We start from the raw sequence: 57208 nt of genomic DNA, 5'->3' as shown, positions 1-57208 counted from the left end.
GCGCTCGACCACGCCGATGCTCGCCGACACGGCGAGCCGCTGACCGTCCACGTCGAACGGCCGCTGCAGTGAGGTGAGTACGGACTCGGCGAGCACGGTGGCCTGTCCCGTGCCGGTGGAGTCCCGGACGAGCAGGGCGAATTCATCGCCGCCGAGCCGGGCGACCAGGTTGCCGCCGGGCTCCGCGCAGGTCAGCAGCCGCTGGGCGACGGCGGCGAGCAGCTGGTCGCCGATCCGGTGCCCGAGGGTGTCGTTGATGGCCTTGAAGCCGTCGAGGTCGAGGTAGCACAGCCCGATCCGGCCGGTCCTGCTGCCGGCGCCGTCGAGGGCGGCGGAGAGCCGCTCGAAGAACAGCGCCCGGTTGGGCAGCCGGGTGACGGAGTCGTGCATCTGCAGATGGCGCAACTGCTCGCGCAGGCTGTGGCGTTCGCCGATGTCCTCGACGGAGAGCAGCGCGGTGCCGCAGGCGCTTCCGGTGCCGGCGAGCGTCACCTCGGCCCACAGGGAGCCGCCGCCGCGGCGCTTGATGCGGCGGGTGCAGCGCAGTTGGTCGCGGCGGCCGGCGAGCACCTCGCGGTAGGCGATGCGCACCGGGTCGTCCTCGGCCAGGCCCAGCAGTCCGGTGGCGACGCGCGCGGCGAGCCCGGCTGCGCTGGTGCCGAGGAGCGCGCCGAGCGCCTGGTTGGCCTCCAGTACCCAGCCGTCGCGGTCCACCAGCGCCATGGGCAGCCGGGCCGCGGTGAAGGCGGCGCGGTAGTCGCGCGGTTCACCGGCCGTGGGGCCGAGCGGTCCCGGAGGGGAACCGTTACTCAGCGTGAGGATTACCGGTGTGATGTCGGGTTCGGCACTGGGGCCGCCCGAGGGTCCGCCCATTGCCCGCTCCCCGTGTCGCGCTGGTCTCGGTGGCGATCATAGGCGCTGGCGGAGCGGCGGATCCAGCGCCGTCGTGGTGATTCTTGGCACGCAAGCTGACGGATTGATCGTTTCTGCACGAATGCGACGAGCAACTGACCGATTCGGATAGGCCATTACGCACAGTAATGAAGCCGGAATCACCCCGTGCGGAGCAACTCAACAGGACATAACGCCGCAATTCATAGCAACGTGGTGAAGGTGCCCCGAACGGGCTCACGATTCCTCCCCGGAGGTCCATGTGCGGCGGTCAGGCATCCTCATACGGGCGCGGCGGCGACCCCTGCGCGCGATGGCGGCGGCGGCGAGTGTCTTCGCCGCCGTCGTCGCCTGGACGCTCGTCGCGGGGCCCGCCGCGGCCGCCGCTCCCGGCGGGGACTGCGCCCTGCCGCGCACCACGGCCCACCACTCCGAAGGAGTGGATACGTGGAACGCCTCGTACCCCCGGCCGACCACGGCCCTGGACGCCGTGATGATCTTCCTCTCGTTCCCCGACGCCGCGCCGGCCCTGACCCCCCAAGAGGTCGCCGCCGACCACTTCCCGGAGACCTCGCGCTTCTACGACCGTGCCTCGTACGGGCAGTTCCAGCTGCGCGCCCACCCCGTCGACCACTGGTTCAAGATGCCGCGGAACTCCACCGACTACGGGATCCGGCGCGACTGGGACCCGGACCTGCGCACCGGGTACCTGCGGGACGCGATCGCCGTGGCCGACCCCTCGGTGGACTTCTCCGCGTTCGACTTCGTCTACCTGGTCGCGGACCCGGACGCCCCCGGCGTCGACGCGGACGCCACCAAGGTCGTGAACCTCGCCACCCCGATGCGGGCGGACGGCACCGATCTGCGGCGGCTGGTCACGGTGTTCGAGCAGCACCCCCCGGACCACAACGTGCTGGCCCACGAGACCGGCCATGTCTTCGACCTGCCCGACCTGTACTCCCGGCCGGCCATCGGCAGCGACGCCGACTGGGACACCCATGTCGGCGACTGGGACCTCATGGGCAGCCAATTCGGCCTCGCCCCCGAGCCGTTCGCCTGGCACAAGTGGAAGTTCGGCTGGCTGCGGGACAGCCAGGTCCAGTGCGTGTCCCGGACGGGCACCACCTGGCACGAACTGACACCGCTGGAGACCGCGGGCGGCACCAAGCTCGTCGTGGTCCGCACCGGGCAGCGCACCGCGCTCGCCATCGAGGTGCGCACCGCGGCCGGCAACGACGTGGGGCTGTGCCGGGAGGGCGTGCTGCTCTACAAGGTGCGCTCCGGCACCGAGTCCGGCGAAGGCCCCGTCGACGTCCTCGACGGCCACCCCGCCACCTCCGCCTGCCACGACGGCTCCGCCTACCCGCAGCTCGCCGACGCGCCGCTCGGCGTGGGCGAGTCCTACTCCTACGACGCGGGCCTGGTCCACGTCACGGTCGCCTCCCGCTCCCTGGACGGTTCCTGGGCCGTCAAGGTCAGCGAGGGATAGCGCCGTGGCGACGGACGGGCGAATACCGTGGATACCCGGAGCGGGCCTGAAGGCCGCCGCCATCGGGACGGTCGCGCTGCTCGCGGTGGCCAGCACGGCCGCCACCGGGCCGCAGGCCGCCTACTCCCCGCCGACGGCCTCCAGGCCGTGCGCGCTGCGCGCGACGCCGGGCACCGCGATGTCCGAGGGCTTCCCCGACCGCGCCGCGCGCGGGGTGGGCAGTGAGTTCGCCCCGTCGACCGGCCGGGTCCGGGCCCTGACGCTGTTCATCGACTTCTCCGACGCGCCCGCGCCCTACAGCGCCGCCGAGCGGTACGCGGAGTTCTTCCCCGCCGTCCAGCAGTGGTTCGACCGCGGCTCCTACGGAAAGCTGCACTACGAGTCGACGCCCGTGATGCGCTACATCCGCATGCCGCGGCCCTTCTCCGCGTACGGGATCGGCCGCGGCTACGGCTGGGACGCGCACACCGAGATGATGCGCGACCTGCTCTCGGTCGCCGACCGGGACATCGACTTCCGCGGCTACGACCTGGTCAACATCCTCGTCACCCCGAACGCGGGCCCGCCCGCCGACGAGGCCGTCCTGTCGGTCACCTGGACCGGCGCCTCGGCCGCCACCACCGACGACGGCGCCCGGCTCGACCGGGTCTCGCTGATCTACGGCCACGACCAGTCGGGATCCCGCGTCCTCGGCCACGAGAACGGCCACGCGTTCGGCCTGCCCGACCTCTACGCCTCCGACGACTTCCAGCGCACCGACACCCTCGCGGGCCAGTGGGACAGCATGTCCCTGGACTGGGGCCTGGGCGGCGACCTGCTCGCCTGGCACAAGTGGCGGCTCGGCTGGCTGGACGACACCCAGATCGCCTGCGCCCCGGTGCGCGGCGAATGGACGTACGCGCTGCGCGCCGTCTCACTGGCCGGTGGCCGCAAGGCCGTTGTCGTCCCGTACGGGCGGACCCGCGCCTATGTGATCGAGGCCCGGCAGGCGTCGGGCAACGACAGCGAGGCCTGCCGCGAGGGCGTACTCGTCTACCAGGTCCGTACCGACATCGACTCCGGCGCCGGCCCGGTGACCGTACGGGACGCCCATCCGACCACCAGCGCCTGCGACTTCAGCAGCGGATCGTTCAACTCCCTCAACGACGCCCCCTTCCGGGTGGGCGAGGTCTTCAACGACCCGGCGGCGGGCCTGACGGTCCGGGTGCTGGGCCGTGACCCCGCCGGTGAATGGGAGGTCAGGGTGACCCGCCGCTGACCCCGGGACCGGCTCCGGCGCGGCGCACCGGCTCTCGGGAGGGGGAGAGCCGGCGCACCGCGCCGGGGCGGTCGGGCGGAGAGCCGGTGTCAGGAGAGGAGTTCGGCCTTGAGGGTGATGTTCTTCACCGCGGCAAGGGCCTGGCTGACCGGGCAGTTGGCCTTCGCTTCCTGGGCAAGGGCTTCGAACGCCTCGGCGGTGATGCCGGGGACGGTGCCCTTGACGGACAGGACGACGCCGGTGATGCCCTCGCCCGGCTGGAAGGTGACGTCGGCCTGCGTCTGGAGCAGCTCCGCCGGGGTACCGGCGCCGGCGAGTGCGTGCGAGAAGGCCATCGAGAAGCAGGACGAGTGCGCGGCCGCGATGAGCTCCTCGGGGCTCGTCTTGCCGTTGGCCACCTCGGCGCGCGAGGCCCAGGAGACGTCGTAGGTGCCGACACCGGAGGTGTCGAGGGAGACGGTGCCGGAGCCGTCGAGGAGGGCGCCCTTCCACTGGGTGGTCGCGGTGCGGGTGGTTGCCATGGTCACAAACCTCCAAGAGAGAGCGGGAAACGCCTCTCGAACGCTACCGCGCCACCGGGTCCCCGGCGGGGAACGTCGGCGGGAACGCAGCGGGAAGGTCAGCGGGAGGGTCAGCGGCCCGGGAAGCTGTACGTGTAGTGCTGCGCGTCGAGCTGGTCCAGCAGTTGGGACAGCGCCTGCACCGTCTGGGTGCGGTCGCCGCCGCCGTCGTGCATCAGCACGATCGCGCCGGGCCGGAGGTTGGCGTTGATGTGGTGCATGATCGCGGCCGTGCCGGGGCGCTTCCAGTCGTCGGAGTCGGAGGTCCAGCCCAGCGGGCGCATGCCGTGGCCGGCGGCTATCTCCCGTATCCATGGCTTGAAGTCGCCGCCGGGCGCCCGGTAGTACGGCACTTCGGCGCCGGGCCCTGCCGCGTCGGCGATCTCCTGGCGCGCGTCCAGGATCTCGTGCGTGTTGTAGTCGGCGGACTTGGCGCTCTGGTGCTCGTCGTGGTGCACCGAGTGGTCGCACAGCCGGTGCCCGGCCGCGGTGATCTGCCGGACGACGGCGGGGTGGGCCTGGGCGTTCGGGCCGATCTCGCAGAAGGTGGCCTTCGCGTGGTGCCGGGCGAGCAGCGCCAGTATCTGCGGCGTCCAGCGCGGGTCGGGGCCGTCGTCGAAGGTGAGGGCCACGGCCTTGCCGCCGTCCTCCAGCCCGTGCTGTATCTCCCGGCTGACGCGGGTGCCGCCGGGCGCGTCGTCGGACCGGGTGGTCGCCGAGGACGAGGCGGGCGGCGAGGCGGGCCGCGAGGACGTGGCGGGTGGCGTGCCCGTCCGGGTCTGATGGGGGACCGTGGCGGAGGGCGGGGCAGGCGACGGGGCGGAGACGGGCGCCGTACGCGTGCCCTGCTGGGCGCCGCAGGCCGCCAGGGCGGCTCCGGCGAGCGTCACCCCCAGAGCGGTGGCGGTCGTCTTCTTCGCGCTGCTCAGCGCCACGGTTGTACCTCCATCGATGCCGGGCCCCCGTACCGCTTTGTCCGAATTGCAGAAAATAGGGGGATTGTTATGATTTTTGAAGAGTGGGGAGAAGTTGGTTCGAGTCCAGCCGGCTCCACGCACGGGGCCGTAGCTCATCGGTAGAGCGACCCACTCGCAGGCCTGAAGGGGCCGGTCCGCACACCGGACCGGCCCTTCGTTCGTCCCGTGCTCCCACCGTAAGGGCAGCCCCCGGCAGGCGCCCTCGTCCGTTCGGCCAATGTCCGGCCGTCCGGTATCCCCCTAGGGACGGTATATCCGCAGATCAGCGGCGACGGACCAGCGGGAACGGCAGGGTCTCGCGGATCGACCGGCCGGTAAGGAACATCACCAGGCGGTCGACACCGATGCCCAGCCCGCCGGTCGGCGGCATCGCGTACTCCAGGGCGGTCAGGAAGTCCTCGTCGAGCTCCATCGCCTCGGGGTCACCGCCCGCCGCCAGCAGCGACTGCTCGGTGAGCCGGCGGCGCTGCTCGACCGGGTCGGTGAGCTCCGTGTAGGCGGTGCCCAGTTCGGTGCCGTACGCGACCAGGTCCCAGCGCTCCGCGAGCCGGGGGTCGACGCGGTGCTGCCGGGTGAGCGGGGAGACGTCCAGCGGGAAGTCCTTGTAGAAGGTCGGGACGGTGGTGCGCTCCTCGACCAGCCGCTCGTACATCTCCAGCACGATGTCACCGCGACCGTCGGCGGGGGTGTGCGGGACGCCCGCGCGGTCGCAGAGCCGCCGCAGCACCTCGGGAGGGGTGTCGGCGGTGACCTCCTCGCCGAGCGCCTGCGAGATCGCGTCGTTGACGGTCCGCACCGGCCACAGCCCGGACAGGCCGACCTCACCGCCGTCCCGGCGGGCGGTCTGCGAGCCGTTGGCGGCGGTCGCGGCCTGCTGGATCAGTTCGCGGGTCAGATCCAGCATCGAGTCGTAGTCGGCATAGGCCTGGTACGCCTCCAGCATCGTGAACTCGGGGTTGTGCTTGTACGACACGCCCTCGTTGCGGAAGGTGCGGCCGAGTTCGAAGACCTTCTCGACACCACCGACACAGAGCCGTTTGAGATACAGCTCCGGGGCGATGCGCAGATACAGGTCCAGGTCGTAGGCGTTGATGTGGGTGGTGAACGGGCGGGCGTTGGCGCCGCCATGCACCGGCTGCAGCATCGGCGTCTCGACCTCCAGGAAGCCGCGGGCCACCAGCGACTCGCGCACCGAGTGCACCGCGGCGCTGCGGGCCCGCAGCACGTCGCGGGCCTCGGGCCGGACCACCAGGTCGAGATAGCGCTGCCGGACCCGTGCCTCCGGGTCGGTCAGGCCGCGCCGCTTGTCGGGCAGCGGGTGCAGGCACTTGGCGCTCAGCCGCCAGGTGTTCGCGTCGGCGGTCACCTCACCGGCCCGGCTCACGCCCATCACCGCTTCGAAGTCCAGCAGGTCGCCCAGGTCGACGTCGGATGCGAACGCCCGCATCCCCTCGGCGGTGAAGTGGTCGCGGCCCAGCAGGATCTGCAGATCGCCCGACCAGTCCCGCAGCGTCACGAACACCACGCCGCCGTGGTCGCGCAGCCGCAACACCCGCCCGGACAGCCGGACATCGGTGCCGGCGGGCGCCGCCGCCGCGGCGGCCAGGGTGTGGGTGGGCACGATGCCGGGCGGGTACGGGTCGGTCTCCGCCCCCCGCAGCCGTTCCAGCTTCCGCATCCTGACGCGTACCTGCTCCGGGCGTCCGGAACCGGCCGTCCGGTCCGGTCCTGCCGCTGCCGCCGACAGGTCAGCGGCGGCGGCCGAGGCCTCCTCCAGCTCGACGAACGCGGGCAGCGCGGCCGGTCCCTGCCCCACGTTCCGGTCCCGCCAGAAGCGCAGCCGCGGCATCTCCACGAAGCCCTCGGCGATACCGGAGGCCAGGCCGATACGGGCCAGGTCCTTCGCCTCGGAGTAGCAGAGGAAGCGTGGATACCACTCGGGCTGGTACTTGACGTTCGACCGGTACAGGGCCTCCAGCTGCCACCACCGGGAGAAGAAGAGCAACAGCCGCCGCCACAGCCGCAGCACCGGGCCGGCGCCGATCCTGGCGCCCTCCTCGAAGACCGAGCGGAAGACCGCGAAGTTCAACGAGATCTGCCGGATGCCGAGCCGGGGCGACTGCGCCGCCAGCTCCGTCACCATGAACTCCATGATCCCGTTGGGGGCGGCGGGATCGCGCCGCATCACGTCCAGCGAGACCCCGGCCCGGCCCCAGGGCGCGAACGACAGCAGCGCGATGACCTGTCCCGCGTCGTCCAGCGCCTCGACGAGCAGACAGTCGCCGTCCTCCGGGTCGCCGAGCCGGCCCAGCGCCATCGAGAAGCCGCGCTCGGTATCGGTGCCGCGCCAGGCGTCGGCCCGTGCCACGACCTCGTTCAACTCCTCGGGCGACAGCTCGCGGTGCCGGCGGATCCGGCTCGTCGCACCGGTGCGCCGCACCCGGTTGACGGCCTGCCGGGTGCCGCGCATCTCGCGGCCCCCCAGATCGAAGCCGCCGACCTCGAGGACCGCCTCGTCGCCCAGTTCCAGCGCGCCGAGCCCGGCCCGGGAGTACGCCTTCGCGCCCTCCTCACCCGCGCCCATCACCGCCGGCACCCAGCCGTACTGCGCCGCGTGCTCCAGCCACGCCTCGATGGCGGGCCCCCACGCCTCGGTGTCACCCAGCGGATCACCACTGGCCAGACAGACGCCCACCTCGACGCGGAAGGTCACGGCGGCCTTCCCGCTGGGCGAGAAGACCACCGACTTGTCCCGCCGGGTGGCGAAGTAGCCGAGCGAGTCCTGCTCCCCGTACTTCGCCAGCAGGGCGCGGATCCGCGGCTCGTCGTCGCCGTGCAGCGCCGCCTCGACCTTCTGCGAGCGGAACAGCGTGGCGGCGGCGGCGAGCAGCGCGAGCGCGCCGAACAGACCGAGCCAGAAGTTGGTCCAGAAGGGCGGATGACCGATGCCGTCCGGCAGGTCGTTGACGCCACCGACCACCCGGTTGATTGCCCACCGCAGCCGGTCCTTCCCGACCAGTGTGCCGGGGAACACCGACAGCAGTGCCCAGCCGGCGAGGACGCCGATCACCAGGCCCACCAGCAGCACCAGCAGCGCCCGCCAGAACGCGCCCTTGCGCACCCGGGCGGAGAACTCGCCGCGCGACACCACCAGGACGGCGAGCGCCGTGCCGGTGATGGCCAGCGCCGGGATGGCGCTCCACTCCGATTCGAAGGCGATCAGCACCACGTTGGCCAGGACCGACAGCCCGAGGAACACCACGACGATCCAGTACGCCACCCGCTTGCGCGCCGCCAGCGCGCCGGCCAGCAGCATCAGGAACGCCGCGTAGGCGAGGTTCGCGGACGCCGGCACCGTCAGGATCTCCACCCAGCGGCGCACGGGTTCGAGGAGACGGTGCAGGGGGCCGACTACGGCGAGGACGGCGCAGAAGATGGCGAGTGAGGCGAAGAACTCCCCGAACCACCCCGGTACCGAGCGCTTCCAGCGGGGTTCCTCCATACGACCATGCTGTCCGCCCCCCGGCTTTCCGCAACCGGGACGCCCCGGCCGGAGCCCGGCCCGGCAGCGGGCTTCCCCCACCCGCCCGCCCTGTGCCCTCAATCGCCGGGCGGGCTGGTGGAGGGGAACGGGCGTCGGGCGTCGGCCGGGCTGGGTGGGTCTCAGGCGGCGGGTTCGGCCGGGGGTTGGGGTTTGTGCCTGGCTTCGCCCGGCGTGCGGGGCTTCGTGGGGGCGTTTAGGTTGGCGGGATGGGGTTCGGGTTGTGGTTGGCGGTGGGGTCCACGACGGCGTTGGTGCTGGTCGGAGGCCCGGCGCAGCCGGATCTGACGCGGTTCTACGCGCAGCGGATCACCTGGGCCGAATGCGCGGCCGACGGCATGCAGTGCGGCAGCATCGTGGTGCCGCTGGACTACGCGACACCCTCCCGCGGCACCGCCGACATCGCGCTGACGCGCTACCCCGCCACCGGTCCCGGCGACCGCATCGGCTCCCTGTCGGTGAACTTCGGCGGCCCCGGGGTCTCCGGGATCGACACGCTCGCCGACCGGGCCGGTACGGACCTGGCGGTCCTCAACACCCGGTACGACCTGATCGGGTTCGATCCGCGCGGGGTGGGCCGCAGTGTGCCGGTGGACTGCGGCGACCCGCCGCCCGCGGAGGGGGAGCTGATCGAGCAGGTGCGGAGGCTCGCCGGGCAGTGCGGGCAGCGGTCGGGCAGGATCCTGCCGTGGATCGGGACGACGAACGTGTCGCGCGATCTGGACGTCATGCGGGCGGCGCTGGGTGACGAGAAGCTCGACTACCTGGGCTTCTCGTACGGGACCAAGCTGGGTGCGGTGTACGCGCACCAGTTCCCCGACCGCGCCGGACGGCTGGTGCTGGACGGGGTGGAGGATCCGGCGTCCGACAGCGAGCGGGTGGCGCTGGGTCAGGCGGCCGCGTTCCAGCGCGCGCTGGAGGCGTTCGTGAAGGACTGCGCGAAGCAGGGGAAGGCGTGCCCGATCGCCGGCGCGGACCAGCGAGCCCGGATGGCCGGACTTGCGGACCTGGGCGACCGGCTCGCGGACGACCCGGTGCGGACCGCCGTCGGGGACCTCGGCCAGGACGAGTACCTGGAGGCGCTGCAGACGGCCATGTACAGCGCGGACTCCTGGCCGGCGCTGAGCGAGGCGCTGGCCGCGCTGCGGGCCGGCGACGGTGAGCTGATGCTGCTGCTCGCGCAGGACGGGGGCTCGGACGTCCGGCGGCGGACCCGGTCCGACGGGAGCGATCCGGGGCGGACCAACTACGCGGTGGCGAAGCTGGCCGTGGACTGCCGGGACACCTCCGACCGGTACACGGCCGGTCAGGTGGCGGCGGCCGGGGCGGCGTTCGCCGCCGCGTCTCCGGTGTTCGGCCGGTCCATCGTCAATTCGATGCTGGCCTGTGCCGGCTGGCCGTCCGCCGGGGACAACACCTCCCGCGACGTCCGGGCCGTGGATGCCCCCAAGGCGCTGCTGGTCTCCACCAAGGGCGATCCGGCGACGCCGTACGCGAACGCCCGGCGGATGAGCGACGCGCTGGGCAACGGGAGCCCGGTCCTGACGTTCAACGGGCAGGGCCACGGCGCCTACTTCGCGCACAGCACCTGCGTGACGGACGCCGTCGACGGCTTCCTGCTGGACGGCAGGCTGCCGGCGGCGGGCACCGTCTGCGACTGACGGGCACCGACATCGAGCAGCCGATGCCACCGCTCAGGCGGCTCCGCTCAGTTGTCGCTGTCGCGGGCCCGTCGACGGCCCAGGACGATCGTGCCGGTGAGAGCCGCGGCCACCAGCGCCGCGCCCAGCGCGGTCTCGGCCGGGTCCATGCCGATGCCGCCGCCGAGGCCGGTCTGTACCCCGCCCTTGGGCGTGCGGGACGAGACGGTCAGGGTGCCGGTGAACGGGCCCTGTTTGCCGGTGCCGCCGTTCTGGCACGACACCGAGACCTCGTACTGGCCCGGCTCGGTGCCCGCCGGGACCGTACCGACCCCGCCGAGCTGGTTGCTGAGGGTGGAGAGGTTGACCGCGGGGATGGACGAGCCGCCCGAGGCGGACCTGAACGTGGCGACGCCGCTCGTGCCGGTGCAGTTGCCGCCGTCGAACACGGAGAACTGACCGCCGGGGGCCACCGGGTTCGGCTGGACGATGACGGGATTGGCGGGCCCCACCGGCGTGAGGGGCACAGCGGGCGAGGAGAGCTCGCTGGGCACCTCGGGCGAGGAGAGTTCGCTGGGCACCGCGGGCGAGGTGAGGTCCGCCGGCACGTCGGGGGAGGAGAGCTCGGCGGGCGCCGAGGGCGCCGCGGACTCGACGGGGGCGATGGGCTCGGTCGAGGCGGCTGACGCGGCTCCCACCGCGCTCAGCGCGATGACCGCGGCAAGGGCGGAGCCGGTGAGTAGGTGCTGTGAGCGCATCGGGTTTCTCCCAGGGCGGGGTCACGGACGGTGTTCCGCGGGGCAGACAGGAATCTGCCCACCCTCCGAGGACACCCGGACGGCGCTCCCGGTGCCTGTTGACGATCGGTCAGAACTACGCCGAACGGACCAACGGAGGAACAGGGCCGACGCGGCAGGCGCAGGTCAGGGAGCCGGTCGGGACGCGTCAGGATCGGATGACCGCGCCACGGCCGGTCGGGTGACACGGGTCCGGCCGGCGCCCCCGCACCCGGTCCGCCTCAGCGCGGGCCAGGAGCCGGATCGTCCGGCGCGGGGTCCGGCGGGGAGTCCTCCGGCCCGGAACCGTCCGGTTCCGAAGCCAGTGCCGTCGCGGGCGCCGCCGGGTACGGCGCCCCGCCGAGCCGGGGCAGCCGCGGCGCCGTCAGGAAGCCCTCGGCCATGGCGGTGGCGGCGGCGATACGGGGCAGCTCGGCGGACCGCTCGTACAGCAGGTGGCGCGGGCGCCACTCCGGCAGGTAGGCGGCGTAGGAGCGGTAGCGGGCCTCCAGGTGCCAGCGGCGGGAGAGCAGCCGGAGGACCTTGCGCCACAGCCGCAGCAGCGGGCCCGCACCGGCCTTGCCGTCCTCCTCGAAGACCGAGCGGAAGACCGCGAAGTTGAGGGACACCCGCTCGACGCCGCGCACGGGCTCGGCGTCCGCCCGGGCCAGCAGCAGCAGTTCGGTGATCAGGTAGTCGATCAGCGCGCTGCCGGACTCGCGGTCGCGGCGCATCAGGTCGAGGCAGAGGCCGCGCCGGCCCCACGGCACGAAGCTCAGCAGCGCCGACGTGCGCCCCTGCGGGTCGCGGCACTCCACCATCACGCACTCGCCGTCCGCGGGGTCGCCCAGCCGGCCCAGGGCCACCGAGAAGCCGCGCTCACTGGCGTGCCGTCGCCAGGCGTCGGCGAGATGGGCGAGATCCGCCATCTCGTCGCGGGGGATGTCGCGGTGGCGGCGTACGACGGCGGTGTAGCCGGCGTCGCGGATCAGCCCGTGGGCCTCGCGCAGCGGACGCAGCGCCTCGCCGCCGTCCGGGCCGTGCGCTCCTGTCGTGGACGTGCCCAGGTACGTTCCGGCGAACGCGGCGACGTCGACCACCGCCTCGTCGCCGAAGTCCAGCGACTTCAGCCCGGCCCGTTCGTAGACCGCGGCGGCGCCCCCGCCGGTCCCGGTGACCCCCGGGATCCAGGCGTGCTGACGGGCGTCGGCCAGCCAGCCGTCGATCGCCGCCGGCCACTCCTCGCGGTCACCGATCGGATCGCCGGAGGCCAGCGCGACCCCGTTCACCACCCGGTACAGCACGGCGGCCCGGCCGCCGGGTGACCAGCTCACCGACTTGTCGCGGCGCAGGGCGAAGTACCCGACCGGATCGTGTTCGCCGTGCGCGGCGAGCAGTTCGCGCAGTCGCTGCTCGTCCGCCGGCTGGAGCCGGGCGCGGCCGCGCGGGGAGCGGAAGAAGGCGAGCAGCACCATCAGCATCAGCGTGACGCTCAGCAGGTTGATCGCGAGGTCGGTCCAGGCGGGCACGGCGATCTCGGGCAGGTCGAACAGGCTGGAGACGGTGAGCACACGCAGCACGGCGTAGTGCAGGCAGGCGCGCCAGCTCGCGGGCGGCGGGGCGTCGGTGGCGTGCACCAGGACGGTGCCCAGGCCCACCGTGACGACGCTGCCGATCAGCAGCGACACCAGTCCGAGGGCGACGTTGCCGCGCTCGCCCCGCACGTTGAACGCCCGGCGGGACACCGCAAGCGCGAGGGCCAGCAGCACGGTGAGCCCGAGGGAGATCCAGTTGAAGGGGTGTGCGCGGGCCTCCGGCAGCAGATCCAGCGCCAGCAGGCACAGCGCCAGGTACCCCCAGACCAGCGTGACGGCGACGATCCAGGACGCGCGCTTGCGGCGGCGCAGCGTCACCGCGAGCAGGAAGGCCAGGACGGCGCCGGTGAAGCCCGGGCTCAGCAGGAAGGCGGTGAAGAACTCCCCGTTGGTGGCCCGGTGCACCCGCTCGCGGAACGGCGCGATCAGCCCGGTCAGCACGTTGACCACGGCGGCGGTCCGCAGGTACCAGACGGCGACCGCCGCGCCCGGCTGCTGCAGCGGCCGCAGCCACACCTCGATCCGGGACGGCGGGATGTCGACGACCGTCGGGCGGGGCACGGGGACGCTCTCGGACTTCGACTTCAGGTGCGGGGCGCCCGCGACGGCGTCCATCAGCCTGGTCTTGAACGCCACCAGCCGCCGGTGGACCCGGTCCTCGCGGCGCTCGGAGCGGGCCAGCCGCCGGGGCCGGGAGTGGTAGCGCCAGCGGGACCAGGGGCTGGCCGGGCGGGCCAGCCGCAGCGCCCCGATGATCGCGACCGGCGGCATCATCACGCCGATCAGCCCCGTCCACACCTTGCCCTTGATCAGGCAGATGACCACGAAGCCCAGCAGGACCGCCGCGACACCGATCTGCTCGCCGTTGATCCCGCCGACGAAGCCGCCCAGCGGGGCCTCCCCGATGAGCAGCAGACCGATCACCGCGACAGCGAGGATCACCGCGTCCACGGACTTGCGGCCCTGCTCGCTCCAGTAGACGTCCTCCAGGTGCAGGACGAGGGCGAACTCGTCGAGCACCAGCCCGCAGCCGATGCCGAACAGCACGGCCAGCAGGTTGTGCGCGAGGACGCCGCCGCGTACCGCGAAGGAGCCGATGCCGCCGATGAGCATCATGGCCTGGCCGAAGACGACATGGTGGATGTGCAGTCCGCCCGGGTTGACGTTCCCCGGCCACCAGCTCACGCCGCGGCGGATCATCCGCACGCTGAAGCGGATGAAGAGGAACGAGCCGATCAACCCGACGAGGAGCAGGAACAGCGGTTCGCGACCGTTGTCGACGATCCGCGTCCGGTAGGCGTCGGCCAACCAGTCCCACATGGCGTCACCTCAAACCGGAGTCGGACCCCGGCTCAGGAGCCGGACAGCTGGCGGACCAGCCGTACGCCCTGAGCCGCCGTCATGTGCGGAAGGTACGCCTTGCCGATGGCGCGGGTGATGGTCGGCAGAGCGGCCGGATCGGGGTAGCACATGTACATAGGGTGGTAGTCGGGCTGGAATTTTGCCTTGAACGCGAGCAATGAACGGAAACCGTACACCGGTTCCAGTAGTCGCCCCGACACATCGACCAGCCGCTGGAGCGGCGCCGGGGCCTCGCCGCGGTCCACCCGGGCCATCGGCGCCCCGGACAGGCTGATGAACTCCGCGCCCTCCTCCTTCAGTCCGAGCGCGGAGGAGGCGATCAGGAACTCCATGACGCCGCGGAAGCCGGTGGAGCGGCGCCGCATGAAGTCCAGTGTCCAGCCGATCGGCTCGCCGTCCCGGTAGACCGGCATCCAGCTGGTGATGCCGTGGATGGTCCGGTCGGCGTCCAGCGCGATCAGACAGCGCACCTCGGGGTCGTCGAGTTCGTCGAGGCCGCCGAGGGTGAAGCCCATCTCGGGCAGGCCCTTGTCGGCGACCCACTCCTCGGAGATGGCCCGGATCTGCTCGGTGAGCGCCAGCGGCGCGTCCGGGAAGCGCCACCACTCGGCGGTGATGCCGGCCTTGCCCGCCTTGTTGAGCGCGGTGCGGACGTCCTGCCACTTCTTGCCCTTGAACTCCAGACCGGCCAGCGGTACGACGGTGTCCTCGGCGACCTGCAGGGACTTCCAGCCGAGCGCCTCGGCGGCCTGCCGGGACTCCTCGTTGACGCTGTAGAAGCACGGTGACCAGCCGCGCGCGTCGCAGAACGCGGCGAACTCGCCCACCGCGCGCTGCCGGGCCGACGGCTCCCCGAAGGGGTCACCGGTGGTCAGCGCGATGGTGGAGAGCACCCGGTAGGCCACGCCCGCGTCGCCGCCGGGGGACGTCCAGTAGTGGTTGCCCTCCCAGGTGGACAGGTACGAGAGCGTCGAGCCGCCGTGCTCGGTGAGGATCGAACGGGCCCGCCGGGCCTGCTCGTCGGAGGCCCGCAGCCGGTTGCTGCGGAAGACCACCAGCAGGGAGACGAGCGCGACCAGCCAGGGCACCAGACCGCAGTACTCGTACAGCCAGTGGGCGCCCGAGCCGACCGGGATGGGGCCCTGGTCGGCGAGGTCGCTGTAGATGGGCGGCAGGAAGACGGAGACGAGCCCCTGGCACAGGAAGGAGACGGTGGCGACGGGGTAGAACTGGTCGCGGATCGCGTAGGCGGTGCCCACGTAGACGGCCGCGACGGCCAGCACGCTGCCGCCGACGGCCAGTGCGATCCTGCGGACCGAGGTGCGCGGCAATCGCAGTTGGAAGCGGCTCCTGGTGACGACCAGCAGGACGATCGAGGCGGCGGGCAGCAGGAGCTGCTCGATGCAGGCGCGGATCAGCCAGCTCCGGTCGTCCCTGCCCTCCGGGGTGCTGAGGTCCAGCGAACCGAGGAAGTCCACCATCTCGTAGAGAACGATCGCCATCAGCGCCAGGTTGACCACGATGGCGAGGATCCAGGCCAGCCGCCGGCCGCGCCGTAGTCCTTCGGCGAGGACGAGCAGCAGCAGTGCGGGCATGACCGTCATCAGGATCGCGGGGGAGTCGTAGAAGTGCTCCTCGGCGTGGATCTGATGGCAGGCCCGCACCGATTCGGCGCAGGCGTCCTGGACGGCCTGGGCGTCGGGGTGCGAGGTGACGAGCAGATCGCGGAAGGTGGCCAGCGGGCCGAGCGCGTCGGGCGAGAGCATCGTCAGCGCCGGGCCGATCGCGGCGGCGGCGATGAACAGCCCGACCAGCACCCGGGTTTCGGAGTGCGAAGCACCGGTCGGCCGGTGCGGCAGCCGGTGCCAGAACACCGCTCCGACGGCCAGGCCGATCACCCCGCCGGTGACCTGCAGGACGTCCAGCAGGGTGCCCAGGTACAGCGCGAGGACCAGCACCACCGCGGCCAGCAGCAGGCGCACCCGGCGCCGCCACAGCGCCGTCATCGTTCCGCTCACCGTGAAGGCCACCCCCGCCACGGCGACCGTGGGGCCGACCGCCGCCTCCAGGGAGAGCAGTTCGAGCCAGTCGTCGCCGGCCAGGTCGCCGAGCTTGGCCAGGCCCACCCCGAGCAGGGTGCCGGCCACCTGGGCGGCAACCAGTGCCAGCACGGTGCGGGCGGAGCCCATCCGGCGCTCCGCCAGGGTGCCGAGCACGGCGAGCGCCACGGTGCTGATCAGATACATGTCGAGGCTGGAGCACCACAGGCCGGAGCTGAGCGGGGTCCACCAGTGGCCCTCGGCGAGGGTCTCCCAGCCGACGCCGACGGCGTCGAACAGCTGGTCGTCCGGGCCCCTGCGCAGCGATCCGGTGGCCGCGCCGGTGATCCACAGGGCGGCGATCAGGGTCACGGTGACGGGTGCGTGCCGTAGTTGCCCGGCGCCGCGCCGGATGGTGGCCGCCCAGGATCGCCACCGGCCGGGCGGCTTCGGCGTACTGGGCCCGGCCGGCTCCGGGCCGTCGGGGAGTTCCCGCGCCTGCGCCTGCGTTTCGGTCATCGGTGCAGTCCCGTCAGCCGCTGGATGGGGAGGTCAGATGGGTGACGCCGCCGAGCCAGGCCAGCCCCACGCCGAGGGCGGGCCGCCAGACCGCCCAGCTGTGGCCGCCGGGCAGCTCCTTGTAGGTGACGTTCATCCCGGCCTTGCGGGCCGCCGCGTACGCGTCCCGCTGCTGCGGCCGGTAGGTGCCGTCGGAGGAGCCGACGATGAACAGGCCGTTGGTGCCGGGGAAGGACTTCTTCCGCATGATCTTCAGCGGGCTGATGGCGTCGTAGGCGGCCGAGCTGCCGCCGAACAGCTCGTCGACGGTGTGCTGGTGGCCGCCCAGGGTCGGTTCGCGCTGCCCCGAGATGTCGACGAACGACCCGAAGAGTTCCGGGGCGGTGACGGCCAGCTGCAGCGAGCAGGTGCCGCCGAGCGAATAGCCGCCCGCCGCCCAGGACCCGGGTGCGGCCGCGACCTGGAGGTTGGCCCTGATCCACGCCGGTACGTCCTGGGTGAGGTAGGTGTGCACCTTGCCGCGTTCGGAGTCCACGCAGATGGTGTTGTTCAGCGGCGAGTGCAGGGTGTCGACGGAGACCGCGACCGGCGCCAGCCCGTGGTGCTCGGCGGCGTACGCGTCCATGGTCTCGGCCAGCTGCCCGGAGTCGAGCCAGTCCTGCGGCGATCCGGGCTGACCGGGCATCAGGACGATGACGGGGAGCAGCGCGCGCGGATTGGTCCGGTAGGCGGGCGGCAGATAGACCCAGGCGTCGCGCGCGTCGAAGCCGGAGACGGTGCCGGGGATCCGCACCTTCGACAGCGATCCCTTGCCGGGCATGTCCGCCGGCGGTTTCCACACCGATTCGAGCGTGCCGCCCACCGGGGTGCGGACGGTGGTGTTCTCCTTGCCGCCGCCGCTGGCCGTCCTGAGGTCGGTGCTCTCCCGGGTCAGCGCGGTCACCAGGGTGCGGAGCCGGGGGTACTGGTCGTAGAACACGTTCACTTGGGAGCACGCGGCGAGCAGGACGAGCAGGCCCGCCAGCAGCGCGGCCAGCCTGATCCGCCAGTGCGGGGTGTAGAAGCAGCGGGCCACGGCCAGGGCGACGCCGAACACCCCGACCCCGATCCACACCAGGACGCCGATCGGCAGTTCGTCGGCGATCAGCCGCCAGGAGTTGTCCTCCAGGTACTGCACGACGAACACCGCGACGGCGGTGCCGAGGGCGATCAGCGGGACGGTGAGGGTCCACCAGGAGCGTTGGCGGACCACGAGCAGCCAGCCGAGCGACAGCAGGCCGATCACGAGCACGATCCAGGGCACGGCGCCGTTGGTCAGCGGCCAGTCCATCGGCCCGCTCATGGCCAGCGGCTGTCGCACAGGGACCTCCCCGGTGACGCGCAGATTCATAAATGACATCAGAAATACCTAAACTAGGACATACTGCATTCACCTGCCAGTGGTGTGCCCCCGGTTCGGCCAACCGGCCGTTCCGGGGGTGGGCGCGCCGGTGGAAGGGGTGGGGGCAACGGGGTGCCGGTGCGTCAGGAGGGTGCGCCGGTTGGGCCGGTCGGCGGGGCCGCCGGGACTCCGTCAGGACGGTTCGGTGGAGCCGGTGAGCCGGGCGTAGACCACGACGTTGCCCAGGTATCCCGCCGCCTTGCTGAACACTCCGCCGCAGGTGATCACGCGCAGTTCGGCGTCCGGTGTCGCGCCGTAGACCCGGTCGGTGGGGAAGTCCTGCTTCTCGTAGACCTCGATGCCGTAGACCGTGAACACGGCGGTACGGCGGTCCGCGCGGTCGATCTCGATCCGGTCGCCCTTGTGCAGCCCGCCCAGCTCGTAGAAGACCGCGGGGCCCTCGCGGGTGTCCACATGCCCGGCCAGTACGGCGGCGCCCGCGGCGCCGGGCGCGGCCCCGCCCGCGTACCAGCCGGCCAGCCCGCGCTCGGACTCCGGCGGGGTCTGCAGATGGCCGGTGGTGTCGAGCCCGAGCCGCATGAGGGGCGCGTCGACCCCGATGGCCGGGACGCGGATCCGTTCGGGGGCGGCGGCGGTCATCGGGGCCGCGCGCGGCGGCAGTGCGACCTCCGTCTGCCCGCCGGCGGCCGGGTTCCGCCCGGCCGCGGAGACCGCCTCGGCCGGGGTGGGCAGCGGCGGTTCCCGCTCCTGCGTGCCGTCGCGCAGCAGCCAGGCGCCGGTCACCACCGTGACCGCGAGGATGCCCGCCGCCATCCGGCCGACGCGGCGCGGCGGCGGACGCCACGCGTCCTCGCGCGCGCCGTCGGGCGCGTCCGGGGGACGGTAGTGCGGCAGCGGCATGCGGGGCCTCCTGGAGACGGTCTCTCCCTGGCCTTGTTACCGCGCCGGGCCGCTCCCGTACCGCTCTCGCACTGCTCCCGTGCCGGCTCGGTACTGGCTCCGTACTGGCCCCGTACATGACGAAAGGCGCCCCTCCCGAAGGAGGAACGCCCAGGTCAACGGTTTCCCGTAGGTGCGCCGCCAGGGACTCGAACCCCGGACCCGCTGATTAAGAGTCAGCTGCTCTAACCAACTGAGCTAGCGGCGCGTGCTGCGAGACAGACATTAGCATCCGCTTCCGGCGGAGTGAAAATCGATATCCCGTTCAGGCCGGGGAGGCCGAGGGAGCCACCGCGGGAGCGGTCGTACGGGCGGCGGCGCGGGCCGCGCGGATGCAGGCCCACAGCAGCACGTCGGGGCCGGGGAGCCAGGGATGACGGGTGTCGGGGGCCACCACCCAGCGCGACGATCCGCCCTCGGTGTCCAGGCCGGTCTCGTCGCCGTACAGCGGCGGCACGGTCACCGCGTCGCCCAGGCCGTGGCACATCAGCGGCGGCACCGAGCGGCTCCACTCCTCCCAGCCCAGCAGCGACGGCAGCCGCTGGGCGGATCCGGGGGCGACCAGCAGCAGCACCCGGCCGCGGTGCACGGCGACCGGCCCGCTTCCGGGACCGGCGGCCCATAACTGCTCCAGCACCCGGCGGCCGAAGAGCGCGGGGAGGTTCACCACGTCGAAGACGGTGCCGCACGGCAGCACGCTGGGCGCGGTCGGGCGGGCGCTCCACAGCGCCTGGACGCTGCGCGGGAAGGCGCTGGCGGAGGCGAGCCAGGCGGCTCCCGCCGGGGTGACGTACGCGGTGTGCGACTGCCGTTCAGGGTCCGTCGGGTCGCCGGCCACGGTGATGTCCGGGTGCCTCCAGGTCTCCCACTGCCATTCGCTCATACACCTAGAGGTACCGGCCGCTCGCGCTGCGTCCATGTGAATCGGACGAATACGGGACAGGAACACCGGTCGTCCGGTACCTTGCGCATCCTGCATATGCCAAAGGGCCGTGGTCGCTTGACACAATCACCCGCGCAGGGCATTGGTTTCGGTCACCGCTCCTGCAGGCGTGTCCCGAACTCGACCATCTTCTTCGCGTAGTCCTCGGTCCAGCCGGACTGCTCCGCGATCGCGGCATACGTCAGCCGGTCGAAGCGCCGGGGATCCGCCAGCTGGGCCGCGGCTATCGCCTGGTACTCCGTCGCCCGGTCGGCGGCGGCGCGGAAGGCCAGCGCCAGCTCCGTGGAGCGCGCCAGCAGCTGCCGGGGATCGTCGAGCGACTCCAGGTCGAAGAAGTGCTCCTCGTCGGCGAGGGCCTGGGCGGGCTCGAAGAGCAGCTCCGCCGGGCGCAGGCGCCGTGCGGGAGCCGGCGGGACAGCGTCGCGCCGGTCGTGAGCCGACTGCGGCTCGGACATGTACCTACCTCCAAGGGATTCGCGCGTTCCATTGTCCCGCGCCCGCGCAAGTGGGCCTCCGGGCCGTCCGAAGTGCCGCCTGAAGTGCGGTTCCGCACCCGTTCCGCACCGTTCCGCACCGGGCTATGTCCGGTACGGGACCCGGTGCTCGTCCAGGTGCGCCAGGACCGCGTGGTTGGCCTCCCAGCCGTCCGGGAACTTCACCGTCACGCCCAGCTGCACCGGTTCCGTCGACGGGTGCTCGTCCAGCAGCCGGGCCACGCCCGCCCGGCACACCACGATGCAGGCGTGCCGGTGCCGGGAGGCGAGCACGCAGAGCCGGCCCGTCTCCAGATGGAACGCCGTCGCGTCCGGGCGGCCGGACAGCGGGTGCAGGAAGACCGTCACGTCGAACTCCCGGCCCTGCAGCCGGTTCGCGGTGTCCACGGCGACACCGGTCACGCCCAGCGCGGTGAGTGCCGACCGCACCGCCGCCGCCTGGTCGCGGTGCGCCGTGCCGACGGCGATCCGGTCCGCGGTCAGCGGCGCCGGCTCCTGCGAGCGCTCGCTGAACGTCACCCCGCCCCGGTCCAGCAGCCGCCGCACCACCTGGGCCACCGCGTGCACCGCCTCCGGATCCGTCCGGGGAGTGTGCCGGGCAGGCAGCTCCAACAGCCCCCAGCCCGACGCGGCCGCCTCGTCCAGCACCTCGTCGGGCCCGGTGCCCTGCGAGGGCACCCCGAACGACAGCCGCCGGACGCCGGGCCCGGTGCCGCTGCGGAACGGCGTGTACGGGTAGAACGCCCGCGACACCAGCGGCGCCGCCGACGCGGGCAGCCGCCACGACACCGGCAGCCGGTGCTGCGGGAGGCCCGGATTGTGCGCCAGCAGCGTCACCACCGCGCTCGCCGACGGGTCGTAGCTCAGCCCCGCCCACTGGTCGGCGCCCACCACGCTGAACGGGTCCAGCTGCCCCGGGTCACCGACGAAGAGCGCCCGCTCGAAGAGCCCGGCGACCTGCAGCAGCGCGTCCGAGCGCATCTGGTACGCCTCGTCGACGATCGCGTGCCGCCAGGGCGACGTCAGATCGGTGGTCTTGACGTACGCCCACTTCGCGGAGGTCGCGATCACCACCTTCTGCTGGGCGAGATCGGCGACCTTCGCGGACTTCACGATCGACGGATGCCGGTCGAGCAGCGGATCGGGCGGTGACTCGCTGCCGTGCAGCCGGCCGATCGCGAGCCCCGGATCGGCGGTCGCCAGCCGGTCCGCGAGATCGTCCACCTGCGCGTTCGTCTGCGCCACTACCATCAACGACTCGCCCGCCGCGGTCAGTTCCCGGGCGGCGCGCACCACGAGCGTCGACTTGCCCGCGCCCGGCGGGGAGTCGACGACGACACCGCGCGACGAGCCGTGCAGCGTGTCGCGCAGGATCGCCTCGGTGACCGCCGCCGCCTCGGCGGCGGGGTCGCGCGGGGCGGGGCGGGCCGGGCCGTGGGGCGGAGAGTCCTCCGTCGTGCGGCTCACAGGAAGTCCTCCACGGTGACGGGATCGGGTGCGGGTGCGGCCGGCGCGGCGGCGGTCTCCGGCGGGCCGCCGTGCGTCCACGGGGTGTCCTCCGGGTCGGGCAACTCCGGTCCGCCGCGCGGCGCGTGCTCGAACAGGGTCCAGCACACGCGGTCGCCGGCCGCGGGCACCGACCCCTCGTCCGGGACCTTGCCCCGGCCCATGCCGTTCAGCAGTCGCACCGTGACCTCACCGGGCGCCGGCCATTCGACGAAGCGCGCCTCCTGGGTCTTCCCCCCGGGAAGCGCGCGGTAGAGCTTCGCGTCGGCGTCGAAATGCGGTACGTCGGCGGTCGCGACGGTTACCAGCGGGCGCGGGCGCGGCACCTTCGCCTCGCTGTACGCCATCACCACGTCGGTGACCTCGCCCGCGAACGCCTCGCCGGACAGCCGCCGCCCGGCCATCACCAGCGGATCGTCCAGCGCCTCCTGCGCCTCCAGCCGCACCTGGGCCGTCTCGCGGCCCATCAGCTTCTGCGCGGCCGCGATGGCGTCGTCACGCTTCGGCTGCGGCGGCTCACCGGCCCGCACCCGGTCCCGGTGGCCGGTGTACGACCAGCGGTCCCGCTTCCAGCGCTCCTCGACATGCCCGCCCTCGGGCAGCGCCCGCAGCAGATCGAGCCCGCGCCACACATCGTCCCAGGTAGGCCGCAACTGGCTCTCGACGAGCGCCCGCACCTCGGCCTCGGCGGCGGACGTCGCGGCGGACCGTTCCTCGCCGGCCGCCCGCGCCGCCGCCCGGGCCGCGTCGAAGCGGGACATCGCGGGGGCCAGCACCGTGTTGTCGAAGGCGGGGTCGGTCGCCGGGCCGGCGGGCGGGCTCAGCAACAGGCCGTCCGGTCCGCGTCCGGTCTCCGCGCGACGGGCCGCGTCCGCGCCGGTCATGCCCTTCGGAGGGGCGATCCAGCCGAGCAGCGCGCCCAGGTGCTGGTCCTCCAGATTGCTCTGGCCGGTCGCCCAGTGCCGCGACAGCAGCTCCGTCATCGACAGCAGCAGCGAGGCGCCGGGGGTGCGGGCGCGCTCCCCGTAGTGCGTCAGCCAGCGGCCGGAGAGCGGCACCCGTGACGGCACCGGATAGGGCTCGTCAGGATTCTCCTCCGCCGTGCGGCGGAACCGGGTGGAGCGGCCGAGCAGCCGGACGTAGTCCGCCGCCGCCGCGTTCGGCACGATGATCTGCGGGGCGTCCGCGCAGACCTCGGACTCCTCGCGGTTCCGCGTCGCCGGTTCGGTCTCCACGTCGTCCGCGTACCGGTCCATGTGCGCGATGACCGTGGTCGCCAGCGCCGCGAGGAAGTCGAACCGCAGGTCCCGGTCACGCGGCTGCGTCACCACCAGCAGGCTCGGTGCCTCCCGGTCGCGGCCCACCAGCGCGCCCAGTGGTGCGCCGACCTCGCCCGCCGTCGTCAGCGGCACGAACACCAGCGGATGCTGCGACAGGTACCGGTGCCGGACCGTCGCCACCGGCTGCGCCCGGCCCGCGACCACGGCCTCGGCCCGCGCCAGGGTCCCGATCAGTGACATGAGGCACCCCCAGCGGTGAGCGCCTCGGCGCGCAGCACGGCGGCGCGGCGCAGCGCGGCGACGGCGGGGTCCGCCGTCTCGGCGCCGGCGGCGTCCGTGCCGAGGGCGGCGGACAGCACGGCCTCGACCGTGGTGAGGGTGCCCAGTTCGCCGCGCAGGCCGCGGCCCAGGGACTCGACGGAGCCGCAGGCACGGGAGCGGTCACGGCAGTGGAAGGACAGCTCGCAGGCGGCCAGGCACTCGGGGGAGTACGCGGCCGGGACCGCCTCGACGGCGGCGGCCAGCTCGGGGGCCGGCCGGGTCGGGGTGCGGCCGTCCTCGGACCAGCGCAGGTCGAACGTGGTGCCGTCCGGCAGTTCGGCGGCGATCTCCTCGATACGGGTCAGCCGGGTCAGCTGCCGCCGGGTCACCGACAGCTGTTTGCGCACATCGACGAACTGGGCCGTCGGCAGGTTCGAGAAGTCCTTGGGGCAGACCAGCAGCACATCGTGCGACACCCGCACGGGGCCCGTGGTCTCCTCCAGCAGCCCGGCCAGCCGCTCCAGCGCCAGCACGTACACCGCGGCCTGGCGGGCGGCGGCGCCCACCTTCACCGGGTCCGCGCTGCCGTCCAGGATCGGGAAGGACTTGACCTCGACGACCGTCCAGGAGCCGTCCGGCGCGACGACCACCGCGTCCGGCTCCAGGTAGGCGGCGGAGCCCGCGACGTCGAGCGCCAGCAGCGGGTGGTCCAGCAGCGTCCAGCGGCCGGCGGAGGTCGCCTCCGCCAGGGCCAGCCGGGTCCTGGCGGTACGGCCCTCAGGGCCGGCGGCCGACAGGTCCGGCAGCAGCGCGCCGCTGTCCTCGGGGGCGCCCAGCAGGCGCAGCAGCTCGGCGCACTCCTCCGCCTTGACCCGGGCCTCGAAGGCATGGCCGCGGGCGAAGGCGAACTGGGACTGCCCGAACGGGGCGGGCGCGCCCAGCACCTGCGCGACCGCGCCCTTGTCGATCCCGGCGGCGTCGAGCAGGGCCCGGCGGCGGCAGCCGGGGTTCGCGGCCAGGGCCGCGAGGGCCCGCGCGTCGAGCGGACGTGGTGACGTGGCCGGTCCGCGCAACTCGGCCAGCCGCTCCCGCAGATAGTGCGTAGTGCTCACCCGCGGAAGTCTCGCACCCGGCTACGACATTCGGCCCTGACCCACGGAAGACCTGCCCGAGGGATCCGATCTGTGCTCGTCCCGGTGGTCGTCGTGAGATCCCGTCCGCGGGGTCGCGACGCCGCTGGGGACGGCGCCGTGCGGCGCCGTTCTGGGAGCCGCCGAGGCCGGGGCCGTCGTCCCGGGGCCGGCAGCGGACGCGGAGGCCGCCACGACCGGGCTGTGGCCCTCCGCGGAGGTGGTGGCACCGGACCGGACGGCCCACCGGGCGCGCAGCGCGTCGACGGCGAGAAGGACCCGCGGGGCCAGCAGGTAGCCGATGCCCATGACGGCCGCACCGGCGACCGCGTCCAGCAGGTAGTGGTTGGCGGTGCCCATCACCACGAACGTGGTGATCAGCGGGTACAGGATGCCCAGCGCGCGCACCAGTGGGGTCCGCCCGTAGCGCCACAGCATGATCCCGCACCACAGCGACCAGCCGACGTGCAGGCTCGGCATCGCCGCGTACTGGTTGGTCAGCCCGCCGAGGCCGCGCGGGGCGCTGGCGTCCTGGCCCCACCAGCCGTAGGAGCCGTACTGCGCCATGGTGTCGATGAAGCCGTGGCTGGAGTCCAGCAGCCGGGGCGGCGCCGTGGGCATGAGGGTGAAGCCGATCAGCCCGATCAGGGTGGAGAGCATCAGCCATGTGCGGGCCGCGCGGTAGTGGGTGGGCCGCCGCCGCCACAGCCACACCAGGATCACGGGCGTCACGAGATAGTGCAGCGAGGCGTACGCGAAGTCCGCGGGGACGCCGATCGCGGCGTACTTCGTACAGATGCCGTTGAGCCAGCGCTCCGGATCGATCCGCATCAGCTCTTCGAGATGCAGGATGTCGATCCCGCTCTCGACGGCGTTGTCCACGTCGCCGCGGACCAGCAGGCGGCCGCACGAGTAGAGGGCGTACACGACGGCGATGAGCGGCAGCTCGGTCCACCAGCGCAGCCGGCCCCGGTAGGCCGAGGCGCGAGGCGCTGTGGCGGTGATCGTCATGCGGCCGTTCTCCCCGTTCTGCGGATGTGGCTCGTTGCGGACCATGTCGTAGGCTCTACCGTACGTCGTACGCTAGACAGCCCGCACATCGCCCCGGAAATTCCTGGCCACACTGCGTTCGTTCCGTGTTCAACATCTCTTGGTCGGGTATGCGTGCGGGAAGACGCCCGGGGCGCCCTCCCAGGTTGCTCTCCGCGAGAAGTTAGAGAATGGCATGACCGTCACCCAGTCGGCCCGCGCCCCCCGGCGCCGCGCTCCGCGCAACACGCTCAATCCGGACAGAATCCTTGACGCAGCGGTCGTCCTGCTCGACCGTGACGGCGCCGAGGCGTTCACCATGCGCGCCCTCGCCGCGCAGCTCGGCGTCGGCACGATGGCCGTCTACTCGCACTTCCGCAGCAAGGAAGAGATCAGCGACGCCGTCGCCCAGCGGCTGCTCAGCGAGGTCGAGCTGCCCGCCGTGGGCGAGGCCGCGGGCGTCGCGGACGCCCGCGAGCAACTGCGTGAAGTATGCCGCAGTGTCTTCCGGCTCTTCGCGGAGCACCCGTCGGCCCTGCAGCTGCTGACCACCCGGCCCATGCGCGGCGACGAGGCCATCGCCGTCATCGACCGGATGCTGGGCCTGCTGCGCGCCGCCGGCCTCGACCGGGTCGACGCCGCGCGCGCCCACGTCGCCCTCATGCAGTACACGGTCGGCTCCGCGCTGTGGAACGTCCGCCGGGACCGCGCCCTGTGCGAGGACGGTCTGCGCGACCGGGTACGCGCCCGGCTCGCCGACCTCCCCGCCGACCGCTACCCCGCGCTCACCGAGCTCGTCCCCGAGCTCGCCATCGCGCAGGACGCGGGCATGGCCCAGTACGAGCTCGGCCTCGACGGACTGCTGACCGGCCTCATCGGGCCGGGCGCCCGGAGTGCGCGATGATGGAGTGATCTCCATTACGTAGTGAAAGGTCCCTCCGCATGGCTCCGCGCATCCTTCTGGTCCGTCACGGCCAGACGGAGTGGTCCCTCTCCGGCCGCCACACCGGCCGCACCGACATCCCCCTCACCGACGAGGGCCGCCGCACCGCCCGGCTCCTCGCCGAACGGCTGCACGGCGCCCCCTGGGACGGACTCCCCGGCCTCGAGGTCCGCACCAGCCCCCTCGTCCGCGCGAGCGAGACCGGCGAACTCACCGGCTTCGGCGACCGCGCCAAGCCGTGGGACGCCCTCATGGAGTGGGACTACGGCGCCTACGAAGGGCTCGTCCCCGACGAGATCGCCGAGCGCGAGCGCGCGGCGGGCCGGCCCGAGTGGAACATCTGGCGGGACGGGGTGGTGGGCGGCGAGTCCCTCGCGGAGGTCGCGGAGCGGGCGGACGAGGTGGTGGCGTGGGCGCGGTCGGCGGAGCGGGATGTGCTCGTCTTCGCCCACGGGCACTTCTTGCGGACGCTGGGGGCGCGGTGGTTGGGGTTGGACCCGTCGTTCGGGGCTTCCATCCGGCTGGATCCGGCGTCGCTGTCGATTCTGGGGTGGGCGTACGGGGACCCGGCGGTGGAACGCTGGAACGACACGGGGCACCTCGGGTGACGTGGGAACTGCCCCGCCGCAGGCACTGACGTACCCGCACTCCGACCGCAGGTGGGTCCTGGAACCTCCGCCGGAGGCGGTCAGCGCTGGCGGTTGAGGAAGTCGGCTACCGCCGTCGTCCGGTGGTGGGGGCGGAGGCGGGTGGCTGTGGTGTCCAGGAGGGCTCGTACGCGGGAGGACTGGACGCGGCCGAGGAGGTCGAGGACGCGGGAGCCCGCGGCGGCGGCCTCGTCGGGGCGGTCGCCGGCGGCCAGGTTTGCGGACAACTCGGCGCCGTAGAGGGCGATGTTGCGGGTGAAGTGCGGGTCCTGGAGGCTGACCGCGCGGCGGGCGGAGTCCGCGGCGCGGCGGTGGTCGCCGAGCGCGGACCAGGACTGGGCCTCCAGGCCCGCGAGTTCGGCCTCGCCGAAGAACGTCATCCACTGCGGGTCGGCGTCGGACGGGCCGCGCCCGAAGAGTGACTGGGCGCGGGACAGCGCGCGTTCGCATCCGGAGCGGTCGCCGAGTCCCGCGCGGCCGCCCGCTTCGCGCAGCGCGAGCAGGGAGAGCAGCCGCGGTGAGGCGAGGCGCCGGGCGGCGGCCTGGGCGGCCTGCGCGGCCCGGACGGCCTCGTGCGGCCGGCCCGCGTCGCGGGCGAGGAAGGCGGTGTTGCAGAACGCGTGGGCCTCCAGGGCAGCGTCGCCCGACACGCGGGCCGTGGCGAGCGCCTCGGCGTAGTAGGAGCGGGCGTCGGTGAACCGGCCGGAGTCGTGGGCCAGCCATCCGACGGAGACGGCGAGTTCACCCGCTCCGGCGTACAACCCGTCGGCCACGGACTGGCTGTAGGCGCCCTCGTCGAGCAGCCGGTAGGCGGTGCGCAGGGCCTGGCCCGCCTGTTCGTACAGGCCGTCCGCGCCGTGCCGGTCGTCGTGCAGCCGGATGTGCCGCACGGCTTCCTCGACGGCGTGGACCTCGCCGACGCCGACCCGGCCGGCGGGTGGGTGCACGGCGGAGCCGGACACCAGGGCGGTCGCGATGACGGCGGGGCCGCCGGTCATGAACACGCGACGCAGCACGTCGCTCTCCTCGAACTCGAATTCGTACGTATCCAGCGGTGGCGCGCCGCCGCGTCTGCCCCGTACCGCTTCGCGCGGGGCGAAGCCCAGGTCGCCCAGCGAGCGGCCGGGGAACATATGGCGGAACACCCGCTCGTAGGCGTAGTTGGGGCACCGGATCTCCCCGGCCTCCACCCGCCCGATGTACCGGGCGTCGCAGCTGACCTGCTCGCCGATCTCGCGGGCGGAACGGCGTACCGCCGCAGCGAACTCGTTGGGGGAACGGTCTCCGCGCAACTGCCGGAAGGCCGCGTTGGCCATGGTGGCGGTTCGGGCTGGATCGGGGCTTGAGGACGGTGAAGCCATGGCGGACTCCTGGTGCGGACGGCGCGACGACGGTACCCGCTGTGACGGGGCAGATACCGAGGGTTTGCCTACAAAACGGATATCTCACCCGTGATCCGCCATGAAATGCCACCCCTTGCGGCGTTAGCGGGGCGTAGCTGTTGACAGGGAGGCGCGTTGTACTCCTCGTAAGGGCGGTGCTGCGTCCGCCCGCGAGGAGGGTTCCCCTTGTTGGACACCGATCGGCACGAACCGAGCCCGGAGCGGAGCGAGATGCCGCCGGCGACGCCGCCGTGCGATCTCGTCACCGTCCCGACCCAGCAGGGCCTGGAGGCCGTCGACATCCTGCGGCTGCGGACCGGCGTCGGGCCGGTGCTGCACGACGACGCGGGGGACGGCATCGGGTTCCTGGTGCCGCAGGGCACCGCGGACGGCTGGGACCTGCCCGGCAGTTCCTGTACGCGGAGCAACGGCCGCGGCTTCTCGATCGGCGCGGAGCCGTCGGAGGCCGGTTCCGGCTGGCTGGTGCCGCCGGACAGCGGGCCCGGCCGGATCACCGCCACCGACCCGGCCGTCCTGCGGGCGGCGCTCGGTGAGGCGGCCCGCACGATCAGGCTGGCCGGCGGCGTCTGACGCCGGCTGCTTGCTGGCCGATACTGGTCGGGTGGCAGGTAAGAAGCAGGGCGGAAGGGCGCAGGCCCGCGAAGCGGTCGGCGCCGTGGTCGACGGCGGGCAGGCCGAGCTGGTCCCGGACCGGGAAAGGCCGCACGGCTGGACGCTGCTCATCGACGGCGCACCGCAGTCGCACGTCGACCTCGACGACCCGTCGTACCTGGACTTCTCGTACCAGCGCAGGCTGGGCCACATCATCGACCTGGTCGCGCCCCCGGGGCGCCCGCTGCAGGTGCTGCACCTGGGCGGCGGCGCGCTCACCCTGGCCCGGTACACCGCCGCGACCCGGCCGCGCTCCACCCAGCAGGCCGTCGAGATCGACGGTCCGCTCGTCGAGCTGGTCCGCCGTGAACTGCCGTGGGACCGGACCTGGCGGATCAAGGTGCGGGGCGGGGACGCCCGGGCGGGGCTGGGGAAGGTCCCGGACGGCTGGGCCGACCTGGTCATCGCCGATGTCTTCGGCGGCGCCCGCACTCCCGCGCATCTGACCAGCGCCGAATTCCTGCACGAGGTCAGGCGCGCGCTGCGGCCCGGCGGTTTCTACGCGGCCAACCTCGCCGACGGCGGCGCCCTCGGCTTCCTGCGCGCCCAGATCGCCACCGCGCGGTCGGCGTTCGCCGAGGTCTGTGTGTCCGCCGACCCGGCGGTGCTGCGCGGCCGCCGTTTCGGCAACGCCATCCTGCTCGCCGCCGACGTCGAGCTGCCGCTCGCCGAGCTGACCCGGCGGGTCGCCTCCGACCCGCACCCCGGCCGCGTCGAACACGGCCGCCCGCTGGCCGACTTCGCCGGCGGCGCGGCCCCGGTCACCGACGCGACGGCCGCCCCGTCCCCGGCCCCGCCGGAGTCGGTCTTCCGCTGAACCGGAGATCCGGACGACAGGCCCTAATTCTTGTACATCTCCACCACGGGCGGGTGGCCGTTCCAGGTGCAGAAGACCGACGAGGTGGTGGTTCCGCTGGTGAAGTCCACCCGGATCCATTCGTCCAGCTTCCAGACCTTCATCTCCCAGCCCTCGTCGGGGGTGGCCGAGACGAGGGTGGCCGAGGCCGGCCCGAGGTCGAGCACGACGCGGCCGCCGGTGACCTTGTAGGCGTGCACATTGCCGGTGGTGTTGCTGGTGGAGGCGTCGTGCGAGGTGCCCGGGGGCTTCTCCGGCGGCGGGGACGGCGCCTTCGTCGCGGGCTTGGTGGTGGGCGGCACGGTCGGTGCGGGGGACGTCGTGGACGGCACCGGCTTCGGCCGGTGCGTGGAGGAGGCCACCGGCCGCGCCGAGGAGCCGGCGACGGCATCGGAGACCGGGAGCGCGCGCGGTGGATCGTAGGCGGTACCGGCGAGCACGGAGTGCACTCCGAACCACGACATCGTCACCGCGGCTGTGGTCGCGAGCGTCCAGGCCCCGGCGTGAAGCAATCCTCGTTGCATCGGCACATCCTGCCGTACGCGCGGCAGGTCCGGGCGCGGAGGGCGGTAAACGGACGGAGGGGTACCGGGTCCCCCGGATGGGCTACCGTGCGGGCCATGGCAAGTGTGCTCGTGGTCGAGGACGACCAGTTCGTGCGCTCCGCCCTCATCCGGCACCTCACCGAGGCGGCCCACACCGTACGCAGTGTGGGCACGGCTCTTGAGGCGCTGCGCGAGGTGGCGCAGGTCGGTTTCGACGTCGTGATCCTCGATCTCGGCCTCCCGGATCTGGACGGGTCGGAGGCGCTGAAGATGCTGCGCGGGATCACCGATGTCCCGGTGATCATCGCCACCGCCCGTGACGACGAGGCGGAGGTGGTCAGGCTGCTCAACGCGGGCGCCGACGACTATCTCGTCAAGCCGTTCTCGGTCGAGCATCTGTCCGCCCGGATGGCCGCCGTGCTGCGCCGGGCGCGCGGCCGGGAGGCCGCGCCTGACGAGACCGCGCGGCTCGCGGTCGGCGGGCTGCGGATCGATGTGCGCAGGCGGCAGGCGGAGCTCGACGGGATGACGCTGGACCTGACCCGCCGCGAGTTCGACCTGCTGGCCTTTCTCGCGTCGCGCCCCGGTGTCGTCGTGGCCCGCAAGGAACTGCTCGCCGAGGTGTGGCAGCAGTCCTACGGCGACGACCAGACCATCGACGTCCATCTGTCCTGGCTCCGTCGCAAACTGGGCGAAACGGCCGCCCGGCCGCGGTATCTGCACACGCTGCGCGGCGTCGGGGTGAAGCTGGAGCCACCGGCATGAGATGGCTGCTCGTCAAGGTGTGCCTGGCGGTGACCGCGATGGTCGTCGTCGCGTTCGCCGTACCGCTGGGCCTGGTGGTCAAGGAACTGGCCCGCGACCGGGCCTTCTCCAACGCCGAACGGCAGGCCGCCGCGATCGGTCCCGCGCTGGCCATCACCACCGACCGCGTCCAGCTGGAACGGGCGCTCGCCTCCACCCAGGCGGGCGCGGACGGCCGGATGGCGCTGCATGTGCCGGCCACCGCCGGCACCGCCCCGGTGGAGATCGGCAGGCACCGCTCCTCCGCCGCCGCGATGGACGCCGCGTCCAGCCGCGGCCGGGCCTCCACCGTCGCGGTCGGCGGCGGGTACGCGCTGCTGCAGCCGAACGCGGTCAGCTCGGGCACGGTCGCGGTCGTCGAGGTCTTCGTCCCGGACAGCGACATCACCCGGGGCGTCGCCACCGCGTGGATCGTGCTGGCGGCGGTCGGCATCGGCCTGATCGTCGGCTCGGTGGCCATCGCCGACCGGCTCGGCACCCGGATGGTGCGGCCCGCCGGCCGGCTGGCGAACGCGGCGAACGCGCTCGGCCGCGGCGACCTCGGCGTACGGGTCTCGGAGGCCGGGCCGTCGGAACTGCGCTCGGTCGCGGTCGCGTTCAACGCCATGGCCGACCAGGTCGTCCAACTGCTCGCCAACGAGCGCGAACTGGCCGCCGACCTCTCGCACCGGCTGCGCACCCCGCTCACCGTGCTCCGGCTCAACGCCGCCTCGCTCGGGAACGGGCCCGTCGCCGAGCAGACCCGCGAGGCCGTCGCGCAGCTGGAGCGCGAGGTCGACACGATCATCCGTACCGCGCGCGAACAGCAGATCACCGCACCGGTCATGGCCGGCTGCGACGCCGCCGAGGTGATCCGTGAACGGATGGCGTTCTGGTCCGCCCTCGCGGAGGACCAGGGGCGTGAGGCGCGCACGGCGGGCGTGGACCGGCCGGTCCGGGTGCCGGTGGCGCGCGGTGAGCTGGCCGCCGCGCTCGACGCGATGCTCGGCAACGTCTTCCGGCACACCCCGGAGGGCACCGCCTTCGCCGTGGACGTGCACAACGGCGAGGACGCCGTGATCGTGCTGGTCTCCGACGCCGGTACCGGCATCCGGGACCCCGCGGCCGCGCTGCGCCGCGGTCAGGGCGACGGCGGGCCGGGCTCGACGGGCCTTGGCCTGGACATCGTGCGCCGGGTCGCCGAGTCCACCGGCGGCGACATCGCCATCGGCCACTCCGTGCTCGGCGGCACCGAGGTCCGGGTCTGGCTGGCGCTGCGCCCCGGCTCCGGCGCATCCGGCCGGGGTCACCGTGTGCCACGCCGCCGTCGCAGACCGGGACAGAAGTCCACCGCCAGTGGTCTGAACCTTTAACCCGCTCCGATGCCGTCCTTAAGGGCGCCATAAGAACCCCAACCCCCGCTGTGGTCAGGGCTTTTGTCCGTTCCGCCCGCGCTAGCGTCGTGCCGCACCCCGCCCCCCACGAAAGGCAGGCCGGTATGGCCAGCACGCATCGCCGTCGACCCGGGTTCACGACCAAAGCGATCGGTGGCCTCGTCGCCGCGGGTGTCGTGGCGGGAGGCGCCTTCGCGCTGGCCGGGTCAGCGAGTGCCGCCCCGGTCGGCGCCGCCTACACCAAGACGAGCGGCTGGACCGGTGGCTACACCGGGCAGTACGAGATCACGAACTCCTCGGACAAGGCGTTGTCCGGCTGGACCCTGTCGTTCGACCTGCCGGCCGGCACCACGCTGAGCTCGCTGTGGAACGGCAGGTTCACCGCGAACGGCCAGCACATCACCGTGAAGCCGGAGGGCTGGAACGCCACCGTGGCGCCCGGCGCGAAGGTCGACGTCGGCTTCGTGGCGGCGTCCGGCGGCACCGCCGCGGACCCGGTCAACTGCCTGATCAACGACGCCAAGTGTTCGGTGGACTCCGGCCCGACCGCCACCCCCAGCGGCCGTCCGACCGTGACCGCGAGCCCGACCGCCTCGCCCACCCCGACGAAGACCGCGTCGCCGACCCCCACGAAGACCAGCACGCCGACCCCCACCCCCACCAAGACCGGCGGCACCACCCCGGTCGCCGGCGCGGGCTTCTCGCCGTACATCGACACCTCGCTGTACCCGGCCTTCGACATGGTCAGCTCCGCGAAGAGCACCGGCGTCAAGCAGTACAACCTCGCCTTCATCACCTCCGGCGGCGGCTGCACCCCCAAGTGGGGCGGTGTGACGGACCTCGGCTCCGACGCGGTGGCCGGCCGGATAGGCGCGCTGCGGGCGGCGGGCGGCGATGTCCGCGTCTCGTTCGGCGGGGCCTCGGGCTCCGAACTGGGCACGGCCTGCACCTCGGTCGGCGATCTGACGGCCGCGTACGGCAAGGCCGTCGACCAGTTCAAGCTGACCAAGGTCGACTTCGACATCGAGGGTGGCGCGCTCCCGGACACCGCGTCCAACAGCCGCCGCGCGCAGGCCATCGCCGCGCTCCAGAAGAGCCACAGCGGACTGGACGTCTCGTACACCCTCCCGGCGATGCCGACCGGTCTGACGCAGGACGGCATCAACCTGCTGGCCGACGCCAAGAAGAACGGCGTGAAGATCTCGGCCGTCAACATCATGGCGATGGACTACGGGCCCGCGTTCAACGGCGACATGGGCCAGTACGCGATCGATGGCGCCACGGCGACGCAGGCTCAGGTGAAGAGCGTGCTCGGCCTGTCGGACGCGGCCGCCTGGAAGGCGGTGGCGGTCACCCCGATGATCGGTGTGAACGACGTCAACACCGAGATCTTCACGGTGGACGACGCAACGCAGCTGGTGGACTTCGCCAAGTCGAAGGGCCTGGGCTGGCTGTCGATGTGGTCCTCGACGCGTGACAAGCAGTGCCCCGGCGGTGCGAAGAACTTCGCCGATGCGAGCTGCAGCTCGATCGTCCAGGGCGATCTGGCCTTCACCAAGGCGTTCGCCTCCTTCGGCTGATCGCACGGCCGACCGCAGGACGCAGCGGCCCACCGGCGGGGGTTCCCGCCGGTGGGCCGCTGCCGCGTGAAGTGGTGTCGACGGCACCCTCGAACCCCCGCACCACCCCGCGTCTCTTACGGAGCGTCAGGCTCCGTGATCTCACCCGTGCGCGCGACCTGGGCGTACCAGTGGGCGCTGGATTTCGGGATGCGGTTTTGGGTGGCGTAGTCGACGTAGACGGCGCCGAATCGTTTGCTGTAGCCGTAGGACCATTCGAAGTTGTCCATGAGTGACCACAGGAAGTAGCCGCGGACGTCGGCGCCGTCGGCCATCGCGCGGTGTACGGCCGCGAGGTGTCCGCGCAGGTAGTCGATGCGCCGTGGGTCGTTGACGGTGCCTTCGGGGGAGACGTAGTCGTCGAAGGCGGCGCCGTTCTCGGTGACCATCAGTGGCAGGCCGGGGTTCTCCTGGGCGGTGCGGCGCAGCAGGTCGTACAGTCCGCTGGCGTCGACGGCCCAGCTCATCGCGGTGGTTTCGCCGGGTGGGAGGTGGAAGGCGACCTGTTCGGAGCCGGGCCAGGGGGAGTGCGCGCTGGCGCCGTGGCCGTCGAAGCGGGCGGCCTCGGTCCCGTCGGGGGCGGGCTGCGGGCCCGAAACGACGGTGGGCGTGTAGTAGTTGATGCCCAGCAGGTCGATGGGGCGGGAGATCTCGGCGAGGTCGCCGTCCCGTACCAGGGTCTGCCAGTCGACGAGGTGCGCGGTGTCGTCCAGCAGGTCCTCCGGGTACCCGCCGTGCAGGATCGGGCCGGTGAAGATCCGGTTGCCGACGGCGTCGATCCGGCGTGCCGCGTCCAGTGCCGCCGTCGAGCCGTCGAGCGGGCGCACCTGGTGGAGGTTGAGGGTGATCGAGGTCCGCGCGGTGGCGGGGAGTGTGGAGCGCAGGACCCCGATCGCCCGGCCGTGGGCGAGATTGAGATGGTGGGCCGCCTTCAGCGCGGCGTCCGGTTCGGTGCGGCCGGGGGCGTGGACGCCGGATCCGTAGCCGAGGAAGGCGGAGCACCAGGGTTCGTTGAGGGTGGTCCAGTACGGGATGCGGTCGCCGAGTGCGCCGGCCATGATCGCGGCGTAGTCGGCGAAGCGTTCGGCGGTGTCGCGCACCGTCCAGCCGCCGACGTCCTCCAGATCCTGCGGCAGATCCCAGTGGTAGAGGGTCGCGACCGGGGTGATGCCCTTGTCGAGGAGCTCGTCGGCCAGCGCGCGGTAGAAGTCCAGGCCGCGTTGGACGGCGGGGCCGCGGCCGGTGGGCTGGACCCGCGACCAGGAGATGGAGAAGCGGTAGGCGCCCAGGTGGAGGCCGGACATCAGGGCGACATCGTCGCGGAACCGGTGGTAGTGGTCGGCCGCGATGTCGCCGGTGTCGCCGTTGTGGACCCGGCCCGGAGTGTGGCTGAAGGTGTCCCAGATGGAGGGGGTGCGGCCGTCTTCGGCCACGGCGCCCTCGATCTGGTACGCGGCGGTGGCCGCGCCCCAGACGAAGCCGGGCGGGAAACGGAGCAGACCGGCCGGTGCGGCCTCGGTCTCGGTCTCGGATCGGACAGCGGTCATACGGGGGCACTCCCAAAAGGTGAGCGGGACAGGTGCGGGCGTAGGGCTTCGGGAGGTCAGCTCTTGACGGCGCCGGCGGTGATGCCGCCCACGATGTGTTTGCCGAGCAGCGCGAAGACCAGCAGCAGCGGCACGGTCGCGATCAGCGCGCCGGTCAGCACCACCGCGTGGTCGATGGTGTGGTCACCGGAACCGAGCCCGGCCAGCGCCACCTGCACGGTGGGGTTCTGTTGGTTCAGTGCGATGAACGGCCAGAAGAAGTCGTTCCAGGACTGGACGAAGACCAGCATCCCCAGCACCGCCATGGCCGGCCGCGCGATCGGGAAGACCACGTGCCACACGATCCGCAGGCTGTGCGCCCCGTCCACCCGGGCCGCCTCGATCAGCTCGATGGGCAGCGCCTCGGCCAGGAACTGCCGCATGAAGAACACCCCGAACGCCGCCACCAGCGACGGCAGGATCACCGACTGCAGCCGGCCCACCCAGCCCAGATCGGTGATGATCTGGTAGAGCGGGATCACGCTGAGCTGCGGCGGGATCGTCATCGTCGCCACCACCAGGGTCAGCAGCCCGTTGCGGCCCCGGAAGCGCAGCTTCGCGAAGGCGAAGCCGGCCAGCGTGGCGAACAGCACCGTGCTGAGCGAGACGAACCCGGCCACGATGGTGGAGTTGATCAGCGCCTGGCCCATGTGGACCTGGTCCCAGGCGATCTTCAGGTTGTCGATCAGATGGGAGCCGGGCAGCAGCTCGGTCGGCGGCTGCACGATCTGGGTGTCGGTGCTGGAGGCCGCGACCACGGTCCAGTACAGCGGGAAGAGCGAGACCAGCGCCGCGACCACCAGGACCACGTACGTGACGGGCCCGGCGTGGTCCTGCCGTCCGGCGCGGGCCGAGAAGCGCCGCCGTTTGGGCGGGGCGGGAGTGGGCCCTGACCGGTGCGCGGCCCGTTCCGCGACTGCGTGTGCCATGAGGTCAGCCCCCCAGCTTCCTGCGGTTGACCCGCGTGATGATCAGTTGGACGGCGCCCACGAGCAGCAGGATCAGGAGCATCACCCACGCGACGGCCGACGCCTGTCCCAGCGCCCCGTTCTGCCAGCCCTTCTCGTACATGTAGAGGCTGAGCGTCTGGTACTGGTGCGCCGATCCGCCGCTGACGCCCAACCCGCCGCCGAACAACATCGGTTCGCCGAACAGCTGGGTCGCCCCGATCGTCGAGACGATGATCGTGAACAGGATCGTGGGACGGATCGAGGGGATGGTCACGCTGAGGAACTGCCGCCAGCGCGACGCCCCGTCCAGCGCTGCCGCCTCGTACAGATCACCCGGCACGGCCTGCATCGCGGCCAGGTAGATCAGCGCGTTGTACCCCGTCCACCGCCAGGTCACGATCGTGGAGATGGCGATCTGGGACGGCCACTTGTCGGCCTCCCACTGGATGTGGTGCACCCCGAAGTGGCCGAGCAGCTGGTTGACCATCCCGTAGTCGGGGTTGAAGAGCTGGACGAAGACCAGCGAGGCCGCCGCGATCGACGTCGCGTACGGGGCCAGCACCGCGACCCGGAAGAACCCGCGCGCCCGGAGCTTGTAGTTCAGGAGATGGGCCAGCCCCAGCGCCATCAGCAGCTGCGGGACGGTGGAGATCACCCCCAGCGAGAACGTGTTGCGCAGCGCGTTCCAGAAGAACTCGCTGTCCCACAACCGGGTGTAGTTGTCGAACCCGCGCCACTGCGCGGTACCGCCCAACTCCACCTGATGGAACGAGAGCCAACCCGTGTAGATCAGCGGAAAGAGCCCGAACGCGGCGAAGCAGACGAAGAACGGGGCGATGTACGCGTACGGCGTCGCCTTCAGATCCAGGCGGTACAGCCGCGAGCGCCAGGAGTGGCCGGCGGGCGTGCCGGGGGTGCCCGGTGGTGCGGGGGCGGGGGCGGGCCGGGCCGGCGGCGGACTGCCGTCGGCCGACGCCCTGACGGAGGTGGCCACGAGTGGCGTCCTTCCCGGTCGGGTCAGTCGGTCGGTCTCGGTCGGGACGGTCGGTCACGGCCGGATCAGCGTCGTGGGGCGGGCCGCCCGGCAGGAGTGGGCACTGCGGGGCGGCCCCGCCGGCTACTGGTCGATCTTGTCCTTGACCAGCGCCTGCACGGTGGACCACGCCTTGTCCTTGGACGTGCCGTGCTGCTCGATGTCGAGCAGCCCGTTGTCGGTGATGTACGTCTTCACCTGGCCGTCGTAGCGGCCGATCGGCGCCGGGGTGACGCCCTTGGCAATGGCCGTGTAGACCTTCCCGATCGGCGCGGTGCCGAAGTACGGGTTCGTCGCGTCCGTCACGGTCGGCGAGTCGAGACCGGCCTTGGTGGACGGGATGTTGCCGTTCTTGGCGAACACCTTCGCCTGCTGCTCGGGCGCGGTCAGCCAGGCGGCCAGCGCGGTCGCCTCAGCGGTGTGCTTGCCCGCCTTGGGCACGGACAGGAACGCACCGCCCCAGTTGCCGGACTCCGGCGCCGCGGCGATGTCCCACTTCGCCGTATTGGCCGGACCCGCCTGCTCCTTGATGATGCCGGTCATCCAGCTGGGGCAGGCGATCGTGGCGAACGTCGAGTTCTTGAACGCCGCGTTCCAGGTGCCCTTGTCGTCGAACTGCCGCAGCTTGGCGCTCAGACCCTGCTGCGCCGACTCCACCGCCAGGTCCCACGCCTTCTTCACACCCGGGCTGGTGTCGTAGATCAGTTTGCCCTGGTCGTCGGAGTACTGCTGCGCCTGACTGGAGACCACCGCGTTGAAGACACCGCTGGCGGAGTCGGTGAAGGACACCCCGGCCGGCGCCTTGGCCTTGAACTGCTGACCAACAGCGATGTACTTGGCCCAGTCGCCCGCCCACAGCGCGGCGACCGCCTCACGGTCGGTCGGCAGACCGGCCTTCTGGAACAGGTCCTTGCGGTAGCAGACCGCCATCGGGCCGACGTCGGTGCCGAGTCCGATCACCTGGCCGCTCTTCGTGGTGGCCTGCTTCTCCTTCCAGTCCAGCCACTTGGTGGTGTCGACCCCGGTGGCCTTGCCCAGGTCGACGAACCGGTCGCCGAGCGTGGCGGTCGCCTCGGCGATGAAGCCGACCTCGATCGCCTGGACGTCGGCCAGCCCGCTGCCCTGCGACAGGTGCAGCTTCAGCGCGTCCCAGTACTTCTGGCCGTCGGCGACGTTGTCCTCGACGATCGTGATGTTCGGGTGCAGCTGGTGGTACTCCGCGAACAGGGCCGCGCCCGTCTTGTCGTCGTAGCCGAACGAGCCGAAGTCGCCGACGTGCAGCGTGATGTTCTCGGTTCCGGTGCTGCCCTTCTTCCCCGAGTCCGAGCTGCTGTCGCTGCTGCAGCCGGTGATCAGGGTCGCGCAGGTCGCGAGCCCCGCGACCGCTATCAGTGCGGTCCGACGGGCGCGAGTGCCGCTGGAAGTGCGCATTCCACTCTCCTTGTCCAGGGTGGGTCTGGCGTTCGTTCTGACGTCCGGGCGTGCGACGAGGTGTGGGAGCGCTCCCACGAAGGCTTGCCGGAACAGTCCTGCCTCGGAGGGGGAAGTGTCAAGGCATGAAGTCGTTTTCGTTGCCGGAACGTGTCCGGACCGGACCTTCGATCACTTCTTGAACGAAACCGGCACCGCACGGCCGCTATCGTGAGAGATCGTGGGAGCGCTCTCACGCACGGTGCGTCCGAGCGCCTAGGATGGCGCGTCAGCCATGTCGGGAGGCGGAAGTGACCGTGAACGGTCGGCACAGCGGACGGCCCACGCTCGAAGAGGTCGCCGCACGCGCCGGGGTGGGCCGCGGCACGGTCTCCCGGGTCATCAACGGCTCCCCCCGGGTGAGCGACCGGGCCAAGGCCGCCGTCGAGGTCGCCGTCGCCGAGCTGGGGTACGTCCCCAACCGCGCCGCCCGCGCCCTCGCGGGCAACCGGACGGACGCCATCGCGCTCGTCATCCCCGAACCCGAGACCCGGCTCTTCGCCGAGCCGTACTTCTCCGACATCATCCGCGGTGTCGGCGCCGAGCTCGCCGACACCGACATGCAGCTGCTGCTGACGCTGATCCGAACCCCCAAGGAACGCTCCCGCTTCGCCCAGTACCTCAGCGCCCACCGGGTCGACGGCGTTCTGCTCGTCTCCGTGCACGAGGACGACCCGCTGCCGGACCTGCTGGAACAGCTGGACATGCCCGCCGTCCTGAACGGCCGGCGCTCCGACCTGGAGTCCGTGTCCTACGTGGACTCCGACAACGTCGGCGGCGCCCGGTCCGCCGTCGGCTATCTGCTCGGCCGCGGCCGCCGTGCCGTCGCCACCATCACCGGCCCCGTCGACATGTACGTCGCCCGCTGCCGTCTCGACGGCTACCGCCAGGCCGTCGGCGCGGCGGGCCTGGGCGACGACGCCTCGCTCGTCGCCCGCGGCGACTTCACCGAGGAGGGCGGCCGGCGCGCGATGCGCGAGCTGCTCGCCCGGCGGCCCGACGTGGACGCCGTCTTCGCGGCCTCCGACGTCATGGCCTCCGGCGCGCTCCAGGTCCTGCGGGAGGCCGGCCGGCGGGTCCCCGACGACGTGGCGCTCATCGGCTTCGACGACTCCGTCATCGCCCGCCATACGGACCCCGCCCTCACGAGTGTCCGGCAGCCCATCGAGGAGATGGGCCGCACCATGGCCCGCGTCCTCCTGGAGGAGATCGCGGAACGCACCTCGGTGCGGCGGCATGTGGTGCTCGCCACGGAGCTGGTACGGCGGGACTCGGCGTAGCGGGGTCCGCGTTCACCGGAAAGTGTGACGTCGGACACAGGGCGAACGGCGCCGCCCCGACCCCCACCGGGCCCCCGGGACCCAGGACATGACGAAGGCCCGGTCTGTTCTCACAGACCGGGCCTTCGTCGTTCAGGGTGAGTGACGGGACTTGAACCCGCGGCCACCTGGACCACAACCAGGTGCTCTACCAACTGAGCTACACCCACCATGTCCGGCGCTTCTCGGCGCCGACCTGAAGAAGCATACAGGGTCCGGGAGGGTGCTCGCCTCAGGCTATTCGGCAGCCAGGACGTGCTTGGCCGCGATGGCCCGGGCGGTGTCGGTGTCCGGGCCGGGCTGCGGCACGAAGACGGCCTCGCGGTAGTAGCGCAGCTCCGCGATGGACTCGCGGATGTCGGCCAGGGCGCGGTGGTTGCCGTTCTTCTCCGGGCTGTTGAAGTACGCCCGGGGGTACCACCGGCGGGACAGCTCCTTGATGGAGGAGACGTCCACGATCCGGTAGTGGAGGTGCTGTTCGAGGGCCGGCATGTCCCGGGCGAGGAAGCCGCGGTCAGTGCTGACCGAGTTTCCGCACAGCGGGGCCTTGCGCGGTTCCGACACGTGCTCGCGCACGTAGTCGAGCACCAGCTTCTCGGCCTCCTCGAGCGTCACACCGCCCTCGAGCTCCTCCAGGAGCCCGGAGGCGGTGTGCATCTCGCGTACGACGTCGGGCATGGTCGTCAAGGACTCGGCGGGCGGGCGGATGACGATCTCCACCCCCTCGCCGAGAATGTTCAGCTCGGAGTCGGTGACCAGTGCGGCCACCTCGACGAGCGCGTCATGGGCCAGGGACAGCCCGGTCATCTCGCAGTCGATCCACACCATGCGGTCGTTCATGGGTCTCACCCTAAGGGGCGATCGCGTGGACCAGGCATAGCCGGGTTGCGGCCGCGTGCGATGCGCTCCGCGCGCAGCCGCCCCCTGATGATGCCGTCGGAGCCGTCCATGCGGCTCTGCTCGGGCACCCGAGGGGCGTACACGTCGGAGTCGGGCTTGCCCGGCACCGTCAGGAGCTGTGGCGTGCCCCGGCGGGGCGGCAGGTGCTCGGCCGGCGCGGGTGGCCGCTCCGGGTCGTCCTGCGGGCGCCGGGCCCGGTACGCGGCCCGGTAGGAGGCGGGCGACGACCCGAGCTGGCGGCGGAAGTGCCCGCGCAGCGCGACGGGGGAGCGGAAGCCGCAGCGGCCCGCCACCTCGTCCACCGAGAAGTCGGACGTCTCCAGCAGCCGCTGCGCCTGCAGCACCCGCTGAGTGATCAGCCACTGCAGCGGGGCACTGCCGGTGAGCGACCGGAACCGCCGGTCGAAGGTCCTGCGGCTCATATAGGCGCGAGCCGCGAGGGCCTCCACGTCGAACTGCTCGTGCAGATGCTCCAGCGCCCAGGCGACGACCTCGGCCAGCGGGTCACCGCCGATCTCTTCTGGTAATGACCTGTCGAGGTGGCGCTGGCTGGAGGGCCAGTCACTGCGGCGCGGCGGCACGACGAGCCGCCGGGCGAGCGCGTTCGCCGCCTCGGCGCCGTGGTCGGTGCGTACGACATGCAGGCAGAGGTCGATTCCGGCCGCGGTGCCGGCCGAGGTCAGTACGTCTCCGTCGTCCACGAAAAGCTCCCGGGGGTCCACATGCACGGAGGGATAGCGCTTGGCCAAGGTGGGCGCGTACATCCAGTGGGTGGTCGCGGGGCGGCCGTCCAGAAGCCCCGCGGCGGCCAGTACGAACGCCCCTGTGCACAGGCCGATGATCCGGGCGCCCTCCTCATGGGCCCGGCGCAGCGCGTCGAGGGCCTCGGGAGGTGGTGGTTGGGAGATCGAGCGCCAGGCGGGCACCACTACGGTGCCGGCCCGTGACAGCGCTTCGAGTCCGTACGGGGCGCTGAGTTCCAGGCCCCCTGTGGTGCGAAGTGGCCCGTCCTCGCCGGCGCAGACCAGCAGCCGGTAGCGGGGCACGCCCGCGTCCTGCCGGTCGATGCCGAACACGGAGAGCGGGATGGAACTTTCGAAGATCGGCCCGCCGCTGAACAGCAGCACGGCGACAACTTCGGCACGCCGCCGCGCGGACAGTTTGCGAGTGGCGCGGGACGACGCTGACGGTGCTGAGGATCCGGCTGATGGCGACAGGTTCTCCATCGCCGTACCGGTCCTGGACTCCTGGCTCATCATGGAGCTCAAGCCCCCCTCGATCGACGCGGCCCCTCGGTCCTGCACGTTTCCCCCGCCGTATTTCCCAAGATCGAATCTACTGTGTTTGGTGTGTCAGATGAGGCAGTTGTGAATACTTCACCACCTGGCGCTAAGTCGACTTGACCACGTGGCGTGAAGCATTCGATCACGAAGCGTTCCACTCACCGGGCCTGCTGGGAAGTACGCCTCTGGCTCCCGCGGTGGCCTACGACGCTCCTCGCGCCCCCTGGAGCCGTTTCATTGCAGGTGGCAGACGTGTCAGCAAGCGCTTTGACCAACAGGGGTACTGCGGCCAGAAGTTGGCTGAAAAACATACGCACCGATGTGCACGCCCCTGGACGGCACCCCGGTGTGCGCCCCCTGGCCAGCCAACCGCCCCGGTGCGCCCCTCACGGCCGCCGGCGTCATCGGGGCGCTATCGGGCCATTTGCCGGTCCCTCGCCGGACCGGTGTCTTGTTCACGCCGGTGCCGCGGAGAATTTGGTTTGCGCGGGGGGCGATGTTCGTGCGGTGCACCCCCGGCAAGGCGTCCCGCGCAGGTCTGGGGTGCTCCGCACATCGCTCCGGGGTGTCTCCAGGGGAGCCCTCGGGCCGCTCCGGAAGACCCCTTGAGCCGTTCTGGAGCCGCCCTGGACCCGTTCTGGAGCCGGCCCGCCCGCGACGGCCGCTCCCGCCGCGCGGATTCGTCCGGCCGGATGACGGCACGACGTTGCGCTCACGGCCGGGCTCCGGCATTCTCCTGGAAACTCCGGGTACGTAATGCCTGCGAAGGCTCGACGAGTCTGTGCAGGGATGCGTCTCCGCCGTACTCTGGAGTGACCAGGGTCGGAAGCCTCGAACTGGCCGAAACCAGTCAGCCTCGCGGCCCCCGTCAGGGTATTACCGAAGACGCAGCGAAGCTCGCTGTGACGACTGCAGCACCGCCGTTGTCCGCCGGTCGGCGTCCCCACGCCGCCCTTGTCGAGAAACCGCATCATGGCCGGTTATGAGCTCCCTGAGCCCGCTGAAGGCAAGCCGCTCGCCGAATCGGCGGCGCTCCCCGAAGCGGCCCCCGAGCTGCGCTCGTCCTGCGACCCGGCCTTCCGGCACGGTGTCGTGGTGGGATTCGACGGTTCGGTCTCCAGCGAGCGGGCGCTCGCCTACTCGATCGGCATGGCCCGGCGACTGGGCTCGGCTCTGATCATCGTCCATGTGGCCAACCGCCTCCCGGCCACGGTCTGGGCGGGCTGCGAACCACCGGTCTTCGTCGACGTCCCCGACCACAGAACCGAGGTCCTGGGGCTGGAACTCGCCTGCGCCGACCACCTCGCCGAGGTCCCCTGGATCCTCGTCGAACGCGGCGGCGACATCTGCCACGAACTGGAGGAGGTCGGCCGCGAGTACGAGGCCGACGCCATCGTCGTGGGCGGCACCCAGGGCATCATCGGCCGCATCTTCGGCTCGGTAGCAGGCCGCCTGGCGCGCCGGGCGCAACGCCCGGTCATCGTCATCCCGTAGAACGCCCACGGGAGAGCACCCAGGGGAGCGCCACCACAGCCACACCCACCACCGGCCGTCACCTGGCTCGCAGACCCATCCCGCAAACCGTCGGGGCATCAGGCCGACGCCCCGGACCCTGTGCGCTGTGATCCCTTACGGCCCACGTTCCCGCAGGTCGGAGGGGACGCGAGGGAGCCGGGGCCGCAGGGGTGGGTTTCGAAATGCTGCCGAGCTATTTGTGGGCCGCCAGGCCCGTAAATAGTCGATTTCGAAACCCACCCCGGAGGACCCGGCCCCCGCACCCACCACCAACCCGCAGGCCTACTCCACCGTCACGGACTTCGCCAGGTTCCGCGGCTTGTCGATGTCACGCCCCATCGCCTTCGCCGTGTGGTAAGCGAACAACTGCAGCGGAATCCCCATCAGAATCGGATCCAGCTCGACCTCGTTCTTCGGCACCACGATCGTGTGGTCCGCCTTCTCCTGCACCTGGTGCGCCACCGCCAGAATCCGCCCGCTCCGCGCCTTGATCTCCTCCAGTGCCGCCCGGTTCTTCTCCAGCAGATCGTCGTCCGGCACGATCGCCACCGTCGGCAGCGCCGGCTCGATCAGCGCCAGCGGACCGTGCTTCAACTCGGAGGCCGGGTACGCCTCCGCGTGGATGTAGCTGATCTCCTTGAGCTTCAACGAGGCCTCACGCGCCACCGGATAGCCCCGCACGCGCCCGATGAACATCATCGACTTGGCGCCCGCGTACTCGGCGGCCAGCTTCTCGATCTCCGCCTCGCCCTCCAGCATCTCGGCGATCTGAGCGGGCAGCTTCCGCAGCCCCGCGATGATCCGCTTGCCGTCCGCGACCGACAGGTCGCGGATCCGGCCCAGGTGCAGCGCGAGCAGCGCGAACGCGACGACGGTGTTGGTGAAGCACTTGGTGGAGACGACGCAGACCTCGGGGCCGGCGTGCACGTACACGCCGCCGTCCGTCTCGCGGGCGATCGCCGAGCCGACGACGTTCACCACACCCAGCACCCGCGCGCCCTTGCGCTTGAGCTCCTGGACGGCGGCGAGCACGTCGTAGGTCTCGCCGGACTGGGAGACCGCGATGTAGAGGGTGTCGGGGTCGACGACCGGGTTGCGGTAGCGGAACTCGGAGGCGGGCTCGGCGTCCGAGGGGATGCGGGCCAGCTCCTCGATCATCTGCGCGCCGATCTGGCCCGCGTGGTACGACGTGCCGCAGCCGAGGATCTTGATCCGGCGGACGCTCCGCGCCTCGCGCGGGTCGAGGTTCAGCCCGCCCAGGTGCACGGTGGAGAACCGGTCGTCGATACGGCCGCGCAGCACGCGGTCGACCGCGTCGGGCTGCTCGGAGATCTCCTTGTGCATGTACGTGTCGTGGCCGCCCATGTCGTACGACTCGGCCTCCCACTCCACGGTGGTCGGCGTGGCCGAGGTGCTGGAACCCTCGGTGGTGTACGTGCGGAAGTCGTCGGCCTTGAGGGTGGCCATCTCGCCGTCGTCGAGGGTGACGACCTGGCGGGTGTGGCTGACCAGCGCGGCGACGTCCGAGGCGACGAACATCTCCTTGTCGCCGATGCCGAGCACGACGGGCGAGCCGTTGCGGGCGACGACGATGCGGTCGGGGAAGTCCTGGTGCATGACGGCGATGCCGTAGGTGCCCTCGACGCGGCGCAGCGCTTCCTGGACCTTGGCCTCCAGGGTGTCGGCCTGCGAGCGGCCGATGAGGTGCACGACGACCTCGGAGTCGGTCTCGGAGGTGAACTCGACGCCGTCGGCGATCAGTTTGGCGCGCAGATCGTCGGCGTTGTCGATGATGCCGTTGTGGACGAGGGCGACTTTGCCCTCCGCGTCAAGGTGGGGGTGCGCGTTCTCGTCGTTCGGAGCGCCGTGCGTGGCCCAGCGGGTGTGCGCGATACCGGTGGTGCCGGCGAAGCGCTTGGGGATACGGGCCTCCAGCTCGCGGACCCGGCCCTTGGCCTTGACCGTCTTGAGGACCCCGGACTTTCCGGTGATGACGACGCCCGCCGAGTCGTAGCCCCGGTACTCCAGCCGCTGCAGGCCTTCCAGCAGCAGTGGAGCCACGTCGCGCTTACCGATGTATCCGACGATCCCGCACATATGGTCGTCCCTCTCCGTCGTGAGTCAGTCGTACGTCAGCAGGTGGTGCCGCACCCGCACGCGGGCACCAGGTGTTTCCGGTGTGTCAGCCTGTGTCAGCCGTAGACGATGCGGCGCAGTTGCCGCAGGGAGAGCTCCGGCGGAGCCACCGCGCGGTACGGCAGCTCCTCGGTGATCCGCTCGAAGATCACCGCGTTGACCAGGCCCTTGGCCTGGAGCTCGCGGTGCCGGCGGCGGACGAACAGCTCTGTCGTCTCGTCGAAGTACGCCAGCACGTCCTGGATCACCCGGACCGCCTCACCGCGGTGCAGCGGTGTGGTGCGGACCAGGTGGTCGACAAGGTCCTCATGGGACGTCTGGCGGTCGGGCATCCGTCGATACTGGTGTGATCATCGCCCGTTTGCAAGAATCCTGCCCGATTTCGGGCAGGAGGTGGATCCGGGTGAGCCAAAAGCGTGGGGAATTGGTCTACACCTTGACCACTCCGGGGGCGCACGGTACCCAAGTGGCATCGGTACTCTCCGCCGCCCGCTGAAGGGAATCCCCCTGTGAGACGACCCAGCGTTCGGAACAATCTGCCCCAGATCCTGTGCTCGTTGCTGCTGATCAGCGCCACTGCCTGGGCCACCGCCCCGGCCGCGCCGGCCGCCTCGGCCGCCTCCGCCTCCGGAGCCGACGCCTCGTCGGCCGTCCTGGAGCGGGTCGTCCCCGCCCCGGCCTCCGTACAGTCCGGCGGCGCCTCCTATGCCATCGGCGCCGGCACCCGCATCCACGTGCCCGGGAACTCCGACGAGGTGCGGAAGGTCGGCGACTACCTCGCGGGCGTGCTGCGGCCGTCCACCGGATACCCGCTGCCCGTCGTCGCGGACGACGGAGGCAGCGACGGCATCGTGCTCAGGCTGGGAGCGACGATCAGTGGTGCGGGCAGCTACAACGCTGCCGGCGCCAGGTCGGACGGGGCCAAGGCGGACGGCGCCGAGGCGCCCCACGACACGGTCGTGGCCCTCGGAGCGGAGGGGTACCGGCTCGTCGTCTCCGGGCAGTCGGTGACCATCGGCGCCGAGCAGGCCGCCGGGCTGTTCCACGGCGTGCAGACGCTGCGCCAGCTGCTCCCCGCCACGGTCGAGAAGCGCACCGTGCAGAGCGGCCCCTGGAACGTGCCGGGCGGCACCATCACGGACGCGCCGCGCTACGCCTACCGCGGTGGCATGCTCGACGTCTCGCGGCACTTCTTCTCCGTCGCGCAGGTCGAGCGGTACATCGACCAGCTCGCCCTCTACAAGATCAACCAGCTGCATCTGCATCTGTCGGACGACCAGGGGTGGCGGATCGCCATCGACTCCTGGTCGCGGCTGGCCGCCTACGGTGGCAGCACCCAGGTCGGCGGGGGACCCGGCGGCTCGTACTCGAAGGCCGACTACCGCGAGATCGTGCGCTACGCCGCGAGCCGCTATCTGACGGTGGTGCCGGAGATCGACATGCCCGGCCACACCAACGCGGCCCTCGCCTCCTACGCGGAGCTGAACTGCAACGGCATCGCCCCGCCGCTCTACACGGGCACCAACGTCGGCTTCAGCTCGCTGTGCGCCGCCAAGGACGTCACCTACCGGTTCGCGGACCAGGTGCTGGGGGAGCTGGCCGCCCTCACCCCGGGCCCGTATCTGCACATCGGCGGCGACGAGGCGCACTCCACCAGCCACGCCGACTACGTGACGTTCATGGACAAGGTCCAGCCGATCGTCACCAAGTACGGCAAGACCGTGATCGGCTGGCACCAGCTGGCGGGCGCGCACCCGGTCGCCGGGGCCGTCGGCCAGTACTGGGGCACGAAGGGCAGTGAGAAGGAGGTCGCGGACGCGGCCAAGGCCGGAATGCGGCTGATCCTCTCGCCCGCCAACCGCGCCTACCTGGACATGAAGTACAACGCCTCCACCCCGCTGGGCCAGGCCTGGGCCGGCCTGGTCGAGGTGAAGGACTCCTACAACTGGGACCCCGCCACCTTCATCAAGGGCGCACCCGCCTCCGCCGTCCTCGGCGTGGAGGCGCCGCTGTGGACGGAGACCATCGTGACCAGCGCGGACTCCGACTACATGACCTTCCCGAGACTGCCGGGAATCGCCGAGATCGGCTGGTCCCCGGCAGCCACCCACCAGTGGGATGCCTACAAGGTGCGGCTCGCCGCCCAGGGCCCGCGCTGGACGGCGCTGGGCATCGGCTACTACCGGTCGCCCCAGGTGCCCTGGCCGAGCAGCTGACGGCCGGCCGGCGGCGGACGGTCACCCACGACCGCCCGCCGCCGGCTCGTCAGCCCCTCAGCCCGTGAGCCCCAGCTCGCGGGCGATGAGCATCCGCTGGACCTCGCTGGTGCCCTCGCCGATCTCCAGGATCTTGGAGTCCCGCCACATACGGGCCACCGGGTACTCGTTCATGAAGCCGTATCCGCCGTGGATCTGGGTGGCCTCACGGGCGTTGTCCACGGCGACCGTCGAGGAGTAGAGCTTGGCGATCGCCGCCTCGTTCTTGAACGGCTCGCCGCGCACCAGCCGGGAGGCCGCGTCGCGCCAGCCGACACGGGCCATGTGGGCGCGCATCTCCATGTCGGCGAGCTTGAACTGGATCGCCTGGTTCGCACCGATCGGCCGGCCGAACGCCTCCCGGGTCTTCGCGTACGCCAGGGACTCGTCGACGCAGCCCTGGGCCAGCCCGGTGGCCAGCGCCGAGATCGCGATCCGGCCCTCGTCGAGGATCCGCAGGAACTGCGCGTAGCCGCGGCCCTCCTCGCCGAGCAGGTTAGCGGCCGGGACCCGGCAGTCGGAGAACGACAGCTCACGGGTGTCCGAGGCGTTCCAGCCGACCTTGGAGTACGGAGCCGCGACACCGAAGCCCGGCGTGCCCGAGGGCACGATGATCGACGAGATCAGCGGTCGTCCGTCGTCCTTGCGGCCGGTGACGGCGGTGACCGTGACCAGACCCGTGATGTCGGTACCGGAGTTGGTGATGAAGCACTTGGTGCCGTTGATCACCCATTCGTTCGTCGCCTCGTCCAGCCGGGCGGTGGTGCGCGTGCCGCCGGCGTCGGAACCGCACTCGGGCTCGGTCAGCCCGAACGCGCCCAGGATCTCCCCGGAACACATCCGCGGCAGCCACTCGCGCTTCTGCTCCTCGGTGCCGAAGCGGAAGATCGGCATCGCGCCCAGCGAGACGCCCGCTTCGAGGGTGATGGCGACGGACGAGTCCACCCGCGCGAGTTCCTCGAGGACGATGCCGAGGGCGAGATAGTCGCCGCCCATGCCGCCGTACTCCTCGGGGAAGGGCAGGCCGAACAGGCCCATCCGGCCCATCTCACGGATGATCTCGTACGGGAACTCATGGTTCTCGTAGAACTCCCCGATCTTCGGCGCGATCACGTCGTGCGCGAACGCCTCGACGGTGCGGCGCAGTTCCTCGTGCTCGGGGGCGAGGCGGTGATCGATCGACATGACTACGGCTCCTGGTGGGAGAGGGCGCGGACGGTGCGGGAGGGGCTTGGCCTCCCGAGCTGCTCCGCCATCCACACGCTTGTGGCGGTGAGGCGGTCGAGGTCGACCCCGGTGTCGATACCGAGGCCGTTCAGCATCCAGACGAGGTCTTCTGTGGCGAGGTTTCCGGTGGCGCTCTTCGCGTACGGGCAGCCGCCGAGGCCGCCCGCGGAGGCGTCGACGACGGTCACCCCCCGCTGGAGGGCGGCCAGGGTGTTGGACAGCGCCTGGCCGTAGGTGTCGTGGAAGTGCACGGCGAGCCGGTCCGTCGGGACCCCCTGCTCCACCAGCGCGGCGAGCAGCGCGGTGACATGGCCGGGGGTGGCGACCCCGATCGTGTCGCCCAGGCTCAGCTCGGTGCATCCCAGGTCGTACAGCCGGCGGGCGACGGCGGCCACCTGCTCCACCGGGACCGGGCCCTCCCACGGGTCGCCGAAGCACATGGAGAGATAGCCGCGCACGGTGGCCCCGGCCTCCCGGGCCTTGGCGACGACCGGCTCGAACATGGCGAGGGACTCGTCGACGGTCCGGTTGAGATTGGCCTTGGCGAACGACTCGGTCGCGCTGCCGAAAACCGCGATCTCCGAGACGCCGAGCGCCAGGGCGCGTTCCAGACCGCGTTCGTTGGGGACCAGCACCGGCAGATGCGCGTCCACATCGGCCAGCAGCGGCATCAGCTCGGCGGCGTCGGCCAGTTGGGGCACCCACTTGGGGTGCACGAAGCTGGTCGCCTCGATCGTGCCGAGGCCCGCGGCGGCCAGCCGGTGGATGAACTCGGCCTTCACCGCCGTCGGGACGGTCGTCTTCTCGTTCTGCAGCCCGTCGCGCGCGCCGACCTCGTGGATCCTGACCCGCGCGGGCAGTCCGGACGCCGGTACGGACATGGGCAGACCGTTGGTCATGACTCCTCCCGGGGAGCGACGACGGCGAGCACCTGGTCCATGGCGACGGTGCTGCCGGGGGTGACGTCGATCTCGGTGACCGTGCCGTCGTGGGGAGCGGTGATGACGTGCTCCATCTTCATCGCCTCGACGACCAGCAGGCTCTGGCCCGCGGTCACCTCGTCCCCGGTCGCGACCTTGACGACGGTCACGGTGCCGGGCATCGGCGCGGTGAGCGCGCCGGTGCCACCGGCGCCCGCGCTGCCGCTCAGGGCGGCCGCGACGGGGTCGTGGTCCGCGACGTGCCAGCTGTCCCCGTCACGGCCCAGCCAGGCGCCCGCGTGGTGGAAGGAATGGGTGGCGCCGTCCCAGTGCAGGACGCCGCGTCCGCCGTCGGTGACCAGGCGCGCGGGGACCGCCGGGGCGTCGCCCACCCGGACCTCGTTCCCGCGGACCCGGACGGCCAGCGGTTCGTGTCCGGGCACCCGCAGATGGTGGGTGGTCCAGGCCGGCTCGCCGCCCAGCCGCCAGCCGTCGGCAGCCGAGAACGGATCGGTCCAGGTGGTGGCGTCCGACGTGGGGAGCAGGGCGGCCTGGCGCAGCAGCGCCGCGGCCGCGTAGACCTCGGGCGGGACGTCCGGTGAGATCAGCGAGCCGACCTCGCGCTCGACCAGTCCGGTGTCGAGGACTCCGGAGACCACCTCCGGGTGGGCCAGCAGCCGCCGCAGGAAGCCCGCGTTGGTGGAGACACCCAGGGTGACGGTGCCGGCCAGCGCCGCGCGCAGCTTGCGCAGCGCGGTGGCGCGGTCGGGCCCGTACGCGATGACCTTGGACAGCATCGGGTCGTACAGGCTGCCGATCTCGGTGCCCTCGGCGAGCCCGGAGTCGGTGCGGACCCCGTCGCCCTGCGGTTCGTGGAGCGACAGCACGGTCCCGCCGGAGGGCAGGAAGCCGCGGGCCGGGTCCTCGGCACAGATCCGGGCCTCGACGGCGTGGCCGGTGAGGGTGACGCCCTCCTGCCCGAACGGCAGGTGCTCGCCGGCGGCGACGCGCAGCTGCCACTCGACGAGGTCCAGGCCGGTGATCAGTTCGGTGACGGGATGCTCGACCTGGAGGCGGGTGTTCATCTCCATGAAGCAGTACGCGGAGGGGTCCGCGCCCGGGACGATGAACTCGACGGTGCCCGCGCCGACATAGCCGCAGGAGCGGGCGGCCTGCACGGCGGCCTCGCCCATCGCCGCACGGGTGGCCTCGTCCAGGAGCACGCTGGGCGCCTCCTCGATCACCTTCTGGTGCCGGCGCTGCAGCGAGCACTCCCGCTCGCCCAGGTGGACGACATTGCCGTGGGCGTCGGCCAGCACCTGGATCTCGATGTGCCGCGGCCGGTCGATCCAGCGCTCGACGAGGAGGGTGTCGTCGCCGAAGGAACCACGGGCCTCGCGCCGGGCGGCGGCGATCTCGTCGCCGAGCAGCGTCTCGTCCCGCACCAGCCGCATGCCCTTGCCGCCGCCGCCCGCGGACGGCTTGAGCAGGACCGGCATGCCGATCTTCTGTGCCTCGCCGATGAGTTGGGTGTCGGTGAGACCGCTGCCGGACGAGCCCGGGACGACCGGGACACCGGCCTCCAGGACGGTCGCCTTGGCGCGGATCTTGTCACCCATCAGCTGGATCGCCGAGGCCGGCGGTCCGATGAAGACGAGCCCCGCGTCGGTGCAGGCCTGAGCGAAGGCGGCGTTCTCCGCGAGGAAGCCGTAGCCGGGGTGGACGGCCTGCGCCCCGGTTCGGGCGGCCGCGCGCAACTGCTCGTCGATGGAGAGGTAGTTCTCGATGCGGACCGCGGTGTCGGCCTCGCGGACGTGCCGGGCGTCGGCGTCGGCGTCGCTGAACACGGCGGCCGAGCGCACGCCGAGGCGCCGCAGCGTGCGGATCACCCGGACGGCGATCTCGCCGCGGTTGGCGATGAGGACGGTGTCGAACATGGTCATCTCTGTCCTCACATCCGGAAGACGCCGTAGCCGGGCTCACCCAGCGGCGCGTTGGCGCAGGCGGTGAGCGCGAGGCCCAGGACCGTGCGGGTCTCCAGCGGGTCGATCACGCCGTCGTCCCAGAGCCGGGCGGTCGCGTAGTAGGCGTTGCCCTGGGTGTCGTACTGGGCCCTGATCGGGTCCTTGAACGCGGTCTCCTCATCGGGAGCCCACTCACCGCCCGCCGCCTCGATCTGGTCGCGCTTGACGGTGGCGAGCACGGACGCGGCCTGTTCGCCGCCCATCACGGAGATCTTGGCGTTGGGCCACATCCACAGGAAGCGCGGTGAATAGGCCCGTCCGCACATCGAGTAGTTGCCGGCGCCGTACGAGCCGCCGATGACGACCGTCAGCTTGGGCACCCGGGCGCAGGCCACCGCGGTGACCATCTTGGCGCCGTGCTTGGCGATGCCGCCCGCCTCGTACTGGCGGCCCACCATGAACCCGGAGATGTTCTGCAGGAAGAGCAGCGGGATGCCGCGCTGGTCGCACAGCTCGATGAAGTGCGCGCCCTTCATGGCGGATTCGGCGAAGAGGATGCCGTTGTTCGCGATGATGCCCACCGGGTGGCCGTGCACATGGGCGAAGCCGGTGACGAGCGTCGTGCCGTACTCCGCCTTGAACTCGGCGAAACGGCTGCCGTCGACGATCCTGGCGATGACCTCGCGCACGTCGTACGGGGTGCGGGAGTCGACGGGCACCGCGCCGGTGAGCCCTGCGGGGTCGACGGCGGGTTCCTCGACCGGGTCGAGGTCCCAGGGGCGGGGGACCCGCGGGCCGAGGGTGGACACGATGTTCCGCACGATGCGCAGCGCGTGGGCGTCGTCCTCGGCCAGGTGGTCGGTGACGCCGGAGATCCTGGAGTGCACCTCGCCGCCGCCGAGCTCCTCGGCGGTGACGACCTCGCCGGTCGCGGCCTTCACCAGCGGCGGCCCGCCCAGGAAGATCGTGCCCTGGTTGCGGACGATCACCGCTTCGTCGCTCATGGCGGGGACGTACGCGCCGCCGGCCGTGCACGAGCCCATCACCGCGGCGATCTGCGGGATGCCGCGGGCCGACATCGTCGCCTGGTTGTAGAAGATCCGACCGAAGTGGTCGCGGTCCGGGAAGACCTCGTCCTGCCGGGGCAGGAAGGCGCCGCCGGAGTCGACCAGATAGACGCACGGCAGCCGGTTGTCGAGCGCGATCTCCTGCGCCCGCAGGTGCTTCTTCACCGTCATGGGGTAGTACGTGCCGCCCTTGACCGTGGCGTCGTTGGCGACGACCACGACCTCACGGCCGGAGACCCTGCCGATACCGGCGACGACGCCGGCGGCCGGGGCCTGGCCCTCGTACATCCCGTCGGCGGCCAGCGGGGCGAGCTCCAGGAAGGGCGAGCCGGGGTCGAGCAGCCCGTCCACCCGGTCGCGGGGCAGGAGCTTGCCGCGCGCGGTGTGCCGGGCGCGGGCCTTCTCGCCGCCGCCGAGCCGGGCGGCGGCGAGCTTGTCGCGCAGCCGCGCACTCAGTTCGGCGTGCGCCGCCGCATTGGCGCGGTAGGTCTCCGACGCCGGATCGGCGGCGCTGGAGAGGACGGGTGCTGCCATGTGTCGGGCCCCCGGAAGTTAGCGAGCGTTAACGTGGTGACCTTCACGTTAACGCTCGCTAACGGGATTGTCTAGACTCGTTCCATGCACCCCACGAAGGCGACCGAGAACCGCCGCGACCAGATCCTCCGGGAGGCCGCCCGGCTCTTCGCCGAACGCGGATTCCATGGCGTCGGTGTGGACGAGATAGGGGCCGCGGTCGGCATCAGCGGACCCGGCCTCTACCGGCACTTCGCGGGCAAGGACGCGATGCTCGCCGAGCTGCTCGTCGGTATCAGCGGCCGGCTGCTCACGGCCGGGAAGGCCCGGGTCGCCGAGGCCAACGACCCGGCCGGAGCACTGGACGCGCTGGTCCGCGGCCATATCGACTTCGCGCTCGACGACCGCCCGCTGATCACCCTGCACGACCGCGAACTGGACCGGCTGCGCGACTCCGACCGCAAGCTGGTGCGCCAGCTCCAGCGGCAGTACGTCGAGCAGTGGGTGGAGGTCGTCCGGCAGGTGCGTCCTGCCGCGCCCGAGCCGCAGGTGCGGGCCGCCGTGCACGCGGTCTTCGGACTGCTCAACTCCACCCCGCACCTGGGCGCGCACAGCGGGCTCCCGGACCGGAACGACACGGCGGCGCTGCTGCGCCGGCTGGCACTGGGCGCACTGACGGCTCTGGACAGCATGGACGACCGGCGAGTAACTTACTGAGCGCTTGCTTATTTTTCCGGACCCCGTCCCGGATCCCATGTCTCAGGCCCAGAGGAGGCGCGAAGTGCGTCGTACGGTGTTCAACGAGGACCACGAAGCGTTCCGCGAGACGATCCGGGACTTCATCGCCGCCGAGGTCGTTCCCGTCTTCGACGAGTGGCTGGCGGCCGGCCAGGCCCCCCGCGACTTCTACCGCAAGCTCGGTGAGCTGGGCGTCTTCGGTATCGAAGTGCCCGAGGAATTCGGCGGCGCCGGCGAGACCAGCTTCAAGTTCCAGGCCGTCATCACCGAGGAGTGCGCCCGCGCGGGCGTCAGCTTCGGCGGCAGTGGCGTGCACACCGGCCTCTGCCTCCCGTACCTGCTGGCCTACTGCAACGACGAGCAGAAGAAGCGCTGGCTCCCGGACTTCGTCTCCGGCGACATGATGACCGCCATCGCGATGACCGAGCCGGGCACCGGTTCCGACCTGGCCGGCATGAAGACCACCGCCAAGCTCTCCGCGGACGGCACGCACTACGTCCTCAACGGCGCCAAGACCTTCATCACCGGCGGCGTGCACGCCGACCGTGTCATCGTCTGCGCCAGGACCGCCCCGGCCACCCCCGAGGACCGCCGCGCGGGCATATCGCTGCTGGTCGTCGACACGAAGTCCGAGGGCTACGCCGTCGGCCGCAAGCTGGAGAAGCTCGGCCTCAAGACCTCCGACACCGCCGAGCTGTCCTTCACCGACGTGAAGGTGCCCGTCGAGGACCTGCTCGGCGAGGAGGGCAAGGGCTTCTCCTACCTCGGCCAGAACCTGCCGCAGGAGCGGATCGCCATCGCCGTGGGCGCGTACGCGCAGGCCTCCGCGGCCATCGGCTTCGCCAAGGCGTACGTCCAGGACCGCACCGTCTTCGGCCAGTCCGTCGCCTCGTTCCAGAACACCAAGTTCGTGCTCGCCGACTGCAAGGCCGAGGTGGACGCGGCCCAGGCCGTCGTCGACCGCGCCCTGGACGCGCACGACGCCGGTGAGCTGACCGCCGCCGACGCCGCCTCCGCCAAGCTGTTCTGCACCGACGTCGCGGCCCGCGTCATCGACAAGTGCCTGCAGCTGCACGGCGGCTACGGCTACATGCTGGAGTACCCCATCGCCCGCCTGTACGCGGACAACCGCGTCAACCGCATCTACGGCGGCACCAGCGAGGTCATGCGCTCCATCATCGCCAAGTCGATGGGCCTGTGAGCGCGACCCTGTGAACACAGCGCTGACGTCCCTGCTCGATCTGCTCGATCTGGAGCGGATCGAGCAGGACATCTTCCGCGGCATCAGCAGGTCGGCGGTCGTGCCACGGGTGTTCGGCGGCCAGGTCGCCGCCCAGGCGCTGGTCGCGGCGGGCCGCACCGTCCCCGAGGACCGGGCCGCGCACTCCCTGCACGCGTACTTCCTGCGGCCGGGCGACCCCGGCGCGCCGATCGTCTACCAGGTGGACCGGATCCGGGACGGCCGCTCCTTCACCACCCGAAGGGTGGTGGCCGTTCAGCACGGGCAGCCGATCTTCCATCTGTCGGCGTCCTTCCAGGAGCACGAGGAAGGGCTCGAGCACCAGGAGCCCATGCCGCCGGCGCCGGACCCCGAGTCGCTGCCCACCGCCGAGGAACTGCTGCCCGCCCACGCGGACAAGTTCCCCGACCCCAAGGTCATCGACCGTCTCCTGGAAGCGCGGGCCGCCGTCGACCTGCGGTACGCGGAGGACCCGCCGTTCCTGGTCGCCGGGCAGGGCCCGCGCGAACCGCGCTCCCAGGTGTGGTTCCGCACCCGGGGCAAGCTCGCGGACGACCCGCTGCTGCACGTCTGCCTGGCCACGTACGTCTCGGACATGACGCTGCTGGACTCGGTGCTCC

45 protein-coding genes and 2 tRNA genes (1 of these 47 cut by a window edge) are annotated in these 57208 nt (G+C 71.9%); 16 read left to right on the top strand and 31 right to left on the bottom strand.

Annotation, left to right across the window (positions count from 1 at the left end; all coding sequences use genetic code 11):
- On the bottom strand, positions 1 to 873 hold the start of the coding sequence (locus O3W51_RS20525; protein WP_138359239.1) for a putative bifunctional diguanylate cyclase/phosphodiesterase. Its footprint begins 903 nt before the window's first position; only the first 873 of its 1776 coding nucleotides appear in the window; it begins with the start codon at positions 871 to 873; its stop codon lies beyond the left edge, outside the window.
- A 331-nt stretch (positions 874 to 1204) separates the two neighbouring features.
- Here O3W51_RS20525 and O3W51_RS20520 point away from each other — a divergent pair, with 331 nt between their 5' ends.
- Complete coding sequence (locus O3W51_RS20520; RefSeq protein WP_138359251.1) at positions 1205 to 2380, top strand: M6 family metalloprotease domain-containing protein; 1176 nt, start codon at positions 1205 to 1207, stop codon at positions 2378 to 2380.
- 4 nt (positions 2381 to 2384) lie between these two features.
- Positions 2385 to 3638 (top strand): M6 family metalloprotease domain-containing protein, encoded by a 1254-nt coding sequence (locus tag O3W51_RS20515; RefSeq protein WP_244809185.1) that lies wholly within the window; start codon positions 2385 to 2387, stop codon positions 3636 to 3638.
- An 89-nt stretch (positions 3639 to 3727) separates the two neighbouring features.
- Here O3W51_RS20515 and O3W51_RS20510 read toward each other — a convergent pair whose 3' ends face one another.
- From O3W51_RS20510 to lysX, 3 genes are all read right to left on the bottom strand, one after another.
- Positions 3728 to 4159, bottom strand: coding sequence for an OsmC family peroxiredoxin (locus tag O3W51_RS20510; RefSeq protein WP_138359237.1), 432 nt, complete (start codon positions 4157 to 4159; stop codon positions 3728 to 3730).
- Between the two features lie 110 nt (positions 4160 to 4269).
- Positions 4270 to 5133, bottom strand: a complete 864-nt coding sequence (locus O3W51_RS20505) for a polysaccharide deacetylase family protein (protein ID WP_269287128.1) — start codon at positions 5131 to 5133, stop codon at positions 4270 to 4272.
- 304 nt (positions 5134 to 5437) lie between these two features.
- Positions 5438 to 8677, bottom strand: coding sequence for a bifunctional lysylphosphatidylglycerol synthetase/lysine--tRNA ligase LysX (gene lysX / locus O3W51_RS20500; RefSeq protein WP_198357329.1), 3240 nt, complete (start codon positions 8675 to 8677; stop codon positions 5438 to 5440).
- Positions 8678 to 8925: 248 nt separating this feature from the next.
- Here lysX and O3W51_RS20495 point away from each other — a divergent pair, with 248 nt between their 5' ends.
- Complete coding sequence (locus O3W51_RS20495; protein ID WP_198357330.1) at positions 8926 to 10377, top strand: alpha/beta hydrolase; 1452 nt, start codon at positions 8926 to 8928, stop codon at positions 10375 to 10377.
- 47 nt (positions 10378 to 10424) lie between these two features.
- Here O3W51_RS20495 and O3W51_RS20490 read toward each other — a convergent pair whose 3' ends face one another.
- From O3W51_RS20490 to O3W51_RS20435, 12 genes are all read right to left on the bottom strand, one after another.
- Entirely contained in the window at positions 10425 to 11114 is a 690-nt protein-coding gene (locus tag O3W51_RS20490; protein WP_269287127.1) for a hypothetical protein, read from the bottom strand.
- Between the two features lie 260 nt (positions 11115 to 11374).
- Positions 11375 to 14047, bottom strand: a complete 2673-nt coding sequence (locus O3W51_RS20485) for a phosphatidylglycerol lysyltransferase domain-containing protein (protein WP_198357332.1) — start codon at positions 14045 to 14047, stop codon at positions 11375 to 11377.
- Between the two features lie 32 nt (positions 14048 to 14079).
- Positions 14080 to 16647, bottom strand: coding sequence for a bifunctional lysylphosphatidylglycerol flippase/synthetase MprF (locus O3W51_RS20480; protein ID WP_138358016.1), 2568 nt, complete (start codon positions 16645 to 16647; stop codon positions 14080 to 14082).
- A gap of 13 nt (positions 16648 to 16660) precedes the next feature.
- The gene (locus O3W51_RS20475) at positions 16661 to 18046 is read right to left on the bottom strand and encodes an alpha/beta hydrolase (RefSeq protein ID WP_138358014.1); all 1386 of its coding nucleotides are present in this window, start codon (positions 18044 to 18046) and stop codon (positions 16661 to 16663) included.
- A 174-nt stretch (positions 18047 to 18220) separates the two neighbouring features.
- Entirely contained in the window at positions 18221 to 18949 is a 729-nt protein-coding gene (locus O3W51_RS20470; RefSeq protein ID WP_306664958.1) for a class F sortase, read from the bottom strand.
- 173 nt (positions 18950 to 19122) lie between these two features.
- A tRNA-Lys gene (locus O3W51_RS20465) sits at positions 19123 to 19196 on the bottom strand.
- Positions 19197 to 19253: 57 nt separating this feature from the next.
- The gene (locus O3W51_RS20460; RefSeq protein ID WP_138358012.1) at positions 19254 to 19871 is read right to left on the bottom strand and encodes a bifunctional DNA primase/polymerase; all 618 of its coding nucleotides are present in this window, start codon (positions 19869 to 19871) and stop codon (positions 19254 to 19256) included.
- 152 nt (positions 19872 to 20023) lie between these two features.
- Positions 20024 to 20386 carry a hypothetical protein gene (locus tag O3W51_RS20455; protein WP_138358010.1) on the bottom strand — a complete coding sequence of 121 codons (363 nt, stop codon included), beginning with the start codon at positions 20384 to 20386 and terminating at the stop codon, positions 20024 to 20026.
- Between the two features lie 123 nt (positions 20387 to 20509).
- Positions 20510 to 21892 carry an AAA family ATPase gene (locus tag O3W51_RS20450; RefSeq protein WP_198357333.1) on the bottom strand — a complete coding sequence of 461 codons (1383 nt, stop codon included), beginning with the start codon at positions 21890 to 21892 and terminating at the stop codon, positions 20510 to 20512.
- Positions 21889 to 23451 carry a hypothetical protein gene (locus O3W51_RS20445; RefSeq protein ID WP_198357334.1) on the bottom strand — a complete coding sequence of 521 codons (1563 nt, stop codon included), beginning with the start codon at positions 23449 to 23451 and terminating at the stop codon, positions 21889 to 21891. Before O3W51_RS20445 ends, O3W51_RS20450 begins: the two co-directional genes overlap by 4 nt.
- Positions 23442 to 24584 (bottom strand): PD-(D/E)XK nuclease family protein, encoded by a 1143-nt coding sequence (locus tag O3W51_RS20440; protein WP_244809180.1) that lies wholly within the window; start codon positions 24582 to 24584, stop codon positions 23442 to 23444. The genes O3W51_RS20445 and O3W51_RS20440 overlap by 10 nt, the downstream gene beginning before the upstream one ends.
- Positions 24585 to 24605: 21 nt before the next feature.
- Positions 24606 to 25613 carry a phosphatase PAP2 family protein gene (locus tag O3W51_RS20435; RefSeq protein WP_138358004.1) on the bottom strand — a complete coding sequence of 336 codons (1008 nt, stop codon included), beginning with the start codon at positions 25611 to 25613 and terminating at the stop codon, positions 24606 to 24608.
- Positions 25614 to 25827: 214 nt separating this feature from the next.
- Here O3W51_RS20435 and O3W51_RS20430 point away from each other — a divergent pair, with 214 nt between their 5' ends.
- Complete coding sequence (locus O3W51_RS20430) at positions 25828 to 26535, top strand: TetR/AcrR family transcriptional regulator (protein WP_138358002.1); 708 nt, start codon at positions 25828 to 25830, stop codon at positions 26533 to 26535.
- Between the two features lie 38 nt (positions 26536 to 26573).
- Positions 26574 to 27182 (top strand): histidine phosphatase family protein, encoded by a 609-nt coding sequence (locus O3W51_RS20425; RefSeq protein ID WP_138358000.1) that lies wholly within the window; start codon positions 26574 to 26576, stop codon positions 27180 to 27182.
- Positions 27183 to 27262: 80 nt separating this feature from the next.
- Here the strand turns inward: O3W51_RS20425 and O3W51_RS20420 are convergent, their stop codons facing one another.
- Positions 27263 to 28582 (bottom strand): tetratricopeptide repeat protein, encoded by a 1320-nt coding sequence (locus tag O3W51_RS20420; protein WP_138357998.1) that lies wholly within the window; start codon positions 28580 to 28582, stop codon positions 27263 to 27265.
- 252 nt (positions 28583 to 28834) lie between these two features.
- On the opposite strand from O3W51_RS20420, the gene O3W51_RS20415 reads away from it, so the two are divergent.
- Positions 28835 to 29194 (top strand): hypothetical protein, encoded by a 360-nt coding sequence (locus O3W51_RS20415; protein WP_138358028.1) that lies wholly within the window; start codon positions 28835 to 28837, stop codon positions 29192 to 29194.
- A gap of 31 nt (positions 29195 to 29225) precedes the next feature.
- Positions 29226 to 30092: a spermidine synthase gene (locus O3W51_RS20410; protein WP_198357335.1), complete on the top strand. Its 867-nt coding sequence runs from the start codon at positions 29226 to 29228 to the stop codon at positions 30090 to 30092.
- A 23-nt stretch (positions 30093 to 30115) separates the two neighbouring features.
- Here the strand turns inward: O3W51_RS20410 and O3W51_RS20405 are convergent, their stop codons facing one another.
- Complete coding sequence (locus O3W51_RS20405; RefSeq protein WP_138357994.1) at positions 30116 to 30655, bottom strand: hypothetical protein; 540 nt, start codon at positions 30653 to 30655, stop codon at positions 30116 to 30118.
- A 96-nt stretch (positions 30656 to 30751) separates the two neighbouring features.
- On the opposite strand from O3W51_RS20405, the gene O3W51_RS20400 reads away from it, so the two are divergent.
- The 3 genes from O3W51_RS20400 to O3W51_RS20390 all read left to right on the top strand — a co-directional run bounded on the left by O3W51_RS20400 (position 30752) and on the right by O3W51_RS20390 (position 34433).
- Positions 30752 to 31441: a response regulator transcription factor gene (locus O3W51_RS20400; protein WP_187144889.1), complete on the top strand. Its 690-nt coding sequence runs from the start codon at positions 30752 to 30754 to the stop codon at positions 31439 to 31441.
- On the top strand, positions 31438 to 32832 hold the full coding sequence (locus O3W51_RS20395; protein ID WP_138357990.1) for a HAMP domain-containing sensor histidine kinase: 1395 nt from the start codon (positions 31438 to 31440) through the stop codon (positions 32830 to 32832). Before O3W51_RS20400 ends, O3W51_RS20395 begins: the two co-directional genes overlap by 4 nt.
- Before the next feature lie 125 nt (positions 32833 to 32957).
- A complete protein-coding gene (locus O3W51_RS20390; protein ID WP_269287126.1) occupies positions 32958 to 34433 on the top strand; it encodes a cellulose binding domain-containing protein in 1476 nt (491 codons plus the stop codon).
- 116 nt (positions 34434 to 34549) lie between these two features.
- Here the strand turns inward: O3W51_RS20390 and O3W51_RS20385 are convergent, their stop codons facing one another.
- From O3W51_RS20385 to O3W51_RS20370, 4 genes are all read right to left on the bottom strand, one after another.
- A complete protein-coding gene (locus O3W51_RS20385) occupies positions 34550 to 36019 on the bottom strand; it encodes a glycoside hydrolase family 1 protein (protein WP_138357986.1) in 1470 nt (489 codons plus the stop codon).
- 56 nt (positions 36020 to 36075) lie between these two features.
- Positions 36076 to 36987 carry a carbohydrate ABC transporter permease gene (locus tag O3W51_RS20380; RefSeq protein ID WP_138357984.1) on the bottom strand — a complete coding sequence of 304 codons (912 nt, stop codon included), beginning with the start codon at positions 36985 to 36987 and terminating at the stop codon, positions 36076 to 36078.
- Positions 36988 to 36991: 4 nt separating this feature from the next.
- Positions 36992 to 38002: a carbohydrate ABC transporter permease gene (locus tag O3W51_RS20375; RefSeq protein ID WP_269287125.1), complete on the bottom strand. Its 1011-nt coding sequence runs from the start codon at positions 38000 to 38002 to the stop codon at positions 36992 to 36994.
- Between the two features lie 123 nt (positions 38003 to 38125).
- Positions 38126 to 39472 (bottom strand): ABC transporter substrate-binding protein, encoded by a 1347-nt coding sequence (locus tag O3W51_RS20370; RefSeq protein ID WP_138355045.1) that lies wholly within the window; start codon positions 39470 to 39472, stop codon positions 38126 to 38128.
- A gap of 260 nt (positions 39473 to 39732) precedes the next feature.
- On the opposite strand from O3W51_RS20370, the gene O3W51_RS20365 reads away from it, so the two are divergent.
- Complete coding sequence (locus tag O3W51_RS20365; RefSeq protein ID WP_138355046.1) at positions 39733 to 40791, top strand: LacI family DNA-binding transcriptional regulator; 1059 nt, start codon at positions 39733 to 39735, stop codon at positions 40789 to 40791.
- A 136-nt stretch (positions 40792 to 40927) separates the two neighbouring features.
- Here O3W51_RS20365 and O3W51_RS20360 read toward each other — a convergent pair.
- The 3 genes from O3W51_RS20360 to O3W51_RS20350 form a co-directional block, all read right to left on the bottom strand.
- A tRNA-His gene (locus O3W51_RS20360) sits at positions 40928 to 41000 on the bottom strand.
- A gap of 67 nt (positions 41001 to 41067) precedes the next feature.
- Complete coding sequence (gene orn, locus O3W51_RS20355) at positions 41068 to 41670, bottom strand: oligoribonuclease (RefSeq protein ID WP_138355047.1); 603 nt, start codon at positions 41668 to 41670, stop codon at positions 41068 to 41070.
- 5 nt (positions 41671 to 41675) lie between these two features.
- Positions 41676 to 42956, bottom strand: coding sequence for a helix-turn-helix domain-containing protein (locus O3W51_RS20350; RefSeq protein ID WP_164295473.1), 1281 nt, complete (start codon positions 42954 to 42956; stop codon positions 41676 to 41678).
- Positions 42957 to 43985: 1029 nt separating this feature from the next.
- On the opposite strand from O3W51_RS20350, the gene O3W51_RS20345 reads away from it, so the two are divergent.
- Positions 43986 to 44507 carry a universal stress protein gene (locus O3W51_RS20345; RefSeq protein ID WP_138355048.1) on the top strand — a complete coding sequence of 174 codons (522 nt, stop codon included), beginning with the start codon at positions 43986 to 43988 and terminating at the stop codon, positions 44505 to 44507.
- 303 nt (positions 44508 to 44810) lie between these two features.
- Here the strand turns inward: O3W51_RS20345 and glmS are convergent, their stop codons facing one another.
- Positions 44811 to 46625: a glutamine--fructose-6-phosphate transaminase (isomerizing) gene (gene glmS / locus O3W51_RS20340; protein WP_138355049.1), complete on the bottom strand. Its 1815-nt coding sequence runs from the start codon at positions 46623 to 46625 to the stop codon at positions 44811 to 44813.
- Positions 46626 to 46720: 95 nt separating this feature from the next.
- Positions 46721 to 46996, bottom strand: a complete 276-nt coding sequence (locus tag O3W51_RS20335; protein WP_138355050.1) for a hypothetical protein — start codon at positions 46994 to 46996, stop codon at positions 46721 to 46723.
- A gap of 177 nt (positions 46997 to 47173) precedes the next feature.
- Here O3W51_RS20335 and O3W51_RS20330 point away from each other — a divergent pair, with 177 nt between their 5' ends.
- A complete protein-coding gene (locus O3W51_RS20330) occupies positions 47174 to 48880 on the top strand; it encodes a beta-N-acetylhexosaminidase (protein ID WP_269287124.1) in 1707 nt (568 codons plus the stop codon).
- Between the two features lie 57 nt (positions 48881 to 48937).
- Here O3W51_RS20330 and O3W51_RS20325 read toward each other — a convergent pair whose 3' ends face one another.
- From O3W51_RS20325 to O3W51_RS20310, 4 genes are read right to left on the bottom strand one after another with little or no spacing between them, the layout of a single operon-like run.
- Positions 48938 to 50104 carry an acyl-CoA dehydrogenase family protein gene (locus O3W51_RS20325; RefSeq protein ID WP_164295410.1) on the bottom strand — a complete coding sequence of 389 codons (1167 nt, stop codon included), beginning with the start codon at positions 50102 to 50104 and terminating at the stop codon, positions 48938 to 48940.
- Between the two features lie 2 nt (positions 50105 to 50106).
- Positions 50107 to 51045 carry a hydroxymethylglutaryl-CoA lyase gene (locus O3W51_RS20320; RefSeq protein ID WP_138355052.1) on the bottom strand — a complete coding sequence of 313 codons (939 nt, stop codon included), beginning with the start codon at positions 51043 to 51045 and terminating at the stop codon, positions 50107 to 50109.
- Positions 51042 to 53003, bottom strand: a complete 1962-nt coding sequence (locus tag O3W51_RS20315; protein ID WP_138355117.1) for an acetyl/propionyl/methylcrotonyl-CoA carboxylase subunit alpha — start codon at positions 53001 to 53003, stop codon at positions 51042 to 51044. The genes O3W51_RS20320 and O3W51_RS20315 overlap by 4 nt, the downstream gene beginning before the upstream one ends.
- Before the next feature lie 14 nt (positions 53004 to 53017).
- Positions 53018 to 54631 carry a carboxyl transferase domain-containing protein gene (locus O3W51_RS20310; RefSeq protein ID WP_138355053.1) on the bottom strand — a complete coding sequence of 538 codons (1614 nt, stop codon included), beginning with the start codon at positions 54629 to 54631 and terminating at the stop codon, positions 53018 to 53020.
- Positions 54632 to 54715: 84 nt separating this feature from the next.
- On the opposite strand from O3W51_RS20310, the gene O3W51_RS20305 reads away from it, so the two are divergent.
- The 3 genes from O3W51_RS20305 to O3W51_RS20295 all read left to right on the top strand — a co-directional run.
- The gene (locus tag O3W51_RS20305; RefSeq protein WP_138355054.1) at positions 54716 to 55327 is read left to right on the top strand and encodes an SACE_7040 family transcriptional regulator; all 612 of its coding nucleotides are present in this window, start codon (positions 54716 to 54718) and stop codon (positions 55325 to 55327) included.
- 64 nt (positions 55328 to 55391) lie between these two features.
- On the top strand, positions 55392 to 56549 hold the full coding sequence (locus O3W51_RS20300) for an acyl-CoA dehydrogenase family protein (protein ID WP_269287121.1): 1158 nt from the start codon (positions 55392 to 55394) through the stop codon (positions 56547 to 56549).
- A 10-nt stretch (positions 56550 to 56559) separates the two neighbouring features.
- Positions 56560 to 57208 (top strand): acyl-CoA thioesterase (locus tag O3W51_RS20295; RefSeq protein ID WP_269287120.1); only part of this gene is annotated, 649 nt, incomplete at its 3' end.

The sequence above is a fragment of the Streptomyces sp. H39-C1 genome, assembly GCF_027158125.1.
Lineage (GTDB): Bacteria > Actinomycetota > Actinomycetes > Streptomycetales > Streptomycetaceae > Actinacidiphila > Actinacidiphila fildesensis.
The sequence above is the reverse complement of the archived record's forward strand: the minus strand, read 5'-3'. Positions and strand labels throughout refer to the sequence as shown.

Excerpts from the sequence above, each read along its gene's own strand:
- O3W51_RS20520 (WP_138359251.1), top strand. The coding sequence starts at position 1,205 with ATGGCGGCGGCGGCGAGTGTCTTCGCCGCCGTCGTCGCCTGGACGCTC.
- O3W51_RS20510 (WP_138359237.1), bottom strand. The coding sequence starts at position 4,159 with ATGGCAACCACCCGCACCGCGACCACCCAGTGGAAGGGCGCCCTCCTC.
- lysX (WP_198357329.1), bottom strand. The coding sequence starts at position 8,677 with ATGGAGGAACCCCGCTGGAAGCGCTCGGTACCGGGGTGGTTCGGGGAG.
- O3W51_RS20495 (WP_198357330.1), top strand. The coding sequence starts at position 8,926 with ATGGGGTTCGGGTTGTGGTTGGCGGTGGGGTCCACGACGGCGTTGGTG.
- O3W51_RS20490 (WP_269287127.1), bottom strand. The coding sequence starts at position 11,114 with ATGCGCTCACAGCACCTACTCACCGGCTCCGCCCTTGCCGCGGTCATC.
- O3W51_RS20485 (WP_198357332.1), bottom strand. The coding sequence starts at position 14,047 with ATGTGGGACTGGTTGGCCGACGCCTACCGGACGCGGATCGTCGACAAC.
- O3W51_RS20480 (WP_138358016.1), bottom strand. The coding sequence starts at position 16,647 with ATGACCGAAACGCAGGCGCAGGCGCGGGAACTCCCCGACGGCCCGGAG.
- O3W51_RS20475 (WP_138358014.1), bottom strand. The coding sequence starts at position 18,046 with ATGTCATTTATGAATCTGCGCGTCACCGGGGAGGTCCCTGTGCGACAG.
- O3W51_RS20470 (WP_306664958.1), bottom strand. The coding sequence starts at position 18,949 with ATGCCGCTGCCGCACTACCGTCCCCCGGACGCGCCCGACGGCGCGCGC.
- O3W51_RS20460 (WP_138358012.1), bottom strand. The coding sequence starts at position 19,871 with ATGAGCGAATGGCAGTGGGAGACCTGGAGGCACCCGGACATCACCGTG.
- O3W51_RS20455 (WP_138358010.1), bottom strand. The coding sequence starts at position 20,386 with ATGTCCGAGCCGCAGTCGGCTCACGACCGGCGCGACGCTGTCCCGCCG.
- O3W51_RS20445 (WP_198357334.1), bottom strand. The coding sequence starts at position 23,451 with ATGTCACTGATCGGGACCCTGGCGCGGGCCGAGGCCGTGGTCGCGGGC.
- O3W51_RS20435 (WP_138358004.1), bottom strand. The coding sequence starts at position 25,613 with ATGACGATCACCGCCACAGCGCCTCGCGCCTCGGCCTACCGGGGCCGG.
- O3W51_RS20430 (WP_138358002.1), top strand. The coding sequence starts at position 25,828 with ATGACCGTCACCCAGTCGGCCCGCGCCCCCCGGCGCCGCGCTCCGCGC.
- O3W51_RS20425 (WP_138358000.1), top strand. The coding sequence starts at position 26,574 with ATGGCTCCGCGCATCCTTCTGGTCCGTCACGGCCAGACGGAGTGGTCC.
- O3W51_RS20420 (WP_138357998.1), bottom strand. The coding sequence starts at position 28,582 with ATGGCTTCACCGTCCTCAAGCCCCGATCCAGCCCGAACCGCCACCATG.
- O3W51_RS20415 (WP_138358028.1), top strand. The coding sequence starts at position 28,835 with ATGCCGCCGGCGACGCCGCCGTGCGATCTCGTCACCGTCCCGACCCAG.
- O3W51_RS20405 (WP_138357994.1), bottom strand. The coding sequence starts at position 30,655 with ATGCAACGAGGATTGCTTCACGCCGGGGCCTGGACGCTCGCGACCACA.
- O3W51_RS20400 (WP_187144889.1), top strand. The coding sequence starts at position 30,752 with ATGGCAAGTGTGCTCGTGGTCGAGGACGACCAGTTCGTGCGCTCCGCC.
- O3W51_RS20395 (WP_138357990.1), top strand. The coding sequence starts at position 31,438 with ATGAGATGGCTGCTCGTCAAGGTGTGCCTGGCGGTGACCGCGATGGTC.
- O3W51_RS20390 (WP_269287126.1), top strand. The coding sequence starts at position 32,958 with ATGGCCAGCACGCATCGCCGTCGACCCGGGTTCACGACCAAAGCGATC.
- O3W51_RS20385 (WP_138357986.1), bottom strand. The coding sequence starts at position 36,019 with ATGACCGCTGTCCGATCCGAGACCGAGACCGAGGCCGCACCGGCCGGT.
- O3W51_RS20380 (WP_138357984.1), bottom strand. The coding sequence starts at position 36,987 with ATGGCACACGCAGTCGCGGAACGGGCCGCGCACCGGTCAGGGCCCACT.
- O3W51_RS20370 (WP_138355045.1), bottom strand. The coding sequence starts at position 39,472 with ATGCGCACTTCCAGCGGCACTCGCGCCCGTCGGACCGCACTGATAGCG.
- O3W51_RS20365 (WP_138355046.1), top strand. The coding sequence starts at position 39,733 with ATGGCGCGTCAGCCATGTCGGGAGGCGGAAGTGACCGTGAACGGTCGG.
- orn (WP_138355047.1), bottom strand. The coding sequence starts at position 41,670 with ATGAACGACCGCATGGTGTGGATCGACTGCGAGATGACCGGGCTGTCC.
- O3W51_RS20350 (WP_164295473.1), bottom strand. The coding sequence starts at position 42,956 with ATGGAGAACCTGTCGCCATCAGCCGGATCCTCAGCACCGTCAGCGTCG.
- O3W51_RS20345 (WP_138355048.1), top strand. The coding sequence starts at position 43,986 with ATGGCCGGTTATGAGCTCCCTGAGCCCGCTGAAGGCAAGCCGCTCGCC.
- glmS (WP_138355049.1), bottom strand. The coding sequence starts at position 46,625 with ATGTGCGGGATCGTCGGATACATCGGTAAGCGCGACGTGGCTCCACTG.
- O3W51_RS20335 (WP_138355050.1), bottom strand. The coding sequence starts at position 46,996 with ATGCCCGACCGCCAGACGTCCCATGAGGACCTTGTCGACCACCTGGTC.
- O3W51_RS20325 (WP_164295410.1), bottom strand. The coding sequence starts at position 50,104 with ATGTCGATCGATCACCGCCTCGCCCCCGAGCACGAGGAACTGCGCCGC.
- O3W51_RS20320 (WP_138355052.1), bottom strand. The coding sequence starts at position 51,045 with ATGACCAACGGTCTGCCCATGTCCGTACCGGCGTCCGGACTGCCCGCG.
- O3W51_RS20315 (WP_138355117.1), bottom strand. The coding sequence starts at position 53,003 with ATGTTCGACACCGTCCTCATCGCCAACCGCGGCGAGATCGCCGTCCGG.
- O3W51_RS20310 (WP_138355053.1), bottom strand. The coding sequence starts at position 54,631 with ATGGCAGCACCCGTCCTCTCCAGCGCCGCCGATCCGGCGTCGGAGACC.
- O3W51_RS20305 (WP_138355054.1), top strand. The coding sequence starts at position 54,716 with ATGCACCCCACGAAGGCGACCGAGAACCGCCGCGACCAGATCCTCCGG.